The sequence below is a fragment of the Staphylococcus sp. GDY8P196P genome (genome assembly GCF_017891705.1).
Classification (GTDB): Bacteria; Bacillota; Bacilli; order Staphylococcales; family Staphylococcaceae; genus Staphylococcus; species Staphylococcus ureilyticus.
This window is the reverse complement of the sequence record NZ_JAESJS010000003.1, coordinates 1-57671: the sequence shown is the minus strand read 5'-3', so window position 1 is coordinate 57671 and position 57671 is coordinate 1. Positions and strand designations below refer to the sequence as shown.

Sequence of the window (57671 nt, the reverse complement as noted above, 5' to 3'; positions counted from 1 at the left end):
AGCTACAAAATCGGAAGCAGAGGAAGTTAAACAACAATTACTAGATACTTTACCTTATTATGAATGGCTAGATAATTTAAGCAATGCATTAGAATCTGGTGAAATATTTAAATATTTCCCAATTCCAGAAAAAAAAGAGTCATAGTCATGTTGGAAGCTTGCTTTTAACATTTTTAGTTAAAAAGCTGAGACAGTTTATAATGTCTCAGCTTTAAGTATGTGTTCATAGTGATTGAATACTATACACGCTACTCGCTTTACAAAGTAATCCGAATCACTGTCTCTATACAAAATAAGCGCACCACTATCTCACCGTAAAATAAGATAGTGGTGCGCTTGTTTTATATTACTTATCATTTTCTTTCCGTTCTCTTACTTGTGTTATACGTAACGAACGTCTTTCTACTTCCCTATATTTTTCGGCTCTATCTTCTAGTTTCAATCTATCTTCGGACAATGTCCTTAAGAATGAAATCATCATCATGACAAATATAGCCAACAGCGGGACACTAGCTAATAAAGAAGCTGTTTTCAAGACTTCTAACGCTCGTTCACCACCTACTAACATCAGTCCAAATGGTAATAGACATAATGCAAAAGCCCAGTACAATCTATTTGCTTTTAATGGCTCGCCGATGACTTTCTTTTGAGAAGCTGCAGCCAAGATATATGAACCTGAATCAAATGTAGTCGCTAAGAATAAGAATGCAGATAACAAGAATAGTACAATGATTAAATTAGGGAATGGTAATTGATGCATAACTTCTATAATAGTAGCCTCTGTACCATGCGTATTTAAGAAATGGATCACATCGAATGAACCAGTGATTTGTAAATAAACTGCATAGTTTCCAAAAATACCAAAGAACAGTGCACATCCTAACGTCCCATAAACAATTGTTCCAAGCACAATTTCTTTAAGTGTACGTCCTTTAGAAATACGCGCAATAAACAATCCTATAAATGGCGCATATACAATCCACCATGACCAATAGAAAATCGTCCATTGTTGTGGGAAATTCGTTTCTTTACGACCACCTATACCGCCAAATGGTTCAATCCATGTAGCCATTTGGAAGAAATTTTTAATCATGTTACCCATACCAGTGATGGACGTTTCCATAATAAATACAGTCGGTCCAACAATAAATACAAATCCTAGTAATACAAAAGATAAAATAACATTCGCATCACTTAAAACTTTAATTCCTTTTTTCAAACCAGAATAAGAACTATATGCGAAGACAGCTGTAATTGTGAAGAGAATAATGCTACGCATCAACATACTGTCTCCAATACCTGTTAATTTTTCTATGCCTGCAGAAATCATTGGCACACCCAGTGCTAATGAAGTAGCTGCGCCACCAAGCAGACCAAAAATAAATAGAATATCAACTATTTTTCCTATAATACCATCTGTCTGACTTCTTAAAATCGGACGCATTGTTTGACTAATTTTATAAACTGGTTTTTTCTTAATAAAAACAAGATAACCAATTGCTAGTGCTGGCAATACAAATGTGGCCCAAGCAATTGGTCCCCAATGGAACATGCCATACATAGTAGCGTAATTCAATGCACTATCCGTCATTCCTTTACCGCCATGTGGAGGATCTTGATAATAGAATGCCCATTCAATAACGCCCCAATATAAAATATCTGAAGCAATTCCGGCACAAAATAGCATAGCTGCCCAACTAAAATTATTAAATTCAGGCTTGTCTGTCGCTTTACCAAGCGTCACATTACCATATTTACCAAATGCAATATAAAGTACAAATATTAACGTTGCAAGTCCAATCAATAAATATATTGAGCCGAGTGTACTCGACACGACATCATTTAAATGCGTAATTATGTCCTGACTGGCCTTAGGAAAAACCATCATCGGAATAACTGCAATCAGTAATATCAATGAAGACCCTATAAAGGTCGTCCAATCCATTACTTTTACTCTTTCTTTTTTCACAATAGACACCCCTTATTGTTAGTAAAATATGTAAAAAATTTGCTAATCACTATAATTTTTTAGCAAAACCATTTATTAAATTACAAACATGAGCCTAACGAACTTTTAATAATAATGCAAATTGCATTCAAAAAACACAAACACAAAAGATGAATAAATATATAATATTTCTATTAGTCACAGTCTCTAAAATCGTTACAATCACAGTGTTAAGTTTAAATTTAACGAAATTAACGAACGGAACAAACTTTCTTTTTGTATTATTATGCGTTATTTATGTATTAATATTATTTTTTATATTTTTTCGAACAGTTGCTATTTTCCTTTTTCTATAGTAAATTCAACACACAATTAAGTTTCAATATACTTTATTTTTTAAAAAATAATATTGGTAATTCTCAATATTTAACAAAGGGAGTTTATATCATGTGGCATTATTATAAATTGTATTGGAAAAATGCGCTTGATTTTAAAGGGCGTGCTAGAAGAAAAGAATTGTGGTTTCCATTTTTAGTCAATATATTAATCACTATTCTATTGGCTATACTATTAGACTATATTTTCAAAATACCAACGTCGATAAGTGACGCAATTAGCGCTTTATTTACAATTATTATCTTTATTCCTGATTTTTCAGTGGCTACAAGACGCATGCATGATATTGGTCGGACGATGACTTTTCCAATTATATTTGGCGTCTTTTCCGTGTTATTTTTAATTGCCTCATTTATCCCATCTGGTGACGGCTTATTTTTCAATATTTTAGCAGTTATTTTCGGCATTAGTAGCATTATTTTCTTCATTTTAAATATTGTCGCTTTCTTTTACATGATTACCGATAGTGATAAAGTAGTTAATCAATACGGATTACCACGTAAGTAATTAGAAAAACGCACATAAAGAACGGGACAGAAATCATGCTTTACAAGCGATTCCTGTCCCGTTTTTCTTTTTGCAAAACTATTAATCCCATACTTTTCAACTAAAATAGCTTATAATTCATATATAATGTATTTATAATAAATGAGGTATTTAACATGAACAAAAATAAAATCATTAATTATTGGAATAAGCGTGCGACTTCTTTTAGCAAAGACAAGCAAGCAGAACTTAAAAGTGTGCACGCAGAAAGATGGCTATCTGAAATAAACCAAATTAAAACAATCGAACCCGGTATGAAAATCTTAGACATTGGCACAGGCGCAGGTTTTCTAGCAATTCTATGTCAACAACAAGGTGCACAAGTTACTGGTATTGACCTTTCCCCTGAAATGATTCAATCTGCTAAGCAAAATGCATTACGTTTTAATATAAATGTCAACTTTCAAGTCATGGATGCTGAACATTTACATTTTGACGATGCGTATTTTGATCTAGTCATTTCTAGAAATGTTACATGGTTATTACCAGATACAAAAGCTGCCTACCAAGAATGGTTACGCGTTTTAAAACCAAATGCTACACTCATTAATATCGATGGAGATTATGGCAACGATGCTTTTACAGATTATAGTGATATACCTAATCACCACGCGCATCATACTTTAGGAGACACGATGTTAGCAGAGAGTGAAAATATAAAGCAAAGTATTTCAATTAATCACTACGACCGCCCTCAATACGATTTAAATATCCTTAAGCAAATAAATACGAAACCCATCCATGTAGATACGACCATTCATAAACGCATTTATCAATCACATGATGAATTTTATAATCCAACACCTATATTTTTAATAGCATTAACGAAGTAATAAATGATTATGAAACATACAACATTGCTAACCATATTAAAATATGAATAATTCGTTTCACATAGAGCCTACAACTTGCGTTGACACCTAATTTTTATCATACTATATATGAATAAAAGCAAAAGGAGTGGTAAGAATGAATAAAGAACAATTTGATAAAGTGAAAAACGGCAAAGGATTCATTGCTGCATTAGACCAAAGTGGTGGCAGTACACCTAAAGCATTAAGTGACTATGGTGTAACTGAAGATCAATATAACAGTGAAGATGAAATGTTTAAACTTGTACATGATATGCGTACACGAATTGTTTCATCACCTGCATTCAGTTCAGATAAAATCATTGGTGCAATTCTTTTCGAACAAACGATGGACCGTGAGGTAGAAGGTAAACATACTGGTGACTATTTAGCTGATAAAGGTGTCGTTCCTTTCTTAAAAGTTGATAAAGGCTTAGCTGAAGAACAAAACGGCGTGCAATTAATGAAGCCAATTCCAGATTTAGATAAATTATTAAACCGTGCAAATGATCATAAAATTTTCGGTACAAAAATGCGTTCTAATATTTTAGAATTTAATAAAACTGGTATTGACCAAGTTGTACAACAACAATTCGAAATTGGAAAACAAATCATCTCTGCTGGATTGGTCCCAATTATCGAACCAGAGGTAAATATCAATGCTGATAACAAAGCAGAGATTGAATCATACTTATCAAGTGCAATATTAGCTGAGCTAAATAAATTAAATGACGATGAACTCGTAATGTTAAAATTAACAATCCCAACTAAAGCTAACCAATATCAAGAATTAATCGCACACCCTAATGTGGTTCGTGTCGTTGCTTTATCCGGTGGTTATAGTAGAGAACATGCTAACGAAGTTTTAAAACAAAACAAAGACTTAATTGCTAGTTTCTCTCGTGCATTAATCAATGACTTAAATGTCAATCAATCAGATGAAGAATTTGATAAAATTTTAGCAGATACAATCGATTCTATCTATGATGCATCAGTAAACAAAGCTTAATAACCATTCAGCAATAGCTTTATATTTCCCAGGAAACTTGACAAAAATAAAGCTTAACACACACCCTGATTTTTAATGTCAGGGTGTGTTTTTATATAACAATGTTTAAATGCAATTTGTAATAACGTCTTACACACCTCAGTCAATATTACTTATCTTGCTATACTCAATCTAACTAACGCATTTTTTTATCATAAAAAATCGAATACTGCATTTGAAATAACATGTGCTTACTGAGACTATTCCTTAATGTTTTCAATATTTTTTAGCAAGCATGTTTAATGTAAGTTTTTAAGAAATCCTTAAATAGACTAGCTATAAACCACGACAAACTATATAATTATATTAATTTGCTAATTATCAATGGTTTTAAGGGGAGGAAGTATGAAAAATTATCTACATAGATGGATCATTGAAGCGTTAAGTTATATGGCTTTAGGGTTATTTGGCTCTTTGATTATCGGATTGATTTTAGAAACGCTTGGAGAACAAACATTATTACCACAATTAAATCTGACATTTTTATCAGCAATCGGTAAAGTAGCAATGTCCATGACTGGTGCCGCTATTGGTGTGGCGATAGCTTACGGTTTAGGCGCAAAACCACTCGTTACATTTTCTAGTGTTATCGTAGGTACATTAGGTTATACAACTTTTGATGGTGGTCCAGTGGGCGCTTATATCGCTACAGTCATCGTTGTTGAACTGAGTAGATTATATGCTGGCAAAACAAAAATCGACATCATTTTATCTCCACTACTAACGATATTAATTGGTGGTTTTATTGCAAAGGCTTTTGGACCAGCATTAAATCAATTTATGACAGGCTTAGGCAAAATTATCATTGCATCCACGGATCAACAACCGTTCATCATGGGTATCTTAGTCTCTGTTATCTTTGGTTTAGCTTTAACTGCACCGATCTCAAGTGCAGCTTTAGCGTTGATGTTAGATTTGAATGGCCTCGCTGCAGGCGCAGCAACAATTGGTTGTGCATCACAAATGGTTGGTTTTGCAGTTACTGGCTATAAAGATAATGGTTGGGGTGGTGTGCTTTCTGTAGGTATTGGTACAAGTATGTTGCAAGTCCCAAATATCATTAAACATCCAATGATTTTACTACCACCTACTCTTACAAGCGCTATTGTTGCACCTATTATGACAACGTGCTTCCCTATGACAAATAATGCTGCAGGTGCTGGTATGGGCACAAGCGGCTTCATCGGTCAAATTATGACTATCAATACAATGGGTGGCTCTATACAGACTTGGTCCTTAATTCTTACTTTCCACATTTTATTGCCAGCCATTATCAGTTTCTTTCTTTATAGAATTTGTTTAAAAAAACAATGGATACGTCCTGGTGACCAACTGATTCACATTGCAAAATAGCAACGACATACAATTTAAAACAAATCCTGAGACAATTTACATGTCTCAGGATTTATTTATGTTCATCTAAATCAATGTAATGATAAATATATTTTCAATCTCACTCTACTCTTTATCCACACGTGCGTTTACAGGGACATTTGCAGTAGCTTTTCTTGTTTGTGTTACATATAAAATTGCTGCGATTGCATACCAAGCCAATACGATAAGCCATTCGGAAGGCCATGCTAACGATGATGGCATACCTGGTAAATAAATGACTATAAACAAAACGCTTAAAACAATAGCGATAGTACCAACGAGTTTTCCATTCTTTATACGATAGGGTCTAGCTAAATCAGGTTGCACTTTGCGTAACTTCATAAAAGAAATCGCTACAAGTAAATACCCTAATACCACACCAATACCACCAGCATTAACAATCCATACAAGTGCTGCTCTACCTAAAAGTGGTGCAACAAACGCTAAGATACCAAGAAACAAAATACCATGTGTAGGTGTCTTATATTTAGGATGAATAAATGCAAACCATTTAGGAATCATGTGATTTTTCGCCATAGCATACAGAATTCTACTACCACCAATAATAAAAGCATTCCAACTTGTAATAATGCCAGCTACACCACCTAATACTAGCAAGACGCCAAATCCACTATGACCAAATAAGTTAGCCATTGCATCTGCTGTCGCCAAATTACTGTTGCTTAGAGCTTTAGGTGATAAACCTGTTGCTACACCAAATACAATGAGCAAATAAAAAATCACAGAAGCGATAATTGATAATATTAAAATACCGCCAATTTTTTTCGCAGGTGCTTTAACTTCTTCTGCAATTTGTGGGATGACATCAAAGCCCACAAACAGAAATGGAATCATCATTAATACAGACATCGTTCCACCAATACCATTTTCAAATGGCTGTAAATTATTGAAATTACCATTAAATCCTGCACCAAATACAAGTAATAAGCCAACGCCTACAATAAAAATTGTGAAAACTGTTTGCATGATTGCTGCTGGCTTTACACCAAAATAATTAAGTGAAGTTAAAATGACACTTCCAATTGAGCCAATGATAACCCATGTGAAGTATACATCCCACCCCGCGATATTCCACATCAATCCTTGATGTTGAAATGGAATAACATAGTCGATCACTGTGGGCAATGCGACCGCTTCAAATGTAATAACTGAAACATAGCCAAATAATACGGACCAACCTGATATAAAGGCAACGCCTGGTGAAAAAGCTTTTTTAACAAATACAAAACCGCCGCCAGTTTCTGGAATTGCTGCAGCTAATTCTGCATATGTAAGTCCGATGACAATGACTAAAAATCCACCGAGTAAAAATGCCACAACACTTCCTACAAAACCAGCTGTTGATACCCATTCTCCTGATAATACGACCCAGCCCCATCCAAGCATTGCGCCGATTGCCAGAAATAAGACATCAACAATATTCATCGTCTTATTAAATTGAGATTTCATTTTACATACCCCATAACATTCATTGAATTAAAAGTGAATGAGCTTAAATTTTCTATATTAGTTTCAATCTAATCATCACTTTCTTGTTCGTTTAGATTCATACGTTTTGCTTTATTTACAACCAGTGCTTTCTAACTGACACTTTAAATACCTATGGATAAATATTTTGTTTCTAAATATGGCTCTATACCTTCAGTGCCACCTTCTCTGCCATAACCACTTTCTTTCAAACCACCAAATGGTGCATGAGCAGCTGAAGGACCACCATCATTCCACCCAACAACACCATACTCTAACTCATTATAAAGCTTTAATCCTGTACGATAATCATTTGTGAAGAAGTAAGAAGCTAAGCCAAATTCTGTATCGTTTGCCATTTTTATTACTTCATCTAAATCTTCATAAACCATAACCGGTGCAACTGGACCGAAAGTTTCTTCATGCATTACTTTCATATCTAAATTCACATTAGAGATAACCACTGGTTTTAGGAAATTTCCTTTTAACGCTTGTATTTCATCTACTGACCGTGATAATTTCCCACCTTTAGCTTGTGCATCTGTAATATGTGTCATCACTTTTTCAACTGCAGCTTTATCAATGAGTGGTCCTATGTTTACATCCTTTTGCAGACCATCACCAACAGAAAGTTCGTTGACTTTCTCAATCAAACGGTTTGTGTATTGATCAGCAATATCTCGATGTACAAAAATACGATTCGCGCAGATACATGTTTGCCCTGCATTTCTAAACTTAGAAGCAATCGTACCTTCTACAGCTGCTTCAATATCAGCATCTTTATGCACAATTAAAGGGGCTAAACCACCTAGCTCCATCGTTACATTTTTCACAGTTTGCGCTGACTGTTCAATCAGTGATTTTCCAACAGCAGTCGAACCAGTAAATGTCACTTTATTAATCAGTTTATGTGTGGTGAAGATATCACCTGCATCTTTACCAGACGCAATAATATAGGATATCGCATCTTTGGGTATGCCGGCTTCATGTGCTAGTGCAACTAGTTTAATGGTTGTTAAAGGTGTTTTGACAGCAGGTTTACAAATGATTGTGCATCCAGCAGCTAATGCAGGCGCCATTTTACGCGTTATCATCGCTGCCGGGAAATTCCAAGGTGTTATCGCCCCTACTACACCTACCGGAAATTTATCAATCACTATTTTCTTAGATGACGTATTTGCAGGTATCGTACGTCCATATACTCTCTTAGCCTCTTCCGCATACCATTTTACATAAGCATTCGCATATATGACTTCCCCTTTAGCTTCTGCTAAAGGTTTTCCACCTTCAAGTGTAATAAGCTTCGCAAGTTCATCCTGATGTTCATCAATGAGTTTCCCCCATTGATATAACTTTGCTGAACGTTCGTGTGCATCAACTAATTTCCATTCTTCAAATGCTGTACGTGCACGTTCAATTTGTGAATGGATTTCATCATGACTTGTGTAGTTTAAACGTTCTATAATTTCATTGGTAGAAGGATTATAAACTTCTAATTGACTCATTATTGTTCTCTCCTTTACATTTATTTTTGTTATGAGGTATGACTTAACTATACCCGTTATTTAAAAATAAAATTTTAAGCGTCCAGATGTGCTTCCGCTATACTCACTTTTTCAAATGTTTCAGACAATATTTCTAATCCTTGTTGTAATTCATCGTCTGTAATAACAAGCGGTGTTAAGAATCGTAAAACATTACCTTTAATACCAGCAGATAATAATAACAAACCATTTGCATTCGCTGTTTGAATAATTTTTCCAGTCAATGCTTTATTGGGCTGACCGGTTTGATCATCGATGATTTCACAGGCAACCATAGCACCAAGTCTACGAATGTTTGTGATAAATGAATATTGTTCTGCACTGCGATATAAGAAACTTTCAAGTTGTTTTCCAATTTGTTCTGCTTTATTGTTTAAGTCTTCTTCTTCAATGATTTCAATGACTTTTAAAGCAGCTTCACAAGCTAAGGGATTTCCAGCATATGTGCCACCTAGTTCTCCAGGAGATGCACTGTCTATAATTTCCGATTTTCCAACTACACCGCTTAATGGAAATCCTGCAGCCAATGATTTAGACACAGTTATTAAATCGGGTTCTATATCAAAATGTTCAATCGCAAATGTTTTACCTGTTCGTGCAAAACCTGTTTGAATTTCATCTGCTACAAAAATAATGTCATGCGCTTCACATATTTTTTTAACTGCTTTCACGAATTTTTTATCCGGAATAATAAATCCGCCTTCTCCTTGGACTGGTTCCATCACGATACAAGCTACTTCACTAGGATCTACAGTCTCTATGAAAAAATCATGTAACTTATCAATCATTTGATCAATATAGGCTGCTTCAGATAAGTATTCGGATTTTTCTGAAATATTAGGGTATGGCGCTTGGTAAACCTCTGGTGCAAATGGGCCAAATCCAAGTTTATAAGGCCTTACTTTACTTGTCATAGACATTGTTAAATTTGTACGTCCATGAAAACCTCTTACAAAGGAAACAACTGATTGCCTTCCAGTGTGTTTCCTAGCAATTTTCACTGCATTCTCTACAGCTTCTGCACCTGAATTAAGTAAAATCACTTTTTTATCAAAATCACCAGGTGTAATCTCTGTTAATTTTTGAGCTAAGTTGAGATAGCTTTTATACATAATGACATTGAAGCCAGGATGTATAAAGTTGTCTAGTTGTTCTTTTAAATGTTTGGTTATCTTAGGGTGTGTGTGTCCAACGTTTAATGTACCAATTGCTCCCGCAAAATCTATGAAACGTTCACCTTCTATATCTGTGATCGTAGCACCTTGTGCATGATCTGCAACATGCAGATTACCATTCCCAACACCACGTGCTACATACTTATCACGTTGTCTCTTATAGCTTTCAAATTGATTTGTCATCAATAACCCCTCCTCTTTGCTTCTACATAAGACCTGTAGTTTTCTAAAATTTAAGGGATTATTGGTACAGTGTAAAGTACCAGTTATGACAATTTAATGGAACCAGATTATTCCCAAATGACTTCTTTTAATCTCTGTACTGCCTGAGGAATCTGCTCTTGCTTGATTTTTGAAAATCCTATAATCAGTGTTTTATATGAACTATTTTTTTCAAGCGCTTTCACAGAAAATCGATTTAGTGTATAAAGCTCAAGTTTCATTTCTTTAGCTCTTGATTCAATTTCTTGGTAGGAAAAGGGTGTGATAACTTCTACAATAAAATGTAAACCTGCTCGCGTATCTTTGATTCGAATATTATTTGTAAAGGTATTGGATAGATGTGTGATGAGTGTTTCTCGTTTCTTTCCATATATTTGATGCATCTTTTTCACGTATTTTTCATAGTAGCCTTCTTTGATCATTAAATTTAATGTAAGTGCGTGAATCGTTGAAAAGTCAGGAATCATATTTAAATTATAGTGATCAAATTGTTTTACTAAATTAATTGGCAAAATCATATAACTCATGCGCAATCCCGGCATTAGCGTTTTCGAAAAAGTACCTAAGTATATCACGCGTTCATTTTTATCAAAACTAAACAGTGAGGGGATATTATCAGTTTCATATTTAAACTCACTATCATAGTCATCTTCTATGATGTAACTTTGTGTTTGACTTGCCCAGTTCAAAAGATCAATACGACGCGACACAGGCATGATGATTCCCATTGGAAATTGATGCGATGGTGTCACTATCGTAGCATCAGGTTGAGCTTGTTTAATTGCTTCAATAGATATCCCCTTATGGTCTAAAGCAATCGGTTTTAACTGTGCAGTTGTTTGACGGATTAGTGTTCTAAACCTTGAGTACCCTGGATTTTCCACTGCGATCTTGATTTCATCTGGTAATAATTGAATCAATTTGGTTAACAGTATATTAGTGCCTGATCCAATGACAATTTGTTCCGGATGACATTGGATACCTCTTTGATAAGACACTAATTTGGCAATCGATTGTCTTAATTCTATTGGTCCTTTAATTTGAGGTATTGAAGATAATTCATGATCATAATTTTCAAATACACGTTTAACGAGTTTAGTCCATACCTCTACTGGAAACGCTGATATATCGGTACTCATATGAGAAAATGAATAATCGTATGCATCTTCAATTTGCTGTTCTTGAACATTCAAAGATATTTGTGCATTTGGATCAATGATCAATTTTTCTAATGGCTCAATAAAATAACCCTTCCGCTCTTCAGTATAAATATATCCCTCAGCCAGTAGCTGTTCATATGCTGCTTTTACACTATTCACACTAATATTTAAATGTTGTGACATATCTCTTTTGGAAGGTAACTTTTCATGACTTTCATATTTGAATGCGAGAATATCTTCTTTTAATTGGCTATATAATTGACGATAAATGAATTGACCGCTTTCCCGTTGCATTCAATCCCCCCTTTTTTCACATCATCTGTTCTCCAGTTTTCTCATATCACTCATTATAATGAAAATGAGGACGGTATAGAAATCAAAACGTAAATTTGATTCCATGTCACCGTCCTCATCAGACCAATCTTATGGTTGGAAAATTATAATATGTTATTGGAACTCCAGTGGCACCACGATCGATAGTTGCATTGATAAATACATACAGTCTTAGAACTTGCCACTTCAATATGCTTTATATTTTATAGAATTGGTGACGCTAATTTAGCGATCGATTGTTTGAACTTAATCCAATTTGATCGCTGTTCATAGCGTTCTTCTGTTAATTCCTTAGATACTTTCATATCTTCTATAAATGCTGCTTTAAGTTCTTTGACAATGTTTGCATCATACATAAATGCATTAATTTCAAAATTTAATTCAAAACTACGTATGTCCATATTTGATGAGCCTACACTTGCTACTTCATCATCAATAATCATCATTTTTGAATGAATAAATCCATTTTCATACGTATAAACTTTGACACCATCTCTAATCAACTGCGCGACACTTGTAATTGTGGCCCAATATACAAAAATATGGTCTGGTTTATTAGGAATAATTAACCGCACGTCTACCCCAGCTTTTGCAGCTATACGCAATGCATTGATATAACCTTTATCTGGTATAAAATACGGACTGTGCATATAAATTGATTCTTTAGCGTTCATGATCATTTTCATATAGCCAAACTCTATCTGATGCCAGTTATCACTTGGGGCACCAAGTGCAATTTGCATCGGCACATCTCCACCTTGATTTGCATTGTCTGGGAAATACTTATCATTATATTCCAATTGTTCACGGTGTGATTGAGAATTCCAATCGTGGATAAAACTGAGCTGTAACGCGTCAACGCCATCACCTTTAACTCTTAAATGTGTGTCACGCCAATAGCCAAATTTTTCATCTAAACCTAAATATTCATCACCAATATTAAATCCACCCACATAACCAGTCATACCATCAATCACTAAAATTTTACGGTGATTTCTATTGTTTAGTCTGAAATTTATTAATGGAATTTTAGCTTGGAAGAAAGCCTCTACTTGTCCACCAGCTTCTTGGAAGTTTTTGAATTTTGATTTATGTACCGTTTTAGATCCTACTGCATCATAAAGTATTTTAACTTCCAATCCTTCTTCAGCCTTTTGTTGCAAAATATCGACAATTTCAGAGCCCAACTTATCTAATTTCAAAACATAATACTCTAAATGAATATACGATTTCGCATTGCGTAAATCTTCTTTCATTTGGTCAAATAGCGCATGACCATCAGTATAAATGTCGACATTATTATCGTAACTTAAAAATGTTGGTTCTTTCGTTAGCAATGTATTTACAATATCTGCATGTTTTTTAACTAATTGGTTATCTGAATGATTAATCTTGTTGGTAGCATCTGATAACTGTGTTTTCATTCGTTCTTTCATGTCATCTATCTGATTATGGTGAAAGCCTTGTTCACGTTTTTTTCGCACTGCTCGACCAAAGAATATATAAATAATAAAGCCTAAAATAGGTACTACAAATAGTAGAAATAACCATGCCCAAGTTGCTGTAGCATCTCTGCGATCTCTATCTAAGAATACAATAATAAAGGCAAGTGCTATATTAATAACAAAGAAAAACGCAAGTATACCTCGATAAATCGGGCTTACACTTGGATCAAAAATAAGTTGCATAATGACACCTCATCGTTTCTTTTAGATTTTAATGAAGACTACATAAGTCATCTATGTGACTATTAATGTAGCTCAACTTATCAAATCCAATTAATTTTAAAACTCATAGAAAAACAAAGCATGTTGTAAAATATCGTACAATATTTGAATGATACTGTCTATTGTTCTATTGTTTTTTCTATTGTTCGATTACGCCCTGCTTGTGAGCCGAATAATGTGATTAATAGTGCAGTGATTAATAAAATACTTAATGAACCGATCCATTGACCTGTAATATCGTGTAATATACCAAATAATAAAGGACCTATAGCTGCAAAAAGATAACCCACAGATTGAGCCATACCAGATAACTTTGCTGACGTTTGACTATGTTCTGTTCTTAAACTAAAGAATGTATTAACAAGTCCAAACGCTAAGCCACTTGCAACACCAATTAAAATCGTAGCAATTAAAGCAAGTTGTGGTGAAAATAACATTATTGAAACACCCACCACAAAACATAAACCAGTGATAAAAGTTAATAAAAACTGTGATTTCATTTTGGTAGCAAATATAGGTGTAATAAATGTTAATGGGATGATGGAGATTTGCATAATTGATAAATACATCCCGGCTTCACTGATAGACATACCACTTTGAGATAAATATGCTGGCAGCCAATTGATTAGAGAATAAAAAATAAGTGACTGTCCGCCCATCAATATCGTTATTTGCCATGATAATGGCGACTTCCAAACATTGACACTCTCTTTTGGTAATGAGGCCGTTGTTTCTTCCTTATGCTTCAATTGAAACGCCCATATTATAATGGTAATCAATGTAATGACACCAATCGCACTAATAGCAATATTATAATTAAATGCTTTGACGACTGGCGCCGTTCCATATGATGATAATCCTCCAAACACGTTCATAACGACAGTATAATAGCCTGTCATCACACCTATATGTAATGGGAATTTCGCTTTGATCACTGCTGGTGCAAGTACATTACCAAAACCTATACCGACACCGATAAGAATGGTACCTATATATAACCACGAAACACCTGTGATAGAACGTACGATTACACCAATCAGTATTAGCCATAAAGCCACAAAAATTGTACGCTCTAATCCAAAGCGATAACTGGTTTTTGCTGCAAATAGCGAAATAATTGCGAATGCAATCAACGGGACGACTGTAATTACACTAACTGCACTGTTAGACATCGTCAAATCATTTTTTATATCAGGCAACGCAACTCCGATTGAAGTAATTGGCGCCCTTAGATTTGCACCCACTAATAAGACACCGATAAATAAAAGCCAATTAAACGGTTTTACTTTTCTATAATTTTCCATTTTGCTCACCTTACATCATAAATTTTCTAAACAACATTACATATGGTACAATATGTACGTTATAATGTAAATAGGAGCGATTCACGTGTATCATATTCAAAATATTATTGCCAAAAATTTAGCAACTTATCGTAATAAACATCAGCTTAGTTTAGATAAAATGGCTAACCTAACTGGCGTTAGCAAAAACATGTTAAGTCAAATTGAAAAAGGCGCATCTAATCCAACAATTACAACATTATGGAAGATTGCCAATGGACTTCATTTACCTCTGTCACAACTGACCTCAACAAGACAGGAACATATAAACTTCGTGGATGAATCTGACATTATTCCTATTGTTGAAGATAAAGTTAAAATCTTTCCATATTTTCCTTACGATGATAGAAAGCACTTTGAAATGTTTAAAATGGAAATTCAACCAGGTGGTAAAATGATTTCTGATCCACATCATATACAATCTGAAGAGTTTATTATTGTTAACTCAGGCACTTTAAATATTGAAGTCGAACAAACGTCTTATACAATTAGCAGTAACCAAGCTTTTCGTTTTAATAGTGATGTAGCTCATGGTTACTATAACCCAAATAATGAAGTTGTTATACTTACCGCCACAATACATTATCAAGTATAATAGCAATCGTAGTAAATTTGCGCTCAACATTATTTAATAATCTCACTGCGATAAACAAAAAATAAATAAAAACCATCATCAAAATGGTCATTAACCTTCTTAAAAATAACGCCAAATGAATACGGTGTGATGTTGTTGCCAAGGTATGACACATTCAACGCTGAACTATCACATACAATCCCAAACGGGGTAGAAATCAAATGTTATCAAATGATTTCTACCCCGCTTGTTTTTAGAAACATTTTATATATCGCGCTTTATTTAATATATAAAGATTTATTATTTTTTATATTATCTTGACGAAAAAAGTTATGTCATATATATTTGACACATCAGAAAGAAGTGATGATTTAAATTGAATAAAGTTAAATACTTTCGCAGTCAACAACAAATATCTCAACTTGCGCTTGCACGTTCCGTAGGCGTTTCACGACAAACGATTAATATGATTGAAAATGATAAATACAATCCATCATTAAATTTATGTATCAATATTGCACAATCATTAAATGTTACATTAAACGATTTATTTTGGGAGGATCATAACGATGAAGAAAAGAGATAAATGGTTATATCAAAACTTCGCCGGTTTAATTGATACACCTGATGAATATCAACGACATGAAATTGATAAAACATTAGCAAAAATTTCAATTATTGCTTTATATACGTTACTTGCCCTTGTTTATTTATCTATTTTCCTTGATATAGAGCGAGAATTTTTATCACCATTTACCGTTGGTGGTGCCCTGTTAATTATTATTCTATTCTGTAGAATGAGCATGAATCGTCTCGGTGCAGATGCTATTGAAATTGAAGTACATCAGCGACATACATATTATAAACTACTAAAAGAAACACGAAATAAAAGGATTATTTTCTTGGTTATAGCCCTAATTTATATGTTAGGGACTGCAACAATCACCGCACCACTACTTGCAGGAAATCCAATGAATTTTAGTTATTTATTAAATATAAGTACCTATATACCCTTTATATTCATTGTCATCTTTACAGTTAACAAAGATTCGCGCATAAAATTAATAGAATAGGAGGCCAATCATCTTGAATAATGAAAAAACACTTCGCTTAATTCCAAACTATAGATTTACTGATGAATATGAACGGCAAGTATTATTAAATCTCTATGCCAAACTATATGTCTGGATATTTTGGGGAACATTGATGATTTCCGCACTAGATTGTTTTATCTCTATGTATTTTCAACAAATACCATTTGTTAGTATCATTGCATTGATTGGATTGATGGTGGCTTCAATCATACTCACATGCGCACTTCACAATAAAAAAGTAGACCTATTTGATGTCGATTCTAAAGATGAATACCAAAAATATATCAAAAAAGCACGTAACGGCAGTATCCTATTTGCATTTATTATGTTTATAATTTTCAACATCAATAATTACCTTATTCCCTTTGTGACACACCAAGAACTTCCTAAAATCACAGCTTTAAGTTCTCAAATCCCAACGACTGCAACCATTGCCATGATTACAGGATTGATCATATATATGATAGCCAAATCCAAAATCATTCGTACTTATAAAAAATGAAGGCCTAATTTTATGTTGAAAGCAGCGTGAAAAACGCTGCTTTCAATTTTTAGTTATTTTAATAGATAAAGTACGACGTGCCATTTAAAATAAAAAATGCAAATCCATTCGAAAGTACAGCCCTCAAGTTATCGCAGTAAATAGCAATGCAACTTGAGGTGCTATCTTCAAAAATGAAAATGCATTTATTTTAATTATATACTGTTATACCTTAATAAACATCTTTTTATGTTTGAACAGATTAAGATACATGTGCGTGAATATTTCTATTCCAATTGCAGTTTAAGTTATTGTGGATATGTGTAACTTAAATCCCAACCGATATCATATTTATCAATCAACTTGGCATATTTCGCTCCCCAAAACATAGTATCTAGCTCCATTTGAACATTGCCTTCATCTTTCAATTGTTCATAAGCTTCTTCGACTGCCGCTTCACTATCAAATTCTAAAACAATATATACATTTCTATCTTGTAGCATTGTATCATCATCTTTGGGTATATCTGACAGCATGAATAAGTTACCATCAACTTCTAATTGGGCATGAATGATACGATTAGGATCATCTGCAACACTTTCATTCGCTTCACCGTATGTCATTGTATCTTTAATCTCTCCGTTCAACACCTTACTATAAAATGCCAAAGCGTCTTTACATTGACCGTTAAAAAACAAATACGGTACTGTCGATTTCAACATAGTATCCCCTCTTTTTAAATATCGTTTTCTATTATCAAACATACCCTTTTAACATAAATTTAGACAATTCAAGTTTGATATCTAGATTTGAAACACACATACGTAATTACAATTTTTCATCTTTATAAAAACTTTTCAATATAAAATGCTGATTCTTCAATCGATTTGAATTCCGTATTAATAACTGTAGCATTTAATTTAGCAAATATTTCTTCGGCATACATTAGTTCTTCTTTAATTCTATCGACACTATTATAATCTGTAGGTCCATGTAAACCTAATACTTTCACGCGTTCAGTACGAATATTTAAGATATAGGTAGGACTCGCAGTCAAACCAAATACCTTTAAATTTTTATTTCTAAAAACCTCATCTGGAATATCCACTTCTGGAACTAAAGGGATATTAGCGATTTTATAACCTTTGTTTGCTAAATACATACTTAAAGGCGTCTTTGACGTTCGTGAAACACCTAAAATCAAAGCATCAGCTTCTCCTATATCCGTAAAATGTTTACCGTCATCATATTTTACAGAATATTCCATTGCCTCAATTCTTTTAAAATAGTTGTCATCTAACTTGCGCAAAGCACCACTTTCTAAGATGGGTGAACAATTCGTATGTTCTTGAATAATACTAATTAAATCAGACATATAATCAACATATGGAATTTGTTGCGCTTGAGCATATGCCTGACCTTTTATGTTAAATTCTGGATTAACTAAAGTCGTTATAACGACTGCACCACGCGCCTTAGCCAAAGAAAGCACATTGAGTAATTCATCTTGATTTTTGATAAAAGGAAATTTTTTAATTTCTATACGCGTGACATCTGGAAATTGTGTTAAGGTCGCATGAATCATTCGCTGTGCTGTCTCACCTATAGAATCAGATACAACGAATAGCGTTAACTGTGGTCTATCATTATCATTTAACACGTAATCTACCGCCTTCGACTTCACTTTGAGCCGTTGATAATAAGGCTCCTGGCACTCTAAATGGAGAACATGATACATAATCCAAATCTAGTTGATTAAAGTATTGAATTGATTTGTGGTCACCGCCTAATTCTCCACATACGCCAATTTTTATCGTTGGATTTGTGGCTTTTGCTTGCTCTGTCGCTTGCTTAATTAATTGTCCAACGCCATCTATATCAAGTGTTTGGAATGGGTCTATTGTTAATATGCCTTGCTCTGAATAAGCGCTAATAAATTTACCAGCATCATCACGTGAGAAACCAAACGTTAATTGTGTTAAATCATTTGTGCCAAAACTAAAGAAATCACATTCTCGTGCTAAATCTCCAGCGATTAGACATGCTCTTGGTGTTTCAATCATCGTTCCAATCATATAGTGAACACTTACTCCCATTTCAGCTTGTAAGGCTTCAATGCATTCAACAACTTGTGTCTTTAAAGTTGTGAATTCTGAAACAGTTGATACGAGCGGAATCATAATCTCAGGTTGACAATCAATGCCCTGTTTTTTAAGTTTCAATGCACTTTCCATAATAGCTTCTGCTTGCATAATATAAAGTTCAGGGTAAGTAATCGCCAAGCGACACCCACGATGCCCTAACATTGGATTAACTTCATTTAAATTTTCCATATAATGGTCTAACTCTGCAACAGACACGTTGAGTTGGCTTGCCACACTATTTTTTTCCTCTGTTGAGTTAGGTAAAAATTCATGTAAAGGTGGATCTAATAAACGGATAATCGTCGGACGTTCTCCAGATAACTTTAATATCGTTTCAAAATCTTCTTTTTGATATTGTTTAATTTTATTTAAAGCATTCACTCTTTTATCTTGTGTATCAGATAAAATGAAACGTCTCATTTCAATCAAACGTTCAGGGCCAAAAAACATATGCTCAGTACGAACTAAACCAATACCTTTCGCACCAAATTGGTAGCCAGCTTGAATATCTTGTGATGTTTCTGCATTCATGCGAACATCTAATCTTGCAATTTCTTCTGACCATTGCATAAATTGTTCAAAAGCCTTACTTCTCTCAGCTTTAATCGTTTCAACTTCTCCTAAATAAATATCACCTTTAGCGCCATCAACTGAGATAATGTCCCCTTCGTTTAATGTTCCGTTAGGATATGTTACTTTTTTATCCTTAACATTAATTTCAACGTCTGAACATCCTGTCACACAACATTTACCCATTCCTCTAGCTACAACTGCAGCATGGGAAGTCATACCACCATGTGTGGTAACTATCGCTTCACTTGCAACCATACCTTCAATATCTTCAGGTGAGGTTTCAGGTCTCATCAATATTACTTTATATCCCTGTTCAGCTTTGAATTTTGCAGTTTCAGCAGAAAACACGATTTCACCACTCGCTGCACCCGGACTAGCAGGAAGTCCCATTTTCGAAACAGCTGTAGCTCTCTCAAGTGCTTTATCATCAAAATTAGGATGTAATAATTGCTCAATTGATTTTACTTCTACATTCATAACTGCTTCATTTTTAGAAATAATACCTTCTTCGACTAAATCTACTGCAATATGAATGGCTGCATTCGCAGTTCGTTTACCACTGCGCGTTTGTAAGACATATAGTTGTTCATTTTCAATAGTAAATTCAATATCTTGCATATCTTTATAGTGTTTTTCTAATTGTTGAGAAACTTCTAAAAACTGTTGATGAACATGAGGCATTTGTGCTTTTAATGTGCTGATATCTTTTGGCGTTCTAATACCAGCGACAACATCTTCTCCTTGAGCATTCAACAAATATTCACCAAACAATTTTGCTTCACCAGTTACTGGATTACGCGTAAATGCAACACCTGTCCCACTTTGTGCACCACTATTACCAAAAACCATCTCCTGAATATTAACTGCAGTGCCAATATCGTGTGGTATTTCATTTAATTGACGATATACACGTGCGCGATCATTGTCCCATGATTTAAAAACTGCTTCAATTGCTTCTGTTAATTGTACAATTGGCTCCTGTGGGAATGGTTTATAAACTTCTTCCAAATAAACACTTTTAAAATGATCACATATTTCTTCTAAACCTTCAGCTGGAATATCTGCATCATTTTGGTAATTGTGTTGTGCTTTATATTGATTAAAATATGTATCGAATGAAGTCATCGGTATGCCGTATACGACTTCGCCAAACATTTGTAATAATCTACGGTAACAGTCATATGCAAAACGTGCATCATCTGTTTTTTCTGCTAATGTTTTAACATTAAAATCATTCAACCCCAAGTTTAAAATGGTATCCATCATGCCTGGCATGGAAATTTTTGCGCCACTTCTTACAGAAACTAATAATAAGGATTCTTTAGAAGAAAATGATTTTTGAGTGCGTTGTGAAAATGCTTCTAATTGTTCATATAATTGTCCAACTAATTCATCTGAAAGGTGAGCGCCTTGCTTTAAATACTCAATACACGCCTTTGTAGTAAGCGTAAAACCGTCCGGCACAGGTAACCCTAACCGTTTCATTTCAGCTAAATTAGCTCCCTTACCTCCTAATAAATCTTTCATGGCTTTATTGCCTTCATCAAATGCATAAATATATTTTGTCATACTGATTCACCTCAAATTTTTAATATGTCATACTAATTATTATAGAGTATGTCATATTACTTTATAAAAAACAACCAAAATTTTAACGGTTGCTCTTTATCATTCACTTTCGTAACCTACTGAGCTAAAAAAAAGCATATAAAAAGCCTTAAGCAACACGAGTTCATCGTATTGCTTAAGACTTTTTATTTTTTATCGTATGACATAATTAAAATATTAAAATGATTATCCGTTTAGACTGCTATTATTTTTAAAATTTGTATGTCGTTGCATGCTAGCAGCTCATCTATTACATGTATGATTGATCTTTGATTGCTTCAAAGTGTTTTTTTATGTGTCTAACCTTTTTATTATTCTTACTAAACTTTCTAATGAAGTGATTTTATTGCTTTCGTCGCTAACACCATATTGCAATCTGTAATTTAACAGCATCAGAGTATTTTTTTGGGTTTAATCCTGTTTCTTTTTCACATTTTTCTAACCTATACAATAAAGTATTTCTATGGATATACAATTTTTTAGCAGTTTGCGTTATATTTAAATCATTTTCAAAGAAACTTTTTAGTGTATCGATACTCTGTTGACCCACATCACTTAATATTCTTTTTTTAAATCGTTCTCTTATGTTCTTATCAATTTGATATAAAAGTGTTTTTTCTTCTATATCTTCAAATGAGGTTACAACCTTTCCATTTTCAGCCAACATAAACACTAACTCACACTCTTCATATGCATTTTTAAAATCTTTTAATCTTTTAAACATAAGACTTGAAGCCATTTGAACGTTAAGCTCTAAGTTTTGAAATATTTGATATATATGATTGATTTTATTATCTAAAGCTTGTACTGACTGAGCAGTAGCAAGAATAACAATACGGTTATAATTCGTAAATGCAATTGTAAATGAACGGGCGTCTATCCTACTCGTTAATGAACGTACAATGCTATTTCTAGAAAAAATCTGCTTTTCAATATCGATAATAATACATTTTCTATAGGTTAATAAATCGATATTGAGTTGTTTCATTAAATATTGAATAAAGGATTTTGATGATTCACTTTTTAACAACTCCTCTATAAATAATTCTTGACTCCGTATTTGCCCTTCCAATTCATATGTAAAATAATTCTGATAAAGTAACAATTCTGTAGACATTTTAACTAAATCTGCTACATGCGTAATTTGACTAGGATTACCTGTAATACCTATAACACCTACTATATTATCTTGAAAAATAATAGGTAAGTTAATACCTGCCTGCGTACCTTTAAGATGTAAACTGTCTTTCTGGTTAATTACCACGGTTTTTTCTTGTTTCAACACTTCTATAGCACCTTCGTGTAGCGTACCGATACGTCTTTTATCGAAAGACGCAATAATTACTCCATTAAAATTCATAATATTAATGTTAGTTTTGGTTCTTTTAGCTGTTTCATTAACGATTAACGTTGCCATTTCTTCAGTCAATATATCCATTTATCTCACCACTTGTTATTTATATACAAATTTAAAATATTATTTTTGTATAGTTTAACCCTTTTTCCAAAATAGTAAAATCGTTAAACTTAGAACAATACATTTTAGAAAGCGCTTTCTTAAAAAGGAGAAATTCACAATGGAAATCATATTAGCACCTGATTCATTTAAAGGAAGTATGAAGGCAAGCGAAGTAACCAAGTATATGAAAGATTCTATATTAGAAGTTTTCCCTGAATCTACCATTCATGATTTACCCATCGGTGATGGTGGCGAAGGAACAATGGAAGCATTAATAAATGCAACAAATGGTTCGTTTACTACAGTCAGTGTAACCGGACCACTTGGTGACAAAGTAACAGCTCAATACGGTATTTTAGATAATCATACTTGTGTCATTGAAATGGCAGAAGCTTCAGGATTAAAGCATTTAGATCAAGACGAATTAAACCCTTTATATACGACAACGTATGGTACAGGCGAACTAATTTTACATGCTTTAAATCACGGATATCAAAATTTCATCCTGGCGATTGGTGGTTCAGCTACAAATGACGCTGGCGCAGGTATGTTGCAAGCTTTAGGAGCAGATTTAAAGAATAACCAAAATCATTCAATACATTTTGGAGGTGGAGAACTACAAAATTTAGCTCAAATTGACTTATCGAATTTTGATCCTCGAATCGCTTATTGTAATTTTATTATAGCGACTGATGTTCAAAATCCATTAGTAGGACCTAATGGCGCATCATTTATTTTTGGGAAACAAAAAGGTGCATCTGCACAAAATATGCATCAACTCGATGATAACCTCACTCATTGGGCTGATCTAGTTGAACACACTACAGGCATAAGGCTACACGATTTACCTGGTGCTGGCGCAGCAGGTGGTTTAGGAGGTGCTTTCAAAGCATTTTTCCCAAGTTACTTTAAAGAAGGTATCCAGGTAGTTATGGAATATATACAATTTGAGAAATACTTAAAGCAAGCAGACTTAATCCTTACTGGAGAAGGTAAAATCGATCAGCAATCTTTTTATGGTAAAGCACCAATTGGCATTGCAAAATGTGCTGAAAAGTATAATGTACCAGTTATTTTTATAGGAGGATCAGTAGAAGTAGATGAAAAAGACTTAAAAGACAGTGGTATACTCAGCGCATTTAGTTTAAGTAATGGACCTATGTCATTAGAAGAAACATTTTCAAAGTCGGAAAAATTGATAAAACAAACAACCAAGAATATTGTAAAAACATTTTTCCATAACCAATAACATATTAAGGGGATGTTAGTTATGAGAATTAAAGATACAATAGAAAAAATTCCTGGAGGATTGATGGTAGTCCCGTTGCTTTTAGGCGCTACAATAAACACCGTTGACCAATTACATTTAACTCCTATAATGAACCTACTTAAGTCACTGGGCGCACCTAAAACTGAACAAGGATATTACGAAATGCTTCAAATTGGGGGTTTTTCACAAGAACTATTCAAAGATAGTGCTCTTGTCTTAATTGCACTTTTTATATTTTGTGTAGGAAGTCAAATGAATTTAAAAATTGGCGGTAAGGCCTTAAAAAAAGGTATGCTATTAACAACAACGAAATATTTTTCTGGGTTAGCAGTAGGACTCCTATTAGGCTCATTATTTGACCCTTGGAGTGGACTATTCGGTTTGTCTACAATAGCTGTCATCGCAGCAATGACAAATAGTAATAGTGGCATGTATGCTGCTTTAACAAGTACTTATGGGAATCGTTCAGATGTTGGTGGCCTGTCCATACTTGCTATTAATGACGGACCATTGTTAACTTTGATTTCATTGGGATTTATTGGTACAAGCTTTCCAATCATTTCATTTATTTCTGTGCTTTTACCTTTAAGTATAGGCATGATATTAGGCAATCTTGACCCTAAAATATCAGAGTTTTTACGTCCAGGTGAAACCATACTCATCCCCTTTTTCGCCTTTTCTTTAGGTGCTGGTATGAATTTAGCTGAATTCTTTAATTTTTCCGTATTATCAGGAGGCTTAACGTTAGCAGTATTAACCTTTATTTGTACCGCATTTACTGGTATCATTGCCTTTAAAATATTTAAAGAAAAGAGTGTAATTGCACCAATTTCTGAATCATCTACAGCAGGTAACGCAGTATCTACACCTGCTGCAGTAGTTGCTGCTGCTTCTACGGCGCTCGCAAATGGTAATCTGAGTCAAAGTGAGTATGCTATGATTGAGAAAGTAGCACCTATCGCCACAGCACAAATTTCAATTCCGGCTATTACTACAGCAATATTATGTCCAATAGCAGTCATATTGATTGATAGGTATCAAAAAAGTAAAGGAATATATGGAACAAAGGAATATGTTACTCAATCGACTCAAACACATTCTAATGCGGAAATAAAATCACATTTTTATGAAAGCGCTTCATATAAGGAGGAAGATCGACCTTGAATACAGAAATATTATATGGAAAGTCAAACCTTAATATAGAATTACCTGAAAACTGCGTCTTAATAGAGCCAACACCTATACCTGCACTCGAAAATGATAAACAAGCCATACGTGATGCATTAAAGAATCCTATAAATTCGGATCCGCTGGAAGATTTAGTAAAATCCAATCAGACTGTTTCAATCGTTATTAGTGATATCACGCGCCCTACACCCAATCATATACTTGTACCTCTTATTATAGAATGCCTTGCACATGTACCTTTAGAAAATATTGTTATCATTAATGGTACTGGTACACATCGAGATCAAACTAAAGATGAATTGATACAAATGTTAGGTGAAGATATCGTAAACAATATTAGAATTGTACATAATCATTGTAATGATAAGCAAACTTTAAAAAAAGTTGGCCATAGTAAATACGGCTGTGATGTTTATTTAAACAAAGATTATGTAGATTCTGATTTCAAAATTGTAACTGGCTTTATAGAACCACATTTCTTTGCTGGATTTTCAGGAGGACCAAAAGGAATCATGCCTGGTATTGCAGGTATAGAAACGATTATGACATTTCACAATGCCAAAATGATCGGTGATATTCGTTCTACTTGGGGGAATATGACAGACAATCCAGTACAAGATATGACTCGAGAAATTAATGCCATGTGCAAACCTGACTTTATGCTCAATGTAACATTGAACAAAGAAAAAGAAATTACAGAAGTCTTTGCTGGAGAACTGTATAAAGCACATGATTTGGGATGTGCTTATGCTAAAAAACACGCTATGTTCAAATGTGACCATCGCTTTGACGTCGTTATCGCATCTAATTCTGGTTATCCACTTGACCAAAATTTATATCAAACAGTTAAAGGAATGAGTGCTGCTCATAAAGTGGTTAAAGAAGGCGGCAGTATTATCATGTTATCTGAATGCAGCGATGGTTTTCCAAATCATGGTAATTATGCAGAAATACTGAAAATGGCAGACACCCCAGAAGCACTTGTCAAAATGATTAATGATCCAAACTTCGCCATGCTAGATCAGTGGCAAGTTCAAAAACAAGCTGTGATTCAAACTTTTGCCAATGTGTATTTATATTCCAAATTAACTGATCAACAAGCAAAAGATGCTATGTTACATCCTGTTTCAAATATTGAAGCAACATTAAAAACTTTAGAACGACAATATGGGAAAGACATGACTATTGGCGTTATGCCACTCGGCCCACTTACCATACCGTATGTAGAATCATAATTTTCAATACGTCCAAAAATATTTAAGGAGGAAATTTAAATGATGACTAAATTACAGAATAAAGAATTTAAACTTGAAATGCTTTTAAAAGAAATGGAGACAGTAGTTATTGCTTTTTCAGGCGGTGTCGATAGTAGCTTAGTTCTGAAAAAAGCAATTGATGTATTAGGTACCAATAATGTAAAAGCAGTGATAGTTAAATCAGAATTATTTAGAAACGAAGAATTTAATCAGGCTATAGAACTTGGAAACACGTTAAATGCAGATATCGTAGAGACGGAAATAGCAGAATTAAAAGACCCACACATCATAAAAAACACACCCGACAGTTGGTATTACAGCAAATGTTTATTATACGCAAAACTAGAAGCATTAAGAAAAACATTTGGATTCAATTATGTGTTAGACGGCATGATTATGGACGATATTTCAGATTTCCGACCAGGTCTTAAAGCGAGATCTGAATACGGGGTGAGAAGCGTTTTACAAGAAGTTGAACTTTATAAAGATGAAGTACGAGAACTAAGCAAATCAAATGGCTTACCGGTTTGGGATAAGCCTGCACTTTGTAGCTTAGCTTCTCGTATCCCTTATGGTGAACCACTTAGTTTCAACAAAGTTAATAAAGTTAATGAAGCTGAAAAATTCATTTTAGATTTAGATATTAATAACGTGAGAGTACGTTATCACGACAACATAGCACGTATCGAAGTTGATGAAACAGATATTGTTACGATAATTCAACATAAAGACCAAATTTCACTACGACTTAAAGAGCTTGGCTTTGACTATGTCACAATTGATTTAGAAGGCTATCGCACTGGTAGTATGAATGAGGTCATACAATCTTAATTTTAACGCTATAGTATAAAGGTGGTTTAACTATGACAGATAAATATGATTCCATCGAATCATTATTGCAAGCAGTAAAATCAGATCAATTATCAATATCTGAGGCTAAATCAGAATTAAGTCAATATGATGAATTAGGTTTTGCAAAAATCGACCTACATCGTAGAAAGCGACAAGGATTTCCAGAAGTAATATTTGGCGAAGGTAAAACTGAGCAACAACTAGTGAAAATCATTCACTCATTAATATTACACGAAGAAACAATTTTAATTACTCGTGTTAATAATGAAAAAGCCCATTTTATTTGTGAAACATATCCTCAATTGGTACATCATGCAACAGCACAAATCGTTTGTACATCTTTAGAGCATATTACCAAGACACAACGTCAAGCTGCTATTATTTGTGCAGGTACGTCTGACCTTCCTGTAGCGGAAGAAGCTGCTATAACAGCAGAAGTAATGGGAATCTCAGTAAAAAGATTTTACGATGTTGGAGTTTCTGGTATCCACCGTCTTTTCACTCATATTGATGATATTCGCAATTGCAATGTATCTGTAGTAATAGCTGGCATGGAAGGCGCGTTAGCAAGTGTAGTTGCTGGCTTGGTTGACCATCCTGTCTATGCGGTACCAACAAGTATTGGTTATGGTGCAAATCTAGATGGTATCACTACATTATTATCAATGATCAATTCATGTGCACCTGGTTCTAGTGTACTTAATATTGATAATGGCTTTGGCGGTGGTTATAACGCTGCTATGATTGTCAATATGTTGGAACAACATTAAGGGATGGAGTGAATGATATGACGAATACAATATATTTAGATTGCCATGCGGGTATTGCAGGTGACATGTTGCTATCTTCTCTAGTAGACTTAGGTGCAAATATAGCTTACATTGAATCTCATTTACAAAAGTTGCCACTTAATGATTTTAAATTGCACTTTTCTAATCAAACCAAGCAAGGTATTCAAGCCAAACAACTAGATATTGATTTTAGTGAAACAACACACCATAGAACAGCTTCTGATATTACAAAAATGATACAGGATAGTGATTTACCCGCAAGAGTTAAAGTACGAAGCCAAAAAGTCTTTGATACGATTGCTCACGCAGAAGCTAAAATTCATGGGATGTCCGTTGAAGAAGTACATTTTCATGAAGTAGGCGCTATGGATTCCATTATCGATATTATCGGCGGTTGCCTTGCTTTAGAAAATTTGAAAATTGATGAGTTACACGCTTCCCCAATTCCAACAGGTGGAGGTAAAATAAATATCGCTCATGGATTATATCCTGTGCCTGCACCAGCAACGGCAGAAATTTTAAAAGGTATACCGCTTGCTTCTTTTGATATTAATAGCGAATTAACGACGCCAACCGGAGCAGCTTTTATTAAAGCATTAGCATCTAAAATTGGTCCTTTACCTTCTGTCACAATAGAAGAAATTGGTTATGGAAGTGGCACCAAAGACTTTGATTTTCCAAACATTTTAAGAGCAATTCAATTTAAAACTAAAGACAATACACCAACACAAGTCCAAGTAATAGAAAGTCAGATAGATGACATGTCTGCTGAGATGTTAAGTTACTTTCTTGAACAAGTTTTAGAAGACAGTGCATTAGATGCATACTTCACACCTATCACCATGAAAAAAAGCAGACCAGCCACTCAAATCACAGTCATTTGTAAATTAGAAAATGCACAATTTTTCGAAGACTATGTTTTAAAAAATACATCTACATTAGGAATTAGAAGTTACACGGTTAATCGTAAAGTACTCCATAGACAATTCGAAACAATTCATACAAATTATGGAGCGATTTTAGTAAAAACAGCCATGTTAAATGGAAAAATAATTAAAGCAAAACCAGAATTTGAAGATGTGAGAAACGCTGCAATTCAAGCAAATAAACCATTCTTACATGTATACAATCATATTAATCAAGAGATTCAAAAACATATACAATTTGACTGAATTTCTTAAACTTTATGCCACATAAGTCCTAATAGAATAAGCCTATAACTGAAATTTATAGAATTTCAGTTATAGGCTTACTTCATCTTAGTAGTTAATATGTTTAATTACTTTTAGCGTTTTCTGGCTTTTGAGCATCTGGATTGGTGTATTTTGATGGATTGTAATCGGCGCCTTTCGTATAGTCAGCAGAAGCATCCCATAATAAAAATTCATGAATATTATGATCTTTTAACGCTTGTACTTGTGCAGTTACTTCCGCTTTGTCATAGGATTTATACTGCCCTTCTCCTAAATAAGAGGCTGTAAAATCTTGAAGCCATGGACGAGATTTAACCTTTTTAGGGTCGATACCTTGCAGTGCTTCTTTTTCTTTATCAAGATAACGATCCACTGTTTTATATGGTTCTGTATCTGGCGCTTCTAATCCAAAATCTCCTGGGCTCCAATGAGAAGGATAAATCATCGATGAAATGACATCTACATTTTTGGCGATTTTAGGGAAGCTTTGCCCAATACCTGGTGTTTCTTTAACCGTAGCTGCGTAACCAAAAACATCCGCAGATGTTTGAACATCATATGATTTTAAATCTTTACGTGCAGTTTTCAAAAAATTAGTAATCGTATCTACACGTTGCTCAACATGGTTTAAATCACTATTTTTATACTTTCCATTTGAATATTGTAGTGATTTATCTTTGTTTTCAAATCCTTCAGGAAATCGAACATAGTCAAATTGAACTTCTTTAAATCCTGCTTTAGCCGCTTCTTTTGCAACTGCAATATTATATTTCCACACTTTATCATTAAAAGGATTTAAAAAACTATCCCCACCTTCACTTTCCCAAACATTACCATCAGACGTTTTAAATGACCAATCAGGTTTTTCTTCAGACAATCTAGAATCTTTAAATGTAACAATACGTGCAATTGGATAAATATTGTTTTTTTCCATTGCTTTTATGATTTTTTTTACGTCAACACGATTCACTGTATTGCTACTAATCAATTTATTGTCACTTTTAAAGTCCATCGTTATATTTCCTTCATCATCTTTAACGTCAATTACCATGGCATTTAATTCTGTTTCATTTATAAATTGTATAAGTTCTTCAAAATTTTCCCCTTTTGCTGAATCCGGTGTTACATAGATACCTTTCACACCATCTTTTGGATAATCAATATCACTATATGTATGCTTTTTTGATTTGTTTGAACTTTCTTTACCTTCATTTGTTTCTTTCTCATTGTTAGAACCACTGTTACAAGCTGACATCATTAATACAGTCACAATTACTATCACTATAAATCTCCATACCTTCATTGAATTATCTCCCTCTCCCTTAATCAATTCAAAGACAAAAACATTTAAATCAAAAATAAGTATTACACTACACATATTATATCATTTTAATATTTTAAACAACGTAAATTCCGAACTTTTATTTATAAAAAAAGACAGAAATAGTTATCAATTACAGGATTGACGACTTATTTCTGTCTTTTAAGCTATTATTTTTAATTTTATCAATTCAGTTGTGCTCAACTTTTACTTAATTGAAGGCCCAATACTTAAATTGGCACTCGCTAATGCTTGCTCTAACACATCTAGTACATGAATACTATGCTCTAATTGTCTTGTTGCAAATATAATGTTTTGTTCCCGAATTACTTTTTCAATTTTCACAAATTCTTCGTACATTCGATGCTTGTGTGCGTTCACCTGATAATACTGTGTACCACCAGTGTGATATTTTAATTCGAATGCATTCAACTCATTTGTAGGACCTTTAAGATTGATTGTTGCTTTATCTCCTTGAATATAAGATTGATTATCAGAACTAGAATCTTTAGCCCCAATACAAACTACTTTCATCTCTTCATATTCTAATTGTAAGATACCAGAAGTATCGATATTTTTTTCAATATTTGCAAAGTATGTCACTTTATTAGGTTTACCAAATAAGCCTACTGCTAAATGAACATTGTAAACATTAATATCCATTAATGCACCGCCACCCTTACTCGGATCAAATGCGGGTTGAATAATGTCATTTTTAAAATCATCAAATCTTGAGGAATACTGTGAATAGTTGAACTGAGCAATTTTCCAATTTCCAATTTCTGGTATACTTTGCTTAAGTACATCATAATTACTTAAATACAAATTGGTAATCGCTTCAATAATAATCACCTTTTGTTGCTCTGCTAAATCTTTAAGTATGATAAGCTCCTCTGTGGTTAATGTAAAAGGTTTTTCACAAATCACATGCTTATTTTTTGCTATAGCTTTACGTGCGTAATCAAAATGAAGATGATTGGGAACAGCCAAATAAACAGTGTCTATCTTTTCATCTTCTATAAACGCTTGAAAATCTTCAAAGACTTGCTTAATATCAAATTGCTTTTGCAATTGAGCTACATTCTCAGGATTACGTCCAGTAGTCACTATGCTTTGTATATGAATTTCTGGTATCTCTGACATCACTGGCAATGCTTCTTTTACAATTTTTCCGGCTCCAACTATACCTATATTCATAAATTTCCCCTTTTTTATCATAAAAATTTATTGTCTATAATGAAATATCTACAATTTTTGAATCATAAAATTAAATCATCTATAACGATATTAATGGCTGTGGCATTTACCTGTCCAACCTTATAAAACATAATACGTCACAGTTTATTTGTTCATTTCATCATCTTTTCTATCGTTACATTTGAATATTTCACGACAATTTTATATGTTTAGCTAACAACTCTTTAATCCTTTTTTTTGCTATTTCCCAAGAAATAACTGCTCGTATATAAGTCATGTACTGCTACATTGCTTTCAGCTAATGTTTCCTTTTAGTATTAACTTAAAATTAAATCAACAAGTTCTTCTGCTGACGTTTTACCGAAATAGTAAGGAATATCCATTTTACTTAAAGCATCAAACAAATCTGCTTTAACAACTCGAACACCGATAAGTTGCTTTTCAACTTCTCTAATATCACCTTGACCAAAAAAATCACCATAAATACGACATGCCTTGATGCGACCATGTTCAACAGCTAGTGTAATATCAATGGTACCTGCCGCTAATTTCGCATCTCTATTATATTCATAGCGCGGGGAACGTCCATAGTTCCATTCCCAATTCTTATATTTATTTGTCACCATTTCATCTATCGCACGCCAGTCCGCTTCACTTAATTCATAACGTTTAACGTCATTGATATCGTCTAAGCCCAATAATTGTTTAATCATTAAGTCTTTAAACTCATGTATTGTAATATTTTGATATTCATTTGCTAAATGTTCGCGAATAGCTCCAACTCTCGATCTAACAGATTTAATTCCTTTAGATTCAATTTTTTTACGATTCGGCTTTAAAACTTTAATCATTGCTTCGTAATCAACATCTAATAAAAGTGAGTAACCTCCATAGATACGTCCATTGATTAAAGTCATAGCAGCGCCAGAAATTTTCTTTCCATTAATCTCTAAATCATTACGTCCACTTTGAATGACTTCGGTAGCACCTAAATTATGTAACGCCATAATTGCTGGCTCATAAAACTTTTGAAAATCACCATATATCGAATGATCATTCTGTAAAAGACAGCACATATTCACAGCACCACGATCCACATAAACTGCGCCACCTCCTGTTTCACGACGCATCACTTGTATACCATGTTCATCTACATAATCTTGGTTAATCTCTACTGCTGTGTTTTGAAAACGACCTATTTCCACTTTTGGATCACAATAATAAGGTAATAAAATATCATCATCTAAAAATATATTTTGACTAACATAGACTTGCATTGCAGTATTAACTGCACCATCTGTTATATATTCACCGTTACGAATCGGTTCAATTAAATACATAGTTTTCTCCTACTTTGTTAATTTATTATTTGCTTCTAAAATTAATGTCGAAATATCGTCCGTTAAATGTATCGTTCTTTCGCGTATATTTTGAGGAATTCTATATGCTTTTTTATTTAATGTCATAAATAATGCATCAGGATTTTGCCTTGTCATACGTTGAAAAGGATGCTTCACAAATTGCGGTGTAGTATAACCAATACCAATTTCTAAATATAAGACTTTGCCTGTCTTATGATTTTCAAGAAACTGATTGTAACGAGATAATTGTGCCTCAAAATCTGCATCTTCTACCATACCGACTTGTGCTTTTCGCTTATTAATTTCCATAGGTGCATCACACTTAGGGCAGTGTGGCACGAGTTCACGCGGTACTTCCATATTTGATTGCGCTTGAATCATTTGACGGATTGCCTCATCGTCTCGGTAGGTTTGGGGATGACAATGTTGACTACACTGCCATAGGATATATTCACCTTGAATATGAAACACTTTGTTCAAATCATATCCTGCTACTGCAAACGCATTATCTGCATTAGTAGTAATAATATGATGCGCTTTGTTTTTTAGTATTTCTTTTAGCGCAACATAAGATGCACCTACTGGTTGATCTAAATAATTCAATGCAACAAATCTACTTTGAAATGCCCAGTATTCTTGCCAACTTTCAAATGTATGCAGACTTGCTTGTAACATATCAAAAAATCCGTATTTTTCTATGAAATCCGGAAAATTTTGAGTAAATCTTTTTCCTATATACGTAAACCCATCTGATGCAGACATACCTGCCCCTATGCCAACAACTATTGCATCCGCTTCATCTATAGCTTGTGCTAATACGTCAGATTGGCAACTTTGATTTGCTGACATGACACGCCATGTTGGTTCAGTCATAACGTTTTAGCTCCTCCTTGTATAATTGTGCATCGGTATCAGTGAACACATTAAAAACTATCTTTATATCATCCAAATGATACTCTTTTTTATAATTTAATACGGTGTTAATGGCTATTTTTGCAGCTTCTGCTTGTGGGAAGCCAAACACACCTGTAGAAATACAGCAAAACGCTATACTTTTTAGTGAATGTTGTTTTGCAATTTCTAAACAACTTCGATATGCGCGCGCCAACAAATCTTTATTCATCTCAGATACTGGCAATTTGCGAACTTGCGGCCCTACTGTATGAATTACATATTGGGCTGGCAAATTATATCCTGATGTTATTTTAGCTTTTCCTATACCTTCTTTTTTCCCTTGTGCTTCCATGATTTCATGACATGCCAAACGTAGCTGTACCCCGGCTTTAGTATGAATGATGTTATCAATACAATTATGATTGGCTTCAAAACAACCTAGTAATTGGCTGTTTGCTGCATTCACAATCCCATCTACTTTGAGTTGAGTGATATCTCCTTGCCATAAAAATACATCGTCACCAATCATTGGCGACAATGTATCAATATGCGTAACATGTTGACGATTCATCGCTTGTAAATATGCATCTTGCACGTCTAAATAAGTGTCAGCAATGGGTTGGGGTGCTCTTACATTTGTTAGCCCTCTATACATTTCCCAACGCGTTGCTTCATCTTCTGGCAAATTTAAAGTTGCTTCACCGTGTGCTTCACGCCATAAATATTCAATTAAATAAGCTAAGCGTTCTTGTTGTTGCATAAATTATGCCTCTGGTAGAGCGTTAAATGCTGCTTCATCAACATTTTCTAATTTAACTAACCAGTTCTCTTCAGGTTTTTCTGAATTCAAAATTGTTGGTTCATCTTCTGCTTTTGTATTTCGTTCTACAATTGTACCAGCTAATGGAGATTGAACATCTAAGACTGTTTTAGAAGCTTCAATACTTACGATTTCATCATCTACTTTTACTTCATCGTCCCCTATAAATTCCACGTAACCAACGGTACCTATATCGTCTTGTAACTCTGGTGTCATACTATAAACATATTGTGCTCCTACTTTTTCTACCCATAAATAATTCGCTAATTTTTTCATCATAAATACTTCCCTTCATTAATATTTTATAAATATATTTCTGCAAGCAATTCAACAGCTCGACAACGTGCTTCAATACTCGGTATCAAAGGTACCACCATGACTTCATCTGCATTAAAATCTTGAATCATACGATCGATTTGTGGCTTCGCACTTTCTTTTGTGCCTACAATGATACGTGCACGACTTTGAGCGATTTGTCGCTCATCTTTCTCTGTACAATGATAAGATTGTGCTGTTTCAGGAGAGGGCATACGCTCAAACTCAGCAAATTGTTCTTTGCCTAATAACCATATATCTAAACTTTGGGCTAAAGTTTCCGCTTCTTCTGCTGAATCAGCCAATGCAATAAAGACAGTAATCATCACAGATGGCACCATATTTAATGACGATGGTTGAAATGCGTCTCTATACATTTTCACACTATCTTTTGCTTTATCTATTGCTTTCGCATTAGGTAATAGAAAAGTACCTAATGTGTACCCCATACCTTGAGCACCTGCCTTTTTAGCTGATGCTACACTGGTACTGAGCAACCACATACTTGGAATAAATGTCGTACTTGGTTGTGCTACAACGCGATGATGCCGTTGCTGCGTCTGTTGCTCTGTTAAATAATGTCTCACATCTTCAATAGACTGCCCGTAGTCTAAAAAATGTGATTTTGTTTCATTCATCGCTGCTTTCACTTGAGCAGTACCTGCATTATTGCCTATACCTAAATCGACACGTTCAGGATGAAGTGCTGCTAACATACGAAAGTTTTCGGCAACTTTATACGGGCTGTAATGAGGTAACATTACCCCACCAGACCCCAGAGCAATGTTCTGTGTTTTATTCAGTATTTGCATCATTAATAATTCAGGACTACTACATGCAAATGCTGGTACATTATGATGTTCTGTTAGCCAAAATCGTTTATAGCCGAGTTTGTCAGCTAATTGTGCTAAATGAACAGTATCTTGTAAAGCTTCTTCGGCAGATTTGCCTTCATCAATCACAGCGTAATCTAACACATTAAATTGAACCACGTGAACTACCACCTCCACCAATCATACATCATACAATATGCTTTGTTAACGATTGCACTTAAAGCGAGTATATTTGAGTATCTTATAACTTTCAGTTAAGATAAATGCAACGCAGTACTACTATACACTTTGCATCATTCAACATACGATACGTCCACTTTAAATTGTCTACACCTTATAGGATAACGGATATAGAGAATTTTTGTTAGATTTTGCTTAAAAATTTTTTTACTTTTCCTAGTTTTGACCCTTTTATATTTAAGTGTTACTTTAAAATTAATAATAACAACGAAGATAGAGGTTATAATTATGAATATGAATTACAATACTTTATTAAAGCCACTCACTTTGCCAAATGGTATTGTCTTAAACAACCGTTTTGTTTTATCTCCAATGACAACTAATTCTTCTACACAGGACGGACATATCACAGAGGCAGATATTAACTATGCACGACGTCGTGCACATTCAGCACCACTTCAAGTTACTGGCGCCGCTTATATTGAACCTTATGGACAATTATTTGAATATGGTTTTAGCATTACTGATGATAGTTGTATTCCTGGCTTAACTACTTTAGCCAAAGCCATGAAACAAGACGGAAACAAAGCAATACTACAACTTACGCATGCTGGCCGTTTTTCAAATCAAGCAATTTTAAACTTTGGTCAGGTGTACGGACCAAGTGCAATGACCTTAAATTCACCAATTAAGCATGAAGTTTTATCTATGACTACAGACAAAATCAAATCCGTAATACAACAATACGCAGATGCAACCTCACGCGCAATTAAAGCTGGATTTGACGGTGTTGAAATTTCAGCTGCACAACGCCTATTAATTCAAACATTTTTCTCAACTTTCTCAAATTTAAGGACTGATGCATACGGAAGTCAAAATTTAGAGAATAGATCACGCTTTGAATTAGAAATATTAAAAGCTGTTCAGAATGTTATTAATCAAGAAGCACCCCCACAATTTATTTTAGGTTACCGTGCCACGCCCGAAGAAACACGAGGTAGTGATGTAGGTTACACTGTTGATGAGTTTAACCGTCACTTAGACTGGGTGCTAGAAACTGCCAATATTCAATATTTAGCGATTGCAAGTTGGGGACGTCAAATCTATCAAAACAAAGTACGTTCTGAAGGAAAATATAACGGAGAATATGTCAATGCAGTCGTTTATCAATATCTTAACGGACGCATTCCGCTCATTGCTAGTGGTGGGATTAATTCTCCGGATAGCGCTTTAGACGCCTTACAAAATGCAGATATGGTGGGCATGTCATCACCATTTGTAACTGAACCAGACTTTGTTACCAAATTAAAAGAACAAAGACCAGAAGACATTGATTTGCATATAACCTTGGAAGATATAGATGAATTGGCAATTCCTTATGCTGCTTTTAAAGATATTGTAAAAATGATGGATTACGGTGAAGGATTAAAGAAAGAAACTCGAGATGAATTGCGTAAACTTGAAACAAATTATGATGCAGTAAATTATAAGGAAGTAGATCATGAAAATGAGACTTAAGACTTCCACGATATAAGAACCATGATTCTTAAAGCATATGTACCGTTTTAAAAAGCAGCCGCGAAAATTAGAGTTCTAATTTTTGCGGCTGCTTTTTATCATCATTTTCACAAAATTTATAGAAAAACACTTAATATAAGCCTTTTAATTCATTACTTGTATCGATAAATATATTTTTAACTTGTTGATAATTACTCAATGCTTCTTTATACGTTTCACGACCAATACCAGATTTTTTATAACCACCAAATGGTGCACCTTCTGGCACTTGGTTATACGTATTTATCCAAATTCTTCCTGTTCTGACTGCTTTAGCAATATTCAGTGCGCGTGTAATATCTTGTGAGAATACGCCACCCGCTAAGCCATAGTCAGAATCATTAGCAATTTTAATCGCTTCTTGATCATCTTTTACTTTGATTACTGTTAAAACAGGACCAAAGATTTCTTCTTGGGCCAACTTATTATTATTATCGCTAACCGCAATAAGTGTTGGTTCTATAAAGTAACCTTTATCTAATCCATTTGCGACAATACGTTTACCTCCAGTTAGTACCTCAGCATTAGATTGTTCAGCATAATCAATATAAGACAATATTTTATTCATCTGCTCATCGCTCGTTTGGCTACCCATTTGCGTGTGCGCATCTAATGGATCTCCAACCTTAATATTTGAAAATGCCTCTTTTAATCTAGAAATTAACGCGTCGTATATACCTTCTTGGACTAATAAACGTGAGCCTGCACTACATACTTCACCTTGATTAAATAATATACCGAGTTGGATACCTTCAACAGCTAAGTCTAAATTTGCATCATCTAGAATAATATTTGCACTTTTACCACCAAGTTCTAAAGTAGCAGGGACAATACGTTTTGCACCTGCATCAGCAACTTGATAGCCGACATCTGTTGAACCTGTAAATGATAATTTATCTACACCTTCATGATTAAAAATAGCATTACCTGATTCTGAACCTTTACCAGTTACGATATTAACCACACCTTGTGGCAATACTTCTTGAAAAATCTTACCTGCTTCTAATAAGCTTAACGGCGTTGAAGATGATGGTTGAATAACAATTGTATTCCCTGCCGCAATGGCTGGTGCAATTTTCCATGCTGCTAAGAGCATTGGGAAATTCCAAGCTACTACAGCACCTACAACGCCAATAGGTTCATGCCGTACGATACTCATAGTATCTTTATCAATATCATTCACTGAACCTTCATGTGTTTCAATAACACTTGCAAAATAGTTAAAATGTCTTGCAGCGTACGGTATATCAATTGTTGAGGTTTCACGAATCGGTTTACCATTATTCAACGTTTCCACTGTTGCAAGCTTATCTTTATTTGCCATCAATTTTTCACTAATTTTTCTTAATAAATCCGCACGCTCCGTTTTAGAAGTTAAACTCCATGATTCGAAGGCGCTTTGGGCTGATGATACAGCTTTGTCGATATCCGTTTCGTCAGCTTTGGAAATATTTGAGAGTATCTCCCCTGTGGCTGGGTTAACAACTTCTAATGTTTCTCCACTATTACTTTTTACAAATTCACCATCAATTAACAATCCGTAATTCTCATCAACATAATCTTTTATATTTACTGTCATGACAATCTCTCCTTTGCTTTGACGTTATTGATAATAACTTTATTTGAGTCAATAGTTAACCTAACTTCTCAATTTCATTGTAAACGAATATCGCTGTTTTTTAAAAAATTCCAATCATCACCCATTTTGTTGGGCAAAAGCCTTACCTATAGCATCTAATTTTTCTGGTGCATCATGTACATCCATGTGAACTTCTACAAAATGCATTATGTTAGGGTTTTGATTAATTTCGTCTAATGCCGTTGCCAACGTATTACTTGTTGTAACATCATGTATTTGAACGTCTGTTTCCTTCATACCAAACACGAACGGTAACTGCTTGTAGTTCCACATTTTAATATCGTTGTACAGTGCAGTTTCACCGTGAATTTTACGTTCCACTGTATATCCATCGTTATTGATGACAAAAATAACCGGTTTTAATGCCTCACGTATGATTGTTGATAATGCTTGAACAGTTAGTTGAAGTGAACCATCACCAATCAACAGCACGTTTCTACGTTGTTTGTCCGCAATTTGTGTTCCTAAAGTCGCAGGTAAAGTATAACCGATTGATCCCCATAATGGTTGTCCTATAAATGTATTATCTTTAGAGAAAAGTAAATCATAAGCACCAAAGAATGACGTGCCTTGTTCAGCAAGTATAACGTCTTGAGGCTGAATAAATTGCTGCATTAATTTGAAATATGTTGACTGTTTTAATGGTTCATCACTTAATTCAACCGTTTCGTTAGTTACTTGATAACGTGGATAATTCACATCAGCTGTATAATCAATATTCAACAAACTATCTAGTAAATCTACGAGTTTTACTTCTTCATCACGTAATTCGTCAACTTTAAAATAATGATGATTCATCATGATTACATTTTCTAAATTAAATCCATAAGAAAATCCAGCAGTAGCAGAATCTGTAAGTTTTGCTCCGATATTTAAAATGACATCACTTTGATCTACATAAGCTTTAATTTGTTCATCTGCAATCTTTCCATCATAAATACCCATATAATATTGATTCTCTTCATTGAAAGCCCCTTTACCTAAGGACAATTGAGCAACTGGTATATGTGTTTGGTTAACAAATTGTTCTAGTTTATCATGCAACGCAAAACTATTGATTTCATGTCCAGCTATAATTAAAGGTTGCTTTGCATTTTTTAATTTGTTTTCTATTATTTCTATATAACTGTCAACATCTTGTTTGGCTGGTGCAGTATATTGGTATGGTGTTTCTACTTCAATATCTACAGCAGCTACATCTATAGGTAAATGTATATGAACGGGACGTTTTTCATTAATTGCTGCATTGATTAATCGAGGAATTTCAGTTTGTGCATTTTCTGGAGTGATATATCCTTGTGCTGTTGTGATATGTTTGTACATTTTACGATAATCATCAAATGTGCCTTCACCTAATGAATGATGTACATATTTACCAGCACGTTCAACTTCACGTGTTGGTGCGCCTGTGATTGCTATGACTGGTACACGTTCTGCATATGCACCTGCAATACCGTTAACCGCACTTAGCTCTCCCACACCAAATGTTGTTACCATTGCACTAATGCCTTTGATTCTTGCATAACCATCTGCTGCGTAACTTGCGTTAAGTTCATTTGTGTTACCAATCCATTCCATATCTTCTCGATTGATAATATCGTCTAAGAATGTAAGATTAAAGTCACCAGGTACACCAAATACTTTATCAACACCAACTGAGCGAATTGCATCCATTAAATATTGTCCTACTCTTTTTTGCATACATCATTTCTCCTTTAATGTGTTTCGTTTTCATTACACATTAAATATAACTTGTTAAATAAATTAGGTCAAGTTTATTGACTTATTTACATAACCAAACAAAGAGGCTTTTTCTAACATCTAGAAAACAAGCCTCTGATATAAACGATTGTATTAAGTAGGTACAATTTTGCTATTCTATTGACATACACATACTTTAAAAATTATTCTTCTCATCTTTCAAATATTTTACTGATTGGAATCCTTCTCTATATGAAGCAAATTCTTCCATAATCGCATACCAATCATTGCCAACTTTTTCTTGAATTTCTTTAAACATATCATTTTGTGCTTTATTTAATTTACGCACTAAGTTGCGGCCTTTTTCTGTTGGATATAACGTTTTAATACGCTTATCTTCTGGTGCCTGTTTTTCTACAATGAATGCTTCATCTCTTAGTTTTTTTAAAGTTGCATGGCTACCTTGCTTAGAAATTTCTAACTTTTTCAATAAATCTTTAATCGAGATGCCAGGGACTTTTTCAATAAAAAATAAAAATCTATGGTGTTGACGATTCAAACCATAATCTTTAATGATTTCATCCGCTGTCGTAATAAATGTTTTATATGCGAAGTAAAATAGCAAATTTTCATAGTCATTATTTTTTATTTCCATAAGTCACTGTCCTTTTAAAATTTTTGGGGAACCTTTAACTCAAAGCTTTAATAAAACGTTGAACACCATCTTTGGCAGTTTGAGGCGCACAAGCTACATTCATTCTTAAAAAGCCTCTGCCTTCTTCACCATACTTTGTACCAGGTTCAAGCGCAACTTTGCCTTGTTCTAGTAACTTTCTCATCATTTCTTCTTCAGTTAAACCCGTTTCTCTATAGTCAATCCATAACAAATAGGTTGCTTGAGGCTTTTTAATTTTTATTTGTGGGATGGCTTTAGTAATTTCTGAAATAGCATAATCCATATTTGAAGACACAATATCTATGAGTTCATCAAGCCAATCTTCCCCGTGAGTATAGGCAGATTCTAGTGCAGCTGCACCAAATGGACTAATACGGTTAACGCCTAAACCATGTGCCGCAAAATTTGACTCTAATGCTTGTCTAATATCTTTATTGGGTGAAATAATCAAAGCAGCATGAATACCTGCTAGATTAAATGTTTTTGTAGGTGCAGTGCACGTAATGATTTTTTGTGCTTCTTTTTCAGATGCTAATTTATCAAGCGGGATATGTTGATAATCAGAAAATACCAAATCAGCATGAATTTCATCTGATAGTATTAACACATCATATTTCACACATAATTCAATCACTTTTTCCAAAGTGTCTTTAGACCAAACAATGCCGCCTGGATTATGTGGGTTACATAAGATAAACATTTTTACGCCTTGCTTTAACTTTTCTTCAAAGTCTTCAAAGTCGATTGAGTAATTTCTCTCATCTTCTATCAAAGCACACGTTATTAATTGTCGATTCATACCTGAAGGCAAATTGGAAAAAGGTGGATAAACCGGAGGCGTGATTAAAACACTATCTTTTGGAGTCGTAAATGTTTCAATAATTGATGCTATCGCAGGAACTACACCTGAATGCGCAAGAATCCAATCTTTCTCAATATGCCAATCATGACGTTTATGAAACCAAGATTGAATCGCTTTTTTGCAGTCTTCATCTAAATAAGAATAGCCAAACACACCGTGATCGACACATTTCTGTAACGCTTCAATCACTGGTTGTGGCGCTTTAAAATCCATATCCGCAATCCACATTGGCAGTACATCTGAAGCATCATCAATATGATACACATCCTCCATCGTATCCCATTTAACTGATCGCGTCTGCTTTCTATTAACAACTTCATTAAAATGATAAATCATTACAACCACTCCTTTACCTTAAAACACATTATTGTTGATTCTTTTTCTCAAAAAAACAATATAACCCAAAATGACATACACAACAGCTAATAACGCAAATATAATTTCACATATCAACATGAATTGTAATAAATTTTGTAATAAGCTCGGAAAACGCACATGAATCATAAAATTAAAATAAGCAGTCGCTGTTGTTACCCACGGAAATGTTAAAGCGGCAAATGAAAATTTAAAATTTATAGCCACTAACTTAGGAATAAACATTAATGAGACCATAAAAAGTAGTTGGGATATTATAAAACCACTTACCATTATAATGATGTCATTCGATTTTGCACTGATTAAAAACCCATTAAGACAAAGTGCTGCAGGAGCCGCTATAATGATTGACATTGGAAATTGATTTTCATTATATAAGCGCCAAGTTTTTTTGATTAAAATAATCGCTATTAGTATTATAAAACAAAAGGTTGCTATATATACCGTGAATTCACCTAGGACTGGATTAAATTCTTTTGCAGTTTCAGCTATTACACCTATCCCTACAAATGTTACAAACCAACTCGTATTCGGCAAAACAGTACCTTTGTTATGTAATATTAGATGATAGTAAATAAAACCTGCAATAATGATAAATTGGATGATAATCGTTAACCACCATAACCATAATAGTAAACCAAGATTGACATTCAAGTGATGCTTTATGATGTAAATGATTGTCATTAAAGCCATTGGAAACGTTGGGAAGGTAGCGCAGATATGACGATCACTCAATTCATTATATACTGTATGAGGATACAATATACACTTTTTAATAAATAATACTAAAATGATGCAACTCAATATAAAAAATAACACTGCTAAACCATACCAAGACATATTAAACAGTAAATTACTAAGCGAAGCGATACCTAATGCTAATCCACAAATAGCCGTTGGTAATACTTTAATCAATTTATAAAACATAATTTTAATCCTTTTACAATATTTAGTTATATCATTACTATACTATGCTTAAACTATTTATGTGTAAAATAAGATTATTATTTCGTTACCTTTTTATCATCTTGCCTAATCTTCTGTGCCTTTATTTTTGTATTAATTCAATATATGCACATATTTGAATGTGACATTCATATCGATATATTAATCTTCAATAATATCTAATCCTTTGTCCCTCAACTGCTTTAAACCCTTGAGCATTTGGTTAATATCGTCATCCGAATGTCTTTCCCATACGCTTAATTCCGCGACAATTTTTAGTGGTTCAGTAGAGCGATAAGAAAGCGTTGGATTGCCAGGTAATTTTTTATCTGTGACGTTCGGATCGTCTTCAAATTCTCCCAATGGTTCAACAACATAAATATGCTCTTCTGCCCTATCCTTAGATAAAGCAACTGCAAGTTCAGCTCCCCATTTTGCGGCTTCTAATGTACCTGTGAAATATATATGGTTCATAATTCGATCTTGATAATTCGATTTATATAATGGATGCAGTAAATCACCTATCTCTAATTTAGCTTTTGTACCATGTAAATATAAGTTTTGTCCAAATTGAGCTGTTTCACTGTTCATCGCTTAAGTCCCCCTCATAATCAGTAAGCTGTTCAATTATTATATGCAATATCTATTGGAAAATATAGACTATAATATCTGACACTCGCATCGTATAATTAAAGCAAAGGAGGTTTTATATTTATATTATTTTTTTAACAATTGTTGATTATAAAAATAATGTACGACATAGCGCTTGCTTAAACGAAACTTCTGTTACATCTAAATTAAAAACGGAGCTAATCAACTTCAAAAAGTTTTGCAGCACCGTTTTATATATGATAATTATATTAATTTAATCAGCAATAAACCCACTATTTAAATGGACTAACTCATCAGCTTTATCTGTAAACACGCCGTCTACGCCCCAATTGGACAATTGATTTGCCCTCACTTTACTATTCACCGTCCATACATTTAATTCGTAACCAGCATTTTTAATTGAACGCACGCGTGCTTGAGACAGTTTTGCATCTTCAATATTGACAATCGTTGATTCACAATAGTCTAAAAGTGTTCTCCAATCACCTGTAAATGCTGCTGCTTTAAAAAGAACTGCTCGCTTATATTGTGGCATTAGCTGCTGTGCTAATTTCAATAAAACAATATTAAAACTAGATAATAAAATATCTAAATTTGAATTTAATGTGTTTAATTTTTCAGCAACTTGTTTAATCATACTTTCTGATAACACACTACCATCTTTACCTGTTACACCTTTTAATTCAATATTTAAATTCATTTTATATTTATTAGCTAATGCAACCACCTCATCAAAAGTCGGCAGTTTTTCCTCTGCATATTTAGCATTAAACCAATTGCCAGCAGATGCTTGTTTGATTTCATCATAATTCAATTGTGTAATTTCGCCAATCATATCTGTTGTTCTATCTAAAAAATCATCATGAATAATGACGAGTTGTTCATCTTTTGTTATTGCAACATCAAGCTCAATCCATTTTAATCCAGGCACATGCGCAGCTGCTTCAAATGCTGCCATTGTATTTTCAGGTGCTTTACTTGATAATCCTCTATGAGCATAAACTGTAAACATATCATCTTCCCCTTCAATGTCATTTTAGTGTAATTATGATATGTCATGAACCATAATTCAAATTATCTAAGCTATTATCAGAAAAAACATTTTATAGTCGAAAATCAAACAAAAAAGTCGCCTTCTGTATCCTTAATAGGAGTTCAAAGGCGACCAATAGGTGTCATATATTATGATTTTGAATTTACATATGAAGTTGGATCAACAGAATATCCGTTCCCCACGCCACCTGACATACGTTGGAAATGTAAATGAGGTGCAGTAGAATTTCCTGTACTTCCTGATAAACCAATTTGTTGTCCTTCTTTAACTTCTTGGCCAGATTTAACATTTAAAGAATTCATATGCATATACCATTGATAGTTATCACTGTTTTTCTCTTGGATTGTAACTTGGTTACCACCACCATAGTTACTCCAACCACTTTGAATTACTGTACCATCTGCTAATGAATAAACTGGTGTGTTTTCATCCATTGCGTAGTCAACGCCATAGTGTGCACCACCGCCATGGTAACTACCATAAGGTTGTAATTGACGATTTTTAGTTAACCAATTTGATGAATGTGTACTATTATTACTACTGTTTGATGCTACTTCTGATTGTGTAGCTTTTTGTTGTGGTGCAGCTTGTTGTTGTGGTGTTGAATCATTACTTGATGTAGTGTTTTGTTGCACATTATTCGTACCATTATTTTGTGTGTAACTTGTTTCATAATTGTTATTTGTTGATGCGTTATTTTGTGTATGATTTACATTATTAGAATTACTTTGTGCTGTTTGTCCAGATTCAGTGCCATGGTTCGTTGTTGCACTATTATCAACATCATCGTTTTCTGATGTTTGGTTGATGTCATAACCTTCTGATTGTACTTCTTCATGACTTTGGTCATCAGTGTAGTTATTATCATCTGAGACATTTACATTATCTACGTTTGAAGTGTTATTAGCACTTTGATTATTCATTGGGAAATAATAGTAATGATAATTCCCCTCATCGTCTATTAAATAGAAATAATATTGTTGTTGATCAAACATAGATTGATCCCAATTTCCATCTAATGTGTGATGATAGTTCCCATTATCATCTTGATCAATATATCCATAATTAAAAATATCACTATAAGACTGATTGCTTGTGTACTGTGTATTAGATTGATTATTTTCTGAAGCGTGTGCTTCACCTTGTGCGATACCAATTGCACCTAAAGATAATGTAGCAATTGTTGCTGTAACCATTTTTTTCATAATTAATAAGTCCTCCCAAAATTTTTACATACATAATAGTATCAGAGAAACTGTATAAAAAGAATAGCAGAAACTGTTTTTTAATTTGTTAGTAATTTATTTGTGATGTAACGTAAATTTTTTGAAAATTCCTAATATGTATTACGATTGTACCTTCAAAATTTCAAAAAAAATAGCGTGTTATGGTATTTCATTTTCTAAAAAGCTTTCCTTATTCTATTACAAAGTTAACAATCGAATAAATACATTTTTAAGTACATTTATATACAATGCTAATAATTATCTAATTAACATTAGCTTGATACAAAAAAACCGAGACATCATTATCTATGTCTCGGATGGTTTAATACTATTTTTTGTCTACTGTATTACTTTCTTATTAATGCTAATATACCGGCTACTAATATTAATATACCTGATAAAATACCAAAAAAGCTTATAAAAATTATATTTAAAATACCACCTATGATTAATAATATTCCTATTAAGACTCTTTTTTTGTTTATAATACAACTAAGAACCAGTGTTATTATACAAGTTATTATAACCGCTACGCCTAATCCAGTTATACTGCCACTATCTGTTGCTCCAAATTCTTTGCCAATACCGTCGACCATTATAGCGAATAAGCCACCTATAATACCAAATATACTTCCTAATATTCCTAAAATCATTTCTGCTACTCTATTTGTTTGTTTTTTTCCAATATACTCATTCATATAAATTACTCCTTTTCTTTTTACTACGCTGCTTCATCTTCAGCAGTTTCATCTTCTTCGCTTTGTTTCATATCTTCTTCATACTCTTTATCTATTTCATCCATTTCTTCTTCATATTCTTTATCTATCTCATCCATTTCCTTTTCGTATGCTTCATCTTGCTTTTTCATTTCTTCTTCAAATGCTTGATCTTCTTCTTCCATCTTTTTATTGTATAATTCATCAACACGTGCTTCTAATTGATCATATTCTATCTCTAATACCTCATGATCAACATGGTCCATTTTTTCACCATCCGTGAGTTCATTATATTCATCAACTAATGTGTTATACATTTCTGCTGGATATGTTATTTCATCGCTTTCATCATCTTCTTTTTCGGTATCAGTTTTTTCAGCATCCGCTGTTTCACTTGTACTTTCATTATCATTACTTGCTGATACAGAATTACTAGTTTGTTGATTACTCGCTTCTTTAATATCTTCTTTCTTTATGTTCCATTTTGCTTTAATATTTTCAAAATTTGGCGTAGCATCCATTTCTAAAGTATATGTATCATTTTCAGGAACGTCATAAGTAATCATACCTGATCCAGTATTTCCTTTGTTCAATTGATGTGAAAACCCTGAGTCTCCTTCACTCTCCCCGTACCATTCTTGATAATTTTCACCGTTCACTTTCATGCTAAAATCAGTCGAATCAACTAATACTTGATCTTCATTATTATTTTTAAATTTCAAATATACTTTTATAACTCTGCCATTTTCAGGTTCACTATATTCATCATAATTATTTACATATTCTACTTTTGCTAATTTCACATCTACACCATCAGCGTCCACTACTTGTCCAATTTTAAAATTCTTCATAGTATTCGTAGCTTTTGACTTATTATCTTCTTTTCTGTCAGATTTTGTTTCCTTACCTTCCGTATTACAACCAGCTAAGATACATATGATTAAAACAGCCAAAAACAATAGTTTTTTCATTTTACCACTTCCTCATTTTACATTTACAGTTAATTTGAATTTTGTTCAACTTTAAAATTATTTTAAACCATACTACATAATCTTATAACATATTTAGTTAAAATCAATAATTTTTTTGAAATTTATGTTAATTTAAAATTTTATTAATGTGCTATCTTAGAAAAACCTATTTTTGTTACAAAAATGACTGTAGAAATAATTATCTTAGAAACGAAATTTCATAAATAATTAGTCCTACAGTCATATTAAAATTTTTCTTTTTATATGATTTATTCAAATCTCTGTTCAAATTGTTACAAAGCTGTAAGTGTTCTATTAAGTGATATGTCATAAAAATGTACTTTATGTTTTTAACAAAAAATTCAAGTATAAATAATATATTTTTTATATTATTAATTACATGCTACCATAAAAATATCAACTAATAAGCGGGGCATGACATTGAATAATTTAAAAAAACATTATGTGACAAAAGGTTCGAAAGACTATTTAAAAATCATTATTGCACTTTTCATTTCCGGTTTTACTATCTTTTCTATCTTATATAGTGTTCAACCTTTGATTCCACATTTCACAAAGTCATTTAATATTAGTGAAACTGTTTCAAGTTTAGCTTTATCAGCAGCAACCATTACCTTAGCGATTGCTATGCTATTTTTCGGGGCACTATCCGAAGTGTTAGGTCGTAAACCTATAATGATTTTTTCTGTTCTTTCTGTATCCTTACTCGCCTTAATACAACCATTTTTAACAGATTTCAATACTTTTTTAATTGTGCGATTAATCCAAGGCATATGTCTAGCTGGTTTACCATCAATCGCAATGGCTTATATTGGTGAAGAAATTTCATCACAAAATTTACCTGAGGCGATGGGCATTTATATTAGTGGAAATGCTTTTGGCGGTGCCTTTGGAAGAATATTCACCGGTTTTATTTCAAGTATATATGGATATCAAACTGGCCTAATTTCTATAGGTATAATCAGTCTTATTGCAGCCATTTTATTTACATTTTTATTACCGTCATCTAAACATTTTGAAAAACAGCGTTTTTCTGTAAAAACATTATTAATGAGTTATTATAAGCATCTAACAAATATCAGATTGCTCAAACCATTTATGATTGGCTTTCTGCTACTTGGGTGTAACATCGCAGCATTTAACTATATTGGTTTCGTGTTATCAGAAAAACCATATAATTTACATGATAGTATCATTAGTTTTATTTACTTATTATTTTTAATAGGTATGATTTCCTCAATACTAAACGCAAAATTACGTATGAAATTAGGTACTTTAAATGCCTTGAAATTCAGTGTTTTATTGTTAATTTTCGGTATTAACATCACTTTATTGCCACCGCTAACATTTAAAATTATTGGCTTAGCCTTTAGTGTTTATGCTTTTTTTAGTGGGCATGCAATTGCAAGTGCAGTAGTTACCAGTCGTGCAGAAGACCATAAAGCACAGGCCTCTAGCCTATACTTATTATTTTATTATATGGGTTCTTCTGTAGGTGGTACTTTAGCCGGTGTGTTTTATAACTATATTCAATGGCCTGGCGTAGTTTTAATGATTACTAGTTTTATGGTCATAGCATTCGTTATTGCTCTTACCATTAAGCAAAAATAGGCTTGAAAATCTAAAATATTAAGATTTCCAAGCCTATTTATATATTCAAATTTTTACTATTGTATTGTTGTTTCCATATTTGCTTCAAATTCATCTAGTAATTCACGTGCTTCATCAGTCGTATTTGTACTCATCAGTTGATGTCTTAACTCACTTGCACCTCTGATGCCACGCACATATATTTTAAAGAATCTGCGCAACGGTTTAAATAAGCGTGTTTCTTCTTGTGAATATTTGTCGAACAAATCAAGATGAAGTCTCAACAAGTCTAAAAGTTCTGCACTCGTATGTTCTCTTGGTTCTTTTTCAAAAGCATAAGGATTATGGAAAATCCCACGTCCAATCATGATACCATCGATACCATACTTTTCTGCCAGTTCAAGCCCAGTTTTTCTATCTGGAATATCACCATTTATCGTCAATAATGTATTTGGTGCAATTTCATCACGTAGTTTTTTAATTTCACCGATTAATTCCCAATGGGCGTCTACTTTACTCATCTCTCTACGTGTACGCAGGTGAATTGATAAATTCGCAATATCTTGTTGAAAAACATGTTTCAACCACTTTCTCCATTCATCAATTTCAGAATAACCCAAACGTGTTTTAACACTTACAGGTAACCCTCCTGCTTTAGATGCTTGAATAATTTCAGCTGCAGTTTCAGGACGTAATATTAGTCCTGAACCCTTACCTTTTGTTGCAACATTCGCAACTGGACACCCCATATTCAAATCAATGCCTTTAAATCCCATCTCTGCCATGCCAATACTCATTTCACGAAAATGTTCAGGTTTATCACCCCAAATATGTGCAACGATGGGTTGTTCATCTTCTGTAAAAGTTAAACGGCCACGTACGCTATGTACGCCTTCAGGATGGCAAAAACTTTCCGTATTTGTAAACTCAGTGAAAAAGACATCAGGTCTTCCCGCTTCGCTGACTACATGACGAAAGACTACATCTGTTACATCTTCCATAGGCGCCAAAACAAAAAATGGACGCGGTAATTCACGCCAAAAATTTTCTTTCATATATATTTTAACCTTCTTATCTATTATTATCTCGAATTTTTATCCATGACGATATTACCACAAAAATTGGACTTATACAAAAAGATTATAAACTTCCAAAAGCAACTCGAAAACAGCTTATCTAAAAACTTATTACCTAAATAATCGAATAGTTACGCATTCGAAATAAATCTATTGTCACCTTAAATATTTTCGAAAGCAGTTCAAGTTATACATGCAGAAGGCGATCTATCTCATGATTTTTCTTCACTTTTTAACAAAATTATCAAAGTTATAAGAAAATATTCATTTAATACCTAGTCCGGTAACTATACATACTACTAAATAACCCTACACATAAAATAGCAGCAGCAAAAATCAAGGCTGCATTGAAGTTCCCTGCGCTTCCAATTAATAATCCTGACAATGCAGGTGCAATCATTTGCCCCAAACTGTATATAACAGTCAATATCGCAACTAAGTTCAGCTTACTATTATTTTGATACATTAAAGCTTGTGCTTTGGACATAAATAATGTAGTAAGCCCTAAAAACGTTGAACCAAATAATAATGAACTTAGAATCAAACTCAACATACTTTCTGATAGTATTGGCAAAGTAACACTTATTATTTGTAAAATAAAAGCTAAATAGGTCGCCTTACCATGGCCTAACATATCAGCCAACATAGACCAAAGAATGGTCGATGGTATCGCGCCTAACCCAACAAACATCCAACTTAATGCTGCATAGTCTGATAACGAGGGTATCGATTTAACAATGGCAACCAAAAATGTGCCCGTAATAATATATCCAGCACCTTCGCAAAAATATGCAATGGAAAATCCCCAAATAAATTTTTTCTTCAACTTACTTGATACATTAGATTGACTTTCGTTTGTTTTATGGCTTTCGTGATCAGTACGATCATTTTCACGCATACCAAATATAATAAAAATAGCCATGATTAATGAAAAAATACCGAGCAAAACCCAAGTCGTTTTCCATGTATTCACTGAAGTAAATAAAAAAATAAAGATACTACTTGAAAAAATACCTAAACCTACACCACTATAAAGCAGACCTGATATACGTTCTATTCGAACCATTTTTAATGCTTCTAACGCAACATTTGATGCTAATACAAAAACAGTACCACTAGACACACCAGAAACAAATCTAAAAATAGCCCATAAGATATAACTATCAAAAATACCCATGAATAGTGTTGAAATAATATTAATCATTAAATATATTTTAAGATCGACTACCTTATTAAATACAATAATCCAAATTGGAATTATTGCGCCAATAAGATACCCTAAATAATTATATGTAGCCAACATACCAGCACTCGGATTGTCCATACTGGTATTAAGCTGCATAAAAGGCATGATGGGCGTATATGCAAAACGTCCAATTGCCATAACAATAAACAAACACAACATACCTAAAACAAGTTGCTTATACGCTTCTTTCATACTTTACACACCTTTCAACAAATTAATTACATTATACACTTTTCATGATATTTACAAATACTTTTTCATTAGCAATCAATAATATTATCTTCAACCCCTTTTAATTTTGAAATAGTAAGTATAGAATAGGCATTATTATTATTTTGAATTTTCAGATTTTTATTAGGGGGATTGTTATGCAACAACAAAATATACTTTGGAAAGATTGGAGATTACATGGCATTGTCCTAATCATTATGATCATTTCTGAAGTGATTGGCGCACATAAAATTCCATTAGGTATAACTTCAATCCTATTGTTACCAGTAGTTTACGCAGTATTACTTGGTTTGGGAGTATATTTCACACCTATTATAGGTAAAAGACAAGCTAAGCACTCTGAACCAATGGTCTTTATTTCTGTAGCATTACTCATAGCAAAATTCGGGGTAGAGGCTGGACCTGCCCTTCCTAAAATTATTGCAGCTGGACCCGCTTTAATACTTCAAGAAGCCGGAAATTTAGCTACTATTATTATTTCATTACCGCTAGCTATACTTTTAGGTTTACGTAGAGAATCTATAGGCATGACACATTCAATAGGTAGAGAACCAAATTTAGCACTTATTACTGAAAAATATGGTATTACCTCTCCTGAATGGCGAGGAGTCATGTCCATGTATATATTTGGAACGATATTTGGGGCAATATTTTTTAGCATTTTCTCCGGCATACTAATCTCTATTTTACCTTTTAGCCCATTAGCATTTGCAATGGCGACAGGTGTAGGAAGTGGTGTGATGACTGCTGCTGCACTAGGTCCCTTAGTTGAAATGTATCCTGACCAAGCTAGTACAATTACAGCATTCTCTGGTGTGAGTAATTTACTTACATCTGTCACAGGGCTTTATGTGGGTATATTAATTGCTTTGCCATTAACTCGAAAATATTACAGCTTTATTATGCATATTAAATCAAAATTCACAAAAGATAAGGAGCAATGAGTATGAATTCAAAAGTTACAAACTGGATACTCACATTATGTGTGGTAGGCATTATTTCACTTTTTAGTAATTGGATTGGTTACAGTGTTATGCCAATAGAAGCTTTACCAGGCATTCTTACATTAATGGGCATTGCATTAATCGGTTTAATCTTACGTGATATTGTTCCTTTAAATATACCTAGTATTGCTTATATTGGTATAATCGGACTCATCATTACAATACCAGGCATCCCTGGATCATCACACATTGTTGAATGGACTGAAAAAGTAGATCTATTGTCATTAGCTACACCAGTGGTTGCATATGCAGGTGTTTCTATAGGAAATTCGTGGGCCGATTTTGCTAAGTTAGGTTGGAAAACAATTGTCGTAGGAACTGTAATATTGCTCAGTACATACGTAGGTTCTGCCCTTGTAGCAGAAATTGTTTTAAGCATTCAAGGTTTAGCATAATCTACACATAATTATCCCCGTACAAACAATTCAATCTATCGTTTGTACGGGGACAATTAAAGTCAGAAAATACTTTAAATATAATAAATGAATACTATAAAGTTCAATAAAAAAAGTACAATAGCTGGAATCGCTTTTTTAACTGGATCCTTGCCTAAGAAAATCAATGAAATTGCACCAACAAACATCGTTGCACCTAGTAATATACTTGATAATAAAGCAATTACATTATACAACACACCTATCAACATCCCCAGACCACCTACAAATTCAAAAATTCCTGTAATTTGATTAAAAATAGGTGGGTAACCAAGACGCGCAAAATCTTGTTTCATTGCACCAGATAGAATTTTTGATCCTGTCATGATAAAAAATATCCCCAAAATTATTTGCAATATAATGATAATAATACTCATTTTAACGACCCCTTTTCATTTTTATCTTAGTCATACGCTAGCAAACCAGAAATCATATAAGGCGTAATGCGTTTAATATAATTTTCAGGTAACATCTCACTATCCTTTTGGTACCATGTTTCAGCTGCTTTATAGATACTTGCACTTATCATGTTTGCAGCCAATTGTCGTGTACTATCTTCTTCAAAGTCAATATCATTCAACAATTTATACAATACATTTGCAATATGTTCTTGAACAATATGGTCTATTGTCTCAGGATAACTCCTATGACATCTTCTATTTAAAGACAATTGAAACTCTGCCACTACTTTAAAGATGTCGATAATTGTATTTTCACTCAATGGTTTATATTCAAAATATTCATAATTTAAATTAATTAATAGTTCCTCAGCAAGCGCTTTTTCTAACAAATCATAGATATCACTGAAATGATAATAAAACGTAGCTCTATTGATAAGTGCCTCTTGTGTAATATCTTTTACAGTTATACTTTTAAAATCTTTAACACCAGACAATTTGATAAAAGCTTGCATGATAGATTTTCTCGTTTTAATGACGCGCAAGTCTGATTTTGATTGTACCATTCGACTCCCTCATTTTCTCCCAACATTTAATTCTGGATGTTGAATATTCAACATTTTCTACAATTTGTTGGTACTTATTATTCATATTACTACTTATCATAAGAGTATATCAATTTAATTAAACTACGGAGGTACAATTATGGAAAAAAATATGGTATGTGATATGTATTCGGGTGTTTGCAAACCGAGTGAAGAAAATGAAGTAGAAAACATAAACTTGAACAACCAAAGTCCTAATTTAACTTTATATTATATAACTGATCCTATGTGTTCACATTGTTGGGCTTTCGAACCAATTTTAAATAAACTGTTAGTTCAGTACGGTCATTTGTTTAATTTTCAAATGATTATGGGTGGTCTTTTAGAAGCTTGGGGGGATGGTCCTATTGATCCTGCTAATGGCATTTATAAACCAGCTGATGTGACACCACATTGGCAAGAAGTAGGTCAATATTCACGCATGCCTATCGATGGTACAGTTATGGAATTAGATCCTGTGCAATCTTCATACCCAGCATCTCGATTGTATAAAGCGATTCAGCAATTAGATTCCCCGACTTCTGCTATTGAATTTATTAGATTAGTGAGGGAAGCTGTTTTCGTCTTTAACCAAAATATTTCTGATAACAAAATACTTAAATCAATTGTACAAACTTTATATAAAAACAATAAAACAATAAATATTGAAACTATTTTTGATTTAGCAAATAGTACGCAAGGCCAGCAACTACTTTCAAACGATTTTAACTTAGTACGAGAATTAGGTGTCAGAGGTTTCCCTACAGTTGTCATAGTAAATCATGATAACCAAGGTACCAAAATTGTAGGTGCTAGAGATTTAAATGTTTATATAGATACACTTAAAAAACTTAACAATAATGGAAAAACCGTTTCAAAACCATTGCCAGATTTAGAATTATATTTAAAAAAACAACATCGTTTATTTTCTAAAGAAATTGAAATTATGTATGATATTGCGCAAGGCGAAGTACCAAATTTCGTTGAACAAAATTTGAGTCCTTCAGTTTACACAGCCAGAAATATCCTTGGTGAAAATTATTATGAATTTATTTTATCGTAATATATGACAATCTAACTGACATTGTGAGCGAAATGGCTTACGTTCATCAAACACTATATGTACTTGTTCAATGCAGGTGAAATTCAATCAATTTATCAAATATGTTTATATAAAGTGTCACTTTATTGCATTTATATTCTTACTCATGTCGTTTTATATTTTTTCAAATATTCATTGTAATTAAAAGTTTCTATACTATTAGTTACAATGATATTTTTATTTAGCTGCGCTTCTAAATACCTACTCACTTCACAAACTGCATTTATTTTTATTGATTCTATGTCATTCATTTCTATTACTACAAAGTCTATTTCTTTAACACTATGATTCGTTTGAGAAAGTATCCTATAGATGTGTTGTAACAATCCTTCATTATATTTGGTTTTAGAAATTGCTACTACTTTTGAATTGATTGGTTCTTGATTTCTATTACGCAAGTAAAATAGTGTGTTACCTCTGCTATATTGAATAATAATATACATATAATAACCCCGTTTTATTATTTAATAACCTGTAATTACTATATACACATTACGTACAATTAATAAACAATTTTTAATTAATCAAACTCAATTTATAATCAGTTTTATTTAAACAATAATTAGATAGTAAAAAAACCTGAGACTGCACATGTCTCAGGTTTCTTTATTTAATACTATTTTTATAATTTATTAATTATTTATCTTCTTCATTTTTTCTACGACGTTTGAAAACTAGTAATAACGCACCCAAACCTGCAAATAATGAACCAAATAAAGTACCTTTATTAATTTCATCTTTTCCTGTTTCAGGTAATTCAGATCTATTATCATTAATTTTTCTAGAGTTATCGGAACGATCATTTACTATTTTTGAAGTTTGATTTTGTTCTAACTCTGAAATATGATCGCGTTTAGATGGTTGGCTTATATCTGAACTTTCTCCTGATTTCGGTTCTTGAGTATTTGAGTTTCCTTCTGTACTTGGATTTTCTCCCGTACCTGGTTCTTCTCCTGTACCTGGTTCTTCTCCCGTACCTGGTTCTTCTCCTGAACCTGGTTCTGCTCCCGAACCTGGTTCTTCTCCTGTACCTGGTTCTTCTCATGTACCTGGTTCTTCTCCGGGACGTGGGTGGGGGGGGGTAGCGGGGGG

The 57671-nt window shown here is 33.5% G+C and carries 55 protein-coding genes (1 of these 55 running past the window's edge); 20 read left to right on the top strand and 35 right to left on the bottom strand.

Features of this window, described 5'->3' with window-relative positions:
• On the top strand, positions 1 to 145 hold the end of the coding sequence (gene cudC, locus KA814_RS00340; RefSeq protein WP_046206624.1) for a choline uptake/conversion transcriptional regulator CudC. Its footprint begins 410 nt before the window's first position; only the last 145 of its 555 coding nucleotides appear in the window; the start codon falls outside the window, past its left edge; it ends in the stop codon at positions 143 to 145.
• 201 nt (positions 146 to 346) lie between these two features.
• Here cudC and KA814_RS00335 read toward each other — a convergent pair whose 3' ends face one another.
• Complete coding sequence (locus KA814_RS00335; protein ID WP_107391367.1) at positions 347 to 1969, bottom strand: BCCT family transporter; 1623 nt, start codon at positions 1967 to 1969, stop codon at positions 347 to 349.
• A 426-nt stretch (positions 1970 to 2395) separates the two neighbouring features.
• On the opposite strand from KA814_RS00335, the gene KA814_RS00330 reads away from it, so the two are divergent.
• From KA814_RS00330 to KA814_RS00315, 4 genes are all read left to right on the top strand, one after another.
• A complete protein-coding gene (locus KA814_RS00330) occupies positions 2396 to 2851 on the top strand; it encodes a DUF805 domain-containing protein (RefSeq protein ID WP_064209166.1) in 456 nt (151 codons plus the stop codon).
• A gap of 155 nt (positions 2852 to 3006) precedes the next feature.
• Positions 3007 to 3723, top strand: a complete 717-nt coding sequence (locus KA814_RS00325) for a class I SAM-dependent methyltransferase (protein WP_064209165.1) — start codon at positions 3007 to 3009, stop codon at positions 3721 to 3723.
• Positions 3724 to 3859: 136 nt separating this feature from the next.
• A complete protein-coding gene (locus KA814_RS00320; protein ID WP_046206621.1) occupies positions 3860 to 4750 on the top strand; it encodes a fructose bisphosphate aldolase in 891 nt (296 codons plus the stop codon).
• Between the two features lie 384 nt (positions 4751 to 5134).
• On the top strand, positions 5135 to 6142 hold the full coding sequence (locus KA814_RS00315) for a PTS sugar transporter subunit IIC (RefSeq protein ID WP_064209164.1): 1008 nt from the start codon (positions 5135 to 5137) through the stop codon (positions 6140 to 6142).
• Positions 6143 to 6247: 105 nt separating this feature from the next.
• On the opposite strand, the gene KA814_RS00310 is transcribed toward KA814_RS00315, so the two are convergent.
• The 6 genes from KA814_RS00310 to KA814_RS00285 form a co-directional block, all read right to left on the bottom strand.
• The gene (locus KA814_RS00310; RefSeq protein WP_064209163.1) at positions 6248 to 7633 is read right to left on the bottom strand and encodes an APC family permease; all 1386 of its coding nucleotides are present in this window, start codon (positions 7631 to 7633) and stop codon (positions 6248 to 6250) included.
• A gap of 143 nt (positions 7634 to 7776) precedes the next feature.
• On the bottom strand, positions 7777 to 9156 hold the full coding sequence (locus KA814_RS00305) for an NAD-dependent succinate-semialdehyde dehydrogenase (RefSeq protein ID WP_064209162.1): 1380 nt from the start codon (positions 9154 to 9156) through the stop codon (positions 7777 to 7779).
• Between the two features lie 74 nt (positions 9157 to 9230).
• Positions 9231 to 10553 carry a 4-aminobutyrate--2-oxoglutarate transaminase gene (gabT, locus tag KA814_RS00300; RefSeq protein WP_064209161.1) on the bottom strand — a complete coding sequence of 441 codons (1323 nt, stop codon included), beginning with the start codon at positions 10551 to 10553 and terminating at the stop codon, positions 9231 to 9233.
• A 107-nt stretch (positions 10554 to 10660) separates the two neighbouring features.
• Positions 10661 to 12046 carry a MocR-like transcriptional regulator GabR gene (gene gabR, locus KA814_RS00295; RefSeq protein WP_107391369.1) on the bottom strand — a complete coding sequence of 462 codons (1386 nt, stop codon included), beginning with the start codon at positions 12044 to 12046 and terminating at the stop codon, positions 10661 to 10663.
• Positions 12047 to 12288: 242 nt separating this feature from the next.
• A complete protein-coding gene (gene cls, locus KA814_RS00290) occupies positions 12289 to 13773 on the bottom strand; it encodes a cardiolipin synthase (RefSeq protein WP_210122637.1) in 1485 nt (494 codons plus the stop codon).
• Between the two features lie 158 nt (positions 13774 to 13931).
• The gene (locus tag KA814_RS00285; protein ID WP_064209158.1) at positions 13932 to 15116 is read right to left on the bottom strand and encodes a CynX/NimT family MFS transporter; all 1185 of its coding nucleotides are present in this window, start codon (positions 15114 to 15116) and stop codon (positions 13932 to 13934) included.
• An 85-nt stretch (positions 15117 to 15201) separates the two neighbouring features.
• Between KA814_RS00285 and KA814_RS00280 the strand changes: the two genes are divergently transcribed.
• The 4 genes from KA814_RS00280 to KA814_RS00265 all read left to right on the top strand — a co-directional run bounded on the left by KA814_RS00280 (position 15202) and on the right by KA814_RS00265 (position 17325).
• A complete protein-coding gene (locus KA814_RS00280; RefSeq protein ID WP_064209157.1) occupies positions 15202 to 15750 on the top strand; it encodes a helix-turn-helix domain-containing protein in 549 nt (182 codons plus the stop codon).
• A gap of 355 nt (positions 15751 to 16105) precedes the next feature.
• Entirely contained in the window at positions 16106 to 16315 is a 210-nt protein-coding gene (locus KA814_RS00275) for a helix-turn-helix transcriptional regulator (RefSeq protein WP_046206612.1), read from the top strand.
• Positions 16299 to 16802, top strand: a complete 504-nt coding sequence (locus KA814_RS00270) for a hypothetical protein (RefSeq protein WP_046206611.1) — start codon at positions 16299 to 16301, stop codon at positions 16800 to 16802. The genes KA814_RS00275 and KA814_RS00270 overlap by 17 nt, the downstream gene beginning before the upstream one ends.
• A 13-nt stretch (positions 16803 to 16815) precedes the next feature.
• The gene (locus KA814_RS00265) at positions 16816 to 17325 is read left to right on the top strand and encodes a DUF3278 domain-containing protein (RefSeq protein ID WP_064209156.1); all 510 of its coding nucleotides are present in this window, start codon (positions 16816 to 16818) and stop codon (positions 17323 to 17325) included.
• 287 nt (positions 17326 to 17612) lie between these two features.
• Here the strand turns inward: KA814_RS00265 and KA814_RS00260 are convergent, their stop codons facing one another.
• The 4 genes from KA814_RS00260 to KA814_RS00245 all read right to left on the bottom strand — a co-directional run bounded on the left by KA814_RS00260 (position 17613) and on the right by KA814_RS00245 (position 23067).
• Positions 17613 to 18026, bottom strand: coding sequence for a VOC family protein (locus KA814_RS00260; protein WP_064209155.1), 414 nt, complete (start codon positions 18024 to 18026; stop codon positions 17613 to 17615).
• A gap of 122 nt (positions 18027 to 18148) precedes the next feature.
• A complete protein-coding gene (locus KA814_RS00255) occupies positions 18149 to 18964 on the bottom strand; it encodes a pyruvate, water dikinase regulatory protein (protein ID WP_064209154.1) in 816 nt (271 codons plus the stop codon).
• Positions 18954 to 21590, bottom strand: a complete 2637-nt coding sequence (gene ppdK, locus KA814_RS00250) for a pyruvate, phosphate dikinase (protein ID WP_064209153.1) — start codon at positions 21588 to 21590, stop codon at positions 18954 to 18956. Before ppdK ends, KA814_RS00255 begins: the two co-directional genes overlap by 11 nt.
• Before the next feature lie 397 nt (positions 21591 to 21987).
• A complete protein-coding gene (locus tag KA814_RS00245) occupies positions 21988 to 23067 on the bottom strand; it encodes a CdaR family transcriptional regulator (RefSeq protein WP_064209152.1) in 1080 nt (359 codons plus the stop codon).
• 139 nt (positions 23068 to 23206) lie between these two features.
• Here KA814_RS00245 and KA814_RS00240 point away from each other — a divergent pair, with 139 nt between their 5' ends.
• The 6 genes from KA814_RS00240 to larC are packed head-to-tail and all read left to right on the top strand — an operon-like array spanning position 23207 to position 29617.
• Entirely contained in the window at positions 23207 to 24337 is a 1131-nt protein-coding gene (locus KA814_RS00240; protein ID WP_064209151.1) for a glycerate kinase, read from the top strand.
• A 21-nt stretch (positions 24338 to 24358) separates the two neighbouring features.
• Positions 24359 to 25522, top strand: a complete 1164-nt coding sequence (locus tag KA814_RS00235) for a 2-keto-3-deoxygluconate permease (RefSeq protein ID WP_064209150.1) — start codon at positions 24359 to 24361, stop codon at positions 25520 to 25522.
• A complete protein-coding gene (larA, locus tag KA814_RS00230) occupies positions 25519 to 26781 on the top strand; it encodes a nickel-dependent lactate racemase (protein ID WP_046206604.1) in 1263 nt (420 codons plus the stop codon). The genes KA814_RS00235 and larA overlap by 4 nt, the downstream gene beginning before the upstream one ends.
• A 42-nt stretch (positions 26782 to 26823) precedes the next feature.
• Positions 26824 to 27633: an ATP-dependent sacrificial sulfur transferase LarE gene (larE, locus tag KA814_RS00225; protein ID WP_046206963.1), complete on the top strand. Its 810-nt coding sequence runs from the start codon at positions 26824 to 26826 to the stop codon at positions 27631 to 27633.
• Positions 27634 to 27665: 32 nt separating this feature from the next.
• Positions 27666 to 28424 (top strand): nickel pincer cofactor biosynthesis protein LarB, encoded by a 759-nt coding sequence (larB, locus tag KA814_RS00220; protein WP_210122636.1) that lies wholly within the window; start codon positions 27666 to 27668, stop codon positions 28422 to 28424.
• 17 nt (positions 28425 to 28441) lie between these two features.
• Entirely contained in the window at positions 28442 to 29617 is a 1176-nt protein-coding gene (larC, locus tag KA814_RS00215) for a nickel pincer cofactor biosynthesis protein LarC (protein WP_210122635.1), read from the top strand.
• Positions 29618 to 29720: 103 nt separating this feature from the next.
• On the opposite strand, the gene KA814_RS00210 is transcribed toward larC, so the two are convergent.
• From KA814_RS00210 to KA814_RS00180, 7 genes are all read right to left on the bottom strand, one after another.
• Positions 29721 to 30941 carry a putative glycoside hydrolase gene (locus tag KA814_RS00210; protein ID WP_064209149.1) on the bottom strand — a complete coding sequence of 407 codons (1221 nt, stop codon included), beginning with the start codon at positions 30939 to 30941 and terminating at the stop codon, positions 29721 to 29723.
• Between the two features lie 225 nt (positions 30942 to 31166).
• The gene (locus KA814_RS00205; protein ID WP_064209148.1) at positions 31167 to 32156 is read right to left on the bottom strand and encodes a Gfo/Idh/MocA family protein; all 990 of its coding nucleotides are present in this window, start codon (positions 32154 to 32156) and stop codon (positions 31167 to 31169) included.
• Between the two features lie 317 nt (positions 32157 to 32473).
• Complete coding sequence (gene lplA, locus KA814_RS00200; RefSeq protein ID WP_064209147.1) at positions 32474 to 33496, bottom strand: lipoate--protein ligase; 1023 nt, start codon at positions 33494 to 33496, stop codon at positions 32474 to 32476.
• 9 nt (positions 33497 to 33505) lie between these two features.
• Complete coding sequence (locus KA814_RS00195; RefSeq protein WP_046206598.1) at positions 33506 to 34390, bottom strand: SIR2 family NAD-dependent protein deacylase; 885 nt, start codon at positions 34388 to 34390, stop codon at positions 33506 to 33508.
• A complete protein-coding gene (locus KA814_RS00190) occupies positions 34383 to 35171 on the bottom strand; it encodes a protein-ADP-ribose hydrolase (protein WP_064209146.1) in 789 nt (262 codons plus the stop codon). Before KA814_RS00190 ends, KA814_RS00195 begins: the two co-directional genes overlap by 8 nt.
• 3 nt (positions 35172 to 35174) lie before the next feature.
• Positions 35175 to 35507 (bottom strand): glycine cleavage system H family protein, encoded by a 333-nt coding sequence (locus tag KA814_RS00185; protein WP_046206596.1) that lies wholly within the window; start codon positions 35505 to 35507, stop codon positions 35175 to 35177.
• A gap of 26 nt (positions 35508 to 35533) precedes the next feature.
• Positions 35534 to 36538 (bottom strand): LLM class flavin-dependent oxidoreductase, encoded by a 1005-nt coding sequence (locus KA814_RS00180; protein ID WP_064209145.1) that lies wholly within the window; start codon positions 36536 to 36538, stop codon positions 35534 to 35536.
• Positions 36539 to 36847: 309 nt separating this feature from the next.
• Between KA814_RS00180 and KA814_RS00175 the strand changes: the two genes are divergently transcribed.
• Complete coding sequence (locus KA814_RS00175; RefSeq protein ID WP_210122634.1) at positions 36848 to 38077, top strand: NADH-dependent flavin oxidoreductase; 1230 nt, start codon at positions 36848 to 36850, stop codon at positions 38075 to 38077.
• Between the two features lie 130 nt (positions 38078 to 38207).
• Here the strand turns inward: KA814_RS00175 and KA814_RS00170 are convergent, their stop codons facing one another.
• The 10 genes from KA814_RS00170 to KA814_RS00125 form a co-directional block, all read right to left on the bottom strand.
• Entirely contained in the window at positions 38208 to 39695 is a 1488-nt protein-coding gene (locus KA814_RS00170; protein ID WP_046206593.1) for an aldehyde dehydrogenase family protein, read from the bottom strand.
• 117 nt (positions 39696 to 39812) lie between these two features.
• The gene (locus KA814_RS00165; protein ID WP_064209144.1) at positions 39813 to 41456 is read right to left on the bottom strand and encodes an alpha-keto acid decarboxylase family protein; all 1644 of its coding nucleotides are present in this window, start codon (positions 41454 to 41456) and stop codon (positions 39813 to 39815) included.
• Positions 41457 to 41652: 196 nt separating this feature from the next.
• Positions 41653 to 42111 carry a MarR family winged helix-turn-helix transcriptional regulator gene (locus tag KA814_RS00160; RefSeq protein ID WP_064209143.1) on the bottom strand — a complete coding sequence of 153 codons (459 nt, stop codon included), beginning with the start codon at positions 42109 to 42111 and terminating at the stop codon, positions 41653 to 41655.
• Between the two features lie 34 nt (positions 42112 to 42145).
• Positions 42146 to 43330 (bottom strand): MalY/PatB family protein, encoded by a 1185-nt coding sequence (locus tag KA814_RS00155; RefSeq protein ID WP_064209142.1) that lies wholly within the window; start codon positions 43328 to 43330, stop codon positions 42146 to 42148.
• 18 nt (positions 43331 to 43348) lie between these two features.
• The gene (locus KA814_RS00150; protein ID WP_064209141.1) at positions 43349 to 44296 is read right to left on the bottom strand and encodes an SLAC1 family transporter; all 948 of its coding nucleotides are present in this window, start codon (positions 44294 to 44296) and stop codon (positions 43349 to 43351) included.
• Between the two features lie 180 nt (positions 44297 to 44476).
• A complete protein-coding gene (gene arr / locus KA814_RS00145; protein ID WP_064209140.1) occupies positions 44477 to 44905 on the bottom strand; it encodes an NAD(+)--rifampin ADP-ribosyltransferase in 429 nt (142 codons plus the stop codon).
• A gap of 274 nt (positions 44906 to 45179) precedes the next feature.
• Entirely contained in the window at positions 45180 to 45938 is a 759-nt protein-coding gene (locus tag KA814_RS00140; RefSeq protein WP_064209139.1) for a glycerophosphoryl diester phosphodiesterase, read from the bottom strand.
• Between the two features lie 170 nt (positions 45939 to 46108).
• The gene (locus tag KA814_RS00135; RefSeq protein WP_064209138.1) at positions 46109 to 47185 is read right to left on the bottom strand and encodes a M23 family metallopeptidase; all 1077 of its coding nucleotides are present in this window, start codon (positions 47183 to 47185) and stop codon (positions 46109 to 46111) included.
• Positions 47186 to 47553: 368 nt separating this feature from the next.
• The gene (locus tag KA814_RS00130) at positions 47554 to 47904 is read right to left on the bottom strand and encodes a DUF4064 domain-containing protein (RefSeq protein ID WP_046206585.1); all 351 of its coding nucleotides are present in this window, start codon (positions 47902 to 47904) and stop codon (positions 47554 to 47556) included.
• 23 nt (positions 47905 to 47927) lie between these two features.
• Positions 47928 to 48893, bottom strand: coding sequence for a DUF4352 domain-containing protein (locus KA814_RS00125; RefSeq protein WP_052722077.1), 966 nt, complete (start codon positions 48891 to 48893; stop codon positions 47928 to 47930).
• 441 nt (positions 48894 to 49334) lie between these two features.
• Here KA814_RS00125 and KA814_RS00120 point away from each other — a divergent pair, with 441 nt between their 5' ends.
• Positions 49335 to 50525, top strand: coding sequence for an MFS transporter (locus KA814_RS00120; protein ID WP_064209137.1), 1191 nt, complete (start codon positions 49335 to 49337; stop codon positions 50523 to 50525).
• Between the two features lie 56 nt (positions 50526 to 50581).
• On the opposite strand, the gene KA814_RS00115 is transcribed toward KA814_RS00120, so the two are convergent.
• Together KA814_RS00115 and KA814_RS00110 are read right to left on the bottom strand one after the other, a co-directional pair.
• Positions 50582 to 51559: a tRNA dihydrouridine synthase gene (locus KA814_RS00115; RefSeq protein ID WP_046206583.1), complete on the bottom strand. Its 978-nt coding sequence runs from the start codon at positions 51557 to 51559 to the stop codon at positions 50582 to 50584.
• Positions 51560 to 51848: 289 nt separating this feature from the next.
• Positions 51849 to 53018, bottom strand: a complete 1170-nt coding sequence (locus KA814_RS00110; RefSeq protein ID WP_064209136.1) for a YbfB/YjiJ family MFS transporter — start codon at positions 53016 to 53018, stop codon at positions 51849 to 51851.
• A gap of 176 nt (positions 53019 to 53194) precedes the next feature.
• Here KA814_RS00110 and KA814_RS00105 point away from each other — a divergent pair, with 176 nt between their 5' ends.
• Positions 53195 to 54001, top strand: coding sequence for a DUF3100 domain-containing protein (locus KA814_RS00105; protein ID WP_064209135.1), 807 nt, complete (start codon positions 53195 to 53197; stop codon positions 53999 to 54001).
• A gap of 2 nt (positions 54002 to 54003) precedes the next feature.
• Entirely contained in the window at positions 54004 to 54456 is a 453-nt protein-coding gene (locus KA814_RS00100; RefSeq protein WP_064209134.1) for a hypothetical protein, read from the top strand.
• Between the two features lie 74 nt (positions 54457 to 54530).
• Here KA814_RS00100 and KA814_RS00095 read toward each other — a convergent pair whose 3' ends face one another.
• Positions 54531 to 54872, bottom strand: coding sequence for a DoxX family protein (locus KA814_RS00095; RefSeq protein ID WP_046206579.1), 342 nt, complete (start codon positions 54870 to 54872; stop codon positions 54531 to 54533).
• A gap of 26 nt (positions 54873 to 54898) precedes the next feature.
• Complete coding sequence (locus tag KA814_RS00090) at positions 54899 to 55459, bottom strand: TetR family transcriptional regulator (protein WP_064209133.1); 561 nt, start codon at positions 55457 to 55459, stop codon at positions 54899 to 54901.
• 139 nt (positions 55460 to 55598) lie between these two features.
• Between KA814_RS00090 and KA814_RS00085 the strand changes: the two genes are divergently transcribed.
• Positions 55599 to 56540 (top strand): DsbA family protein, encoded by a 942-nt coding sequence (locus KA814_RS00085; protein WP_064209132.1) that lies wholly within the window; start codon positions 55599 to 55601, stop codon positions 56538 to 56540.
• A 143-nt stretch (positions 56541 to 56683) separates the two neighbouring features.
• Here the strand turns inward: KA814_RS00085 and KA814_RS00080 are convergent, their stop codons facing one another.
• The 3 genes from KA814_RS00080 to KA814_RS00070 form a co-directional block, all read right to left on the bottom strand.
• Positions 56684 to 57022: a hypothetical protein gene (locus KA814_RS00080; RefSeq protein ID WP_064209131.1), complete on the bottom strand. Its 339-nt coding sequence runs from the start codon at positions 57020 to 57022 to the stop codon at positions 56684 to 56686.
• 193 nt (positions 57023 to 57215) lie between these two features.
• Positions 57216 to 57356, bottom strand: coding sequence for an LPXTG cell wall anchor domain-containing protein (locus KA814_RS13810; RefSeq protein ID WP_075100117.1), 141 nt, complete (start codon positions 57354 to 57356; stop codon positions 57216 to 57218).
• Between the two features lie 89 nt (positions 57357 to 57445).
• Positions 57446 to 57671, bottom strand: a 226-nt coding sequence (locus KA814_RS00070; protein WP_481906345.1) for a hypothetical protein, incomplete at its 5' end; no start/stop codon positions are given.

Excerpts from the sequence above, each read along its gene's own strand:
- KA814_RS00205 (WP_064209148.1), bottom strand. The coding sequence starts at position 32,156 with ATGAATATAGGTATAGTTGGAGCCGGAAAAATTGTAAAAGAAGCATTG.
- KA814_RS00195 (WP_046206598.1), bottom strand. The coding sequence starts at position 34,390 with ATGACTGAACCAACATGGCGTGTCATGTCAGCAAATCAAAGTTGCCAA.
- KA814_RS00100 (WP_064209134.1), top strand. The coding sequence starts at position 54,004 with ATGAATTCAAAAGTTACAAACTGGATACTCACATTATGTGTGGTAGGC.
- KA814_RS00330 (WP_064209166.1), top strand. The coding sequence starts at position 2,396 with ATGTGGCATTATTATAAATTGTATTGGAAAAATGCGCTTGATTTTAAA.
- KA814_RS00245 (WP_064209152.1), bottom strand. The coding sequence starts at position 23,067 with ATGGATATATTGACTGAAGAAATGGCAACGTTAATCGTTAATGAAACA.
- KA814_RS00260 (WP_064209155.1), bottom strand. The coding sequence starts at position 18,026 with ATGTTGAAATCGACAGTACCGTATTTGTTTTTTAACGGTCAATGTAAA.
- gabT (WP_064209161.1), bottom strand. The coding sequence starts at position 10,553 with ATGACAAATCAATTTGAAAGCTATAAGAGACAACGTGATAAGTATGTA.
- KA814_RS00270 (WP_046206611.1), top strand. The coding sequence starts at position 16,299 with ATGAAGAAAAGAGATAAATGGTTATATCAAAACTTCGCCGGTTTAATT.
- KA814_RS00170 (WP_046206593.1), bottom strand. The coding sequence starts at position 39,695 with ATGACAGTAAATATAAAAGATTATGTTGATGAGAATTACGGATTGTTA.
- KA814_RS00235 (WP_064209150.1), top strand. The coding sequence starts at position 24,359 with ATGAGAATTAAAGATACAATAGAAAAAATTCCTGGAGGATTGATGGTA.
- KA814_RS00140 (WP_064209139.1), bottom strand. The coding sequence starts at position 45,938 with ATGTTTACAGTTTATGCTCATAGAGGATTATCAAGTAAAGCACCTGAA.
- KA814_RS00310 (WP_064209163.1), bottom strand. The coding sequence starts at position 7,633 with ATGAAATCTCAATTTAATAAGACGATGAATATTGTTGATGTCTTATTT.
- KA814_RS00115 (WP_046206583.1), bottom strand. The coding sequence starts at position 51,559 with ATGAAAGAAAATTTTTGGCGTGAATTACCGCGTCCATTTTTTGTTTTG.
- gabR (WP_107391369.1), bottom strand. The coding sequence starts at position 12,046 with ATGCAACGGGAAAGCGGTCAATTCATTTATCGTCAATTATATAGCCAA.
- KA814_RS00175 (WP_210122634.1), top strand. The coding sequence starts at position 36,848 with ATGAATATGAATTACAATACTTTATTAAAGCCACTCACTTTGCCAAAT.
- KA814_RS00320 (WP_046206621.1), top strand. The coding sequence starts at position 3,860 with ATGAATAAAGAACAATTTGATAAAGTGAAAAACGGCAAAGGATTCATT.
- ppdK (WP_064209153.1), bottom strand. The coding sequence starts at position 21,590 with ATGACAAAATATATTTATGCATTTGATGAAGGCAATAAAGCCATGAAA.
- KA814_RS00085 (WP_064209132.1), top strand. The coding sequence starts at position 55,599 with ATGGAAAAAAATATGGTATGTGATATGTATTCGGGTGTTTGCAAACCG.
- KA814_RS00185 (WP_046206596.1), bottom strand. The coding sequence starts at position 35,507 with ATGAAAAAATTAGCGAATTATTTATGGGTAGAAAAAGTAGGAGCACAA.
- KA814_RS00325 (WP_064209165.1), top strand. The coding sequence starts at position 3,007 with ATGAACAAAAATAAAATCATTAATTATTGGAATAAGCGTGCGACTTCT.
- KA814_RS00210 (WP_064209149.1), bottom strand. The coding sequence starts at position 30,941 with ATGAAGGTATGGAGATTTATAGTGATAGTAATTGTGACTGTATTAATG.
- larB (WP_210122636.1), top strand. The coding sequence starts at position 27,666 with ATGACAGATAAATATGATTCCATCGAATCATTATTGCAAGCAGTAAAA.
- KA814_RS00190 (WP_064209146.1), bottom strand. The coding sequence starts at position 35,171 with ATGCAACAACAAGAACGCTTAGCTTATTTAATTGAATATTTATGGCGT.
- KA814_RS00150 (WP_064209141.1), bottom strand. The coding sequence starts at position 44,296 with ATGTTTTATAAATTGATTAAAGTATTACCAACGGCTATTTGTGGATTA.
- lplA (WP_064209147.1), bottom strand. The coding sequence starts at position 33,496 with ATGTATTTAATTGAACCGATTCGTAACGGTGAATATATAACAGATGGT.
- KA814_RS00105 (WP_064209135.1), top strand. The coding sequence starts at position 53,195 with ATGCAACAACAAAATATACTTTGGAAAGATTGGAGATTACATGGCATT.
- KA814_RS00135 (WP_064209138.1), bottom strand. The coding sequence starts at position 47,185 with ATGAAAAAAATGGTTACAGCAACAATTGCTACATTATCTTTAGGTGCA.
- arr (WP_064209140.1), bottom strand. The coding sequence starts at position 44,905 with ATGAACAGTGAAACAGCTCAATTTGGACAAAACTTATATTTACATGGT.
- KA814_RS00155 (WP_064209142.1), bottom strand. The coding sequence starts at position 43,330 with ATGATTTATCATTTTAATGAAGTTGTTAATAGAAAGCAGACGCGATCA.
- KA814_RS00130 (WP_046206585.1), bottom strand. The coding sequence starts at position 47,904 with ATGAATGAGTATATTGGAAAAAAACAAACAAATAGAGTAGCAGAAATG.
- KA814_RS00080 (WP_064209131.1), bottom strand. The coding sequence starts at position 57,022 with ATGTATATTATTATTCAATATAGCAGAGGTAACACACTATTTTACTTG.
- larC (WP_210122635.1), top strand. The coding sequence starts at position 28,442 with ATGACGAATACAATATATTTAGATTGCCATGCGGGTATTGCAGGTGAC.
- KA814_RS00285 (WP_064209158.1), bottom strand. The coding sequence starts at position 15,116 with ATGGAAAATTATAGAAAAGTAAAACCGTTTAATTGGCTTTTATTTATC.
- KA814_RS00305 (WP_064209162.1), bottom strand. The coding sequence starts at position 9,156 with ATGAGTCAATTAGAAGTTTATAATCCTTCTACCAATGAAATTATAGAA.
- KA814_RS00165 (WP_064209144.1), bottom strand. The coding sequence starts at position 41,456 with ATGCAAAAAAGAGTAGGACAATATTTAATGGATGCAATTCGCTCAGTT.
- KA814_RS00240 (WP_064209151.1), top strand. The coding sequence starts at position 23,207 with ATGGAAATCATATTAGCACCTGATTCATTTAAAGGAAGTATGAAGGCA.
- KA814_RS00160 (WP_064209143.1), bottom strand. The coding sequence starts at position 42,111 with ATGGAAATAAAAAATAATGACTATGAAAATTTGCTATTTTACTTCGCA.
- KA814_RS00090 (WP_064209133.1), bottom strand. The coding sequence starts at position 55,459 with ATGGTACAATCAAAATCAGACTTGCGCGTCATTAAAACGAGAAAATCT.
- KA814_RS00110 (WP_064209136.1), bottom strand. The coding sequence starts at position 53,018 with ATGAAAGAAGCGTATAAGCAACTTGTTTTAGGTATGTTGTGTTTGTTT.
- KA814_RS00095 (WP_046206579.1), bottom strand. The coding sequence starts at position 54,872 with ATGAGTATTATTATCATTATATTGCAAATAATTTTGGGGATATTTTTT.
- cls (WP_210122637.1), bottom strand. The coding sequence starts at position 13,773 with ATGCAACTTATTTTTGATCCAAGTGTAAGCCCGATTTATCGAGGTATA.
- larE (WP_046206963.1), top strand. The coding sequence starts at position 26,824 with ATGACTAAATTACAGAATAAAGAATTTAAACTTGAAATGCTTTTAAAA.
- KA814_RS00315 (WP_064209164.1), top strand. The coding sequence starts at position 5,135 with ATGAAAAATTATCTACATAGATGGATCATTGAAGCGTTAAGTTATATG.
- KA814_RS00125 (WP_052722077.1), bottom strand. The coding sequence starts at position 48,893 with ATGAAAAAACTATTGTTTTTGGCTGTTTTAATCATATGTATCTTAGCT.